Source organism: Ruegeria sp. CH2 (assembly GCF_056537065.1).
Window position 1 is genome coordinate 1 of sequence record NZ_JBQFQV010000013.1, and the last position, 55755, is coordinate 55755.

General features: G+C 58.6%; 58 protein-coding genes (1 of these 58 only partly in view). 23 read left to right on the forward strand and 35 right to left on the reverse strand.

What is annotated here, in order from left to right:
- The 4 genes from pta to ACR0M9_RS15920 form a co-directional block, all read left to right on the forward strand.
- Positions 1-981, forward strand: a 981-nt coding sequence (pta, locus tag ACR0M9_RS15905; RefSeq protein ID WP_480560061.1) for a phosphate acetyltransferase, incomplete at its 5' end; no start/stop codon positions are given.
- An 89-nt stretch (positions 982-1070) separates the two neighbouring features.
- Complete coding sequence (locus tag ACR0M9_RS15910) at positions 1071-3890, forward strand: molybdopterin oxidoreductase family protein (protein WP_480774072.1); 2820 nt, start codon at positions 1071-1073, stop codon at positions 3888-3890.
- Positions 3891-3999: 109 nt separating this feature from the next.
- Positions 4000-4749, forward strand: coding sequence for a 4Fe-4S dicluster domain-containing protein (locus ACR0M9_RS15915; protein ID WP_480774073.1), 750 nt, complete (start codon positions 4000-4002; stop codon positions 4747-4749).
- Positions 4749-5621 (forward strand): dimethyl sulfoxide reductase anchor subunit family protein, encoded by an 873-nt coding sequence (locus tag ACR0M9_RS15920; protein WP_480484080.1) that lies wholly within the window; start codon positions 4749-4751, stop codon positions 5619-5621. The genes ACR0M9_RS15915 and ACR0M9_RS15920 overlap by 1 nt, the downstream gene beginning before the upstream one ends.
- Positions 5622-5754: 133 nt before the next feature.
- On the opposite strand, the gene dapA is transcribed toward ACR0M9_RS15920, so the two are convergent.
- Positions 5755-6627 (reverse strand): 4-hydroxy-tetrahydrodipicolinate synthase, encoded by an 873-nt coding sequence (dapA, locus tag ACR0M9_RS15925; RefSeq protein WP_480774131.1) that lies wholly within the window; start codon positions 6625-6627, stop codon positions 5755-5757.
- Between the two features lie 133 nt (positions 6628-6760).
- Here dapA and ACR0M9_RS15930 point away from each other — a divergent pair, with 133 nt between their 5' ends.
- The gene (locus ACR0M9_RS15930; protein ID WP_480484081.1) at positions 6761-8734 is read left to right on the forward strand and encodes a lytic transglycosylase domain-containing protein; all 1974 of its coding nucleotides are present in this window, start codon (positions 6761-6763) and stop codon (positions 8732-8734) included.
- Here the strand turns inward: ACR0M9_RS15930 and ACR0M9_RS15935 are convergent.
- Together ACR0M9_RS15935 and mnmC2 are read right to left on the reverse strand one after the other, a co-directional pair.
- Positions 8708-9577 carry a DMT family transporter gene (locus ACR0M9_RS15935; protein WP_480484082.1) on the reverse strand — a complete coding sequence of 290 codons (870 nt, stop codon included), beginning with the start codon at positions 9575-9577 and terminating at the stop codon, positions 8708-8710. The two genes, ACR0M9_RS15930 and ACR0M9_RS15935, sit on opposite strands and share 27 nt — an antisense overlap.
- Entirely contained in the window at positions 9574-10239 is a 666-nt protein-coding gene (mnmC2, locus tag ACR0M9_RS15940; protein WP_480539591.1) for a tRNA (5-methylaminomethyl-2-thiouridine)(34)-methyltransferase MnmC2, read from the reverse strand. The genes ACR0M9_RS15935 and mnmC2 overlap by 4 nt, the downstream gene beginning before the upstream one ends.
- 55 nt (positions 10240-10294) lie before the next feature.
- Here mnmC2 and ACR0M9_RS15945 point away from each other — a divergent pair, with 55 nt between their 5' ends.
- Positions 10295-11329 (forward strand): NAD(P)/FAD-dependent oxidoreductase, encoded by a 1035-nt coding sequence (locus ACR0M9_RS15945; RefSeq protein ID WP_480774074.1) that lies wholly within the window; start codon positions 10295-10297, stop codon positions 11327-11329.
- Here ACR0M9_RS15945 and ACR0M9_RS15950 read toward each other — a convergent pair.
- The 4 genes from ACR0M9_RS15950 to ACR0M9_RS15965 all read right to left on the reverse strand — a co-directional run bounded on the left by ACR0M9_RS15950 (position 11321) and on the right by ACR0M9_RS15965 (position 14282).
- Positions 11321-12112 carry an HTD2 family dehydratase gene (locus ACR0M9_RS15950; protein WP_480774075.1) on the reverse strand — a complete coding sequence of 264 codons (792 nt, stop codon included), beginning with the start codon at positions 12110-12112 and terminating at the stop codon, positions 11321-11323. The two genes, ACR0M9_RS15945 and ACR0M9_RS15950, sit on opposite strands and share 9 nt — an antisense overlap.
- Positions 12113-12127: 15 nt before the next feature.
- Entirely contained in the window at positions 12128-12670 is a 543-nt protein-coding gene (locus ACR0M9_RS15955; RefSeq protein WP_480774076.1) for an NADPH-dependent FMN reductase, read from the reverse strand.
- Between the two features lie 122 nt (positions 12671-12792).
- Entirely contained in the window at positions 12793-13464 is a 672-nt protein-coding gene (locus ACR0M9_RS15960; protein ID WP_209505259.1) for a YiaD family glycine zipper/OmpA-like lipoprotein, read from the reverse strand.
- 125 nt (positions 13465-13589) lie between these two features.
- A complete protein-coding gene (locus ACR0M9_RS15965; protein ID WP_480774077.1) occupies positions 13590-14282 on the reverse strand; it encodes a helix-turn-helix transcriptional regulator in 693 nt (230 codons plus the stop codon).
- Between the two features lie 104 nt (positions 14283-14386).
- On the opposite strand from ACR0M9_RS15965, the gene ACR0M9_RS15970 reads away from it, so the two are divergent.
- Entirely contained in the window at positions 14387-14578 is a 192-nt protein-coding gene (locus tag ACR0M9_RS15970) for a hypothetical protein (protein WP_267363584.1), read from the forward strand.
- A gap of 2 nt (positions 14579-14580) precedes the next feature.
- Here ACR0M9_RS15970 and ACR0M9_RS15975 read toward each other — a convergent pair whose 3' ends face one another.
- Positions 14581-15228, reverse strand: a complete 648-nt coding sequence (locus ACR0M9_RS15975) for an RluA family pseudouridine synthase (RefSeq protein ID WP_480774078.1) — start codon at positions 15226-15228, stop codon at positions 14581-14583.
- 92 nt (positions 15229-15320) lie between these two features.
- Here ACR0M9_RS15975 and ACR0M9_RS15980 point away from each other — a divergent pair, with 92 nt between their 5' ends.
- The gene (locus tag ACR0M9_RS15980) at positions 15321-15731 is read left to right on the forward strand and encodes a nuclear transport factor 2 family protein (protein WP_209504951.1); all 411 of its coding nucleotides are present in this window, start codon (positions 15321-15323) and stop codon (positions 15729-15731) included.
- 7 nt (positions 15732-15738) lie between these two features.
- A complete protein-coding gene (locus ACR0M9_RS15985; protein WP_480774079.1) occupies positions 15739-16449 on the forward strand; it encodes an SGNH/GDSL hydrolase family protein in 711 nt (236 codons plus the stop codon).
- Here ACR0M9_RS15985 and rarD read toward each other — a convergent pair.
- From rarD to ACR0M9_RS16035, 10 genes are all read right to left on the reverse strand, one after another.
- The gene (gene rarD / locus ACR0M9_RS15990; protein WP_267363579.1) at positions 16440-17345 is read right to left on the reverse strand and encodes an EamA family transporter RarD; all 906 of its coding nucleotides are present in this window, start codon (positions 17343-17345) and stop codon (positions 16440-16442) included. The genes ACR0M9_RS15985 and rarD overlap by 10 nt on opposite strands.
- Positions 17346-17605: 260 nt before the next feature.
- Positions 17606-20059 (reverse strand): GcvT family protein, encoded by a 2454-nt coding sequence (locus ACR0M9_RS15995; protein WP_480774080.1) that lies wholly within the window; start codon positions 20057-20059, stop codon positions 17606-17608.
- Positions 20060-20148: 89 nt separating this feature from the next.
- The gene (locus ACR0M9_RS16000; RefSeq protein WP_480774081.1) at positions 20149-21123 is read right to left on the reverse strand and encodes a GlxA family transcriptional regulator; all 975 of its coding nucleotides are present in this window, start codon (positions 21121-21123) and stop codon (positions 20149-20151) included.
- A gap of 10 nt (positions 21124-21133) precedes the next feature.
- Positions 21134-22027: a homocysteine S-methyltransferase family protein gene (locus tag ACR0M9_RS16005; protein WP_480774082.1), complete on the reverse strand. Its 894-nt coding sequence runs from the start codon at positions 22025-22027 to the stop codon at positions 21134-21136.
- A gap of 11 nt (positions 22028-22038) precedes the next feature.
- The gene (locus tag ACR0M9_RS16010; RefSeq protein ID WP_480774083.1) at positions 22039-23073 is read right to left on the reverse strand and encodes an alcohol dehydrogenase family protein; all 1035 of its coding nucleotides are present in this window, start codon (positions 23071-23073) and stop codon (positions 22039-22041) included.
- 14 nt (positions 23074-23087) lie between these two features.
- Positions 23088-25541 (reverse strand): GcvT family protein, encoded by a 2454-nt coding sequence (locus ACR0M9_RS16015; protein WP_480774084.1) that lies wholly within the window; start codon positions 25539-25541, stop codon positions 23088-23090.
- Between the two features lie 16 nt (positions 25542-25557).
- Positions 25558-25938: a GFA family protein gene (locus ACR0M9_RS16020; RefSeq protein ID WP_267365883.1), complete on the reverse strand. Its 381-nt coding sequence runs from the start codon at positions 25936-25938 to the stop codon at positions 25558-25560.
- A 4-nt stretch (positions 25939-25942) separates the two neighbouring features.
- On the reverse strand, positions 25943-26566 hold the full coding sequence (locus tag ACR0M9_RS16025) for a LysE family translocator (protein WP_480774085.1): 624 nt from the start codon (positions 26564-26566) through the stop codon (positions 25943-25945).
- Complete coding sequence (locus ACR0M9_RS16030) at positions 26566-27135, reverse strand: helix-turn-helix domain-containing protein (protein ID WP_480774086.1); 570 nt, start codon at positions 27133-27135, stop codon at positions 26566-26568. Before ACR0M9_RS16030 ends, ACR0M9_RS16025 begins: the two co-directional genes overlap by 1 nt.
- Before the next feature lie 126 nt (positions 27136-27261).
- A complete protein-coding gene (locus tag ACR0M9_RS16035; protein WP_480492739.1) occupies positions 27262-27636 on the reverse strand; it encodes a GNAT family N-acetyltransferase in 375 nt (124 codons plus the stop codon).
- A 12-nt stretch (positions 27637-27648) separates the two neighbouring features.
- Between ACR0M9_RS16035 and ACR0M9_RS16040 the strand changes: the two genes are divergently transcribed.
- Positions 27649-27786 (forward strand): hypothetical protein, encoded by a 138-nt coding sequence (locus ACR0M9_RS16040; RefSeq protein WP_480492740.1) that lies wholly within the window; start codon positions 27649-27651, stop codon positions 27784-27786.
- A gap of 94 nt (positions 27787-27880) precedes the next feature.
- Here ACR0M9_RS16040 and ACR0M9_RS16045 read toward each other — a convergent pair whose 3' ends face one another.
- Positions 27881-28336: a GAF domain-containing protein gene (locus ACR0M9_RS16045; protein ID WP_267365668.1), complete on the reverse strand. Its 456-nt coding sequence runs from the start codon at positions 28334-28336 to the stop codon at positions 27881-27883.
- A 73-nt stretch (positions 28337-28409) separates the two neighbouring features.
- Positions 28410-29582 carry a thiolase family protein gene (locus ACR0M9_RS16050; RefSeq protein ID WP_480774087.1) on the reverse strand — a complete coding sequence of 391 codons (1173 nt, stop codon included), beginning with the start codon at positions 29580-29582 and terminating at the stop codon, positions 28410-28412.
- A gap of 101 nt (positions 29583-29683) precedes the next feature.
- On the opposite strand from ACR0M9_RS16050, the gene ACR0M9_RS16055 reads away from it, so the two are divergent.
- The 3 genes from ACR0M9_RS16055 to ACR0M9_RS16065 all read left to right on the forward strand — a co-directional run bounded on the left by ACR0M9_RS16055 (position 29684) and on the right by ACR0M9_RS16065 (position 32290).
- Positions 29684-30022, forward strand: a complete 339-nt coding sequence (locus ACR0M9_RS16055) for an STAS domain-containing protein (protein WP_267365666.1) — start codon at positions 29684-29686, stop codon at positions 30020-30022.
- A gap of 21 nt (positions 30023-30043) precedes the next feature.
- Positions 30044-30493, forward strand: a complete 450-nt coding sequence (locus ACR0M9_RS16060) for an ATP-binding protein (protein WP_267365664.1) — start codon at positions 30044-30046, stop codon at positions 30491-30493.
- Between the two features lie 219 nt (positions 30494-30712).
- Positions 30713-32290, forward strand: coding sequence for a gamma-glutamyltransferase family protein (locus tag ACR0M9_RS16065; protein WP_480774088.1), 1578 nt, complete (start codon positions 30713-30715; stop codon positions 32288-32290).
- 35 nt (positions 32291-32325) lie between these two features.
- On the opposite strand, the gene hspQ is transcribed toward ACR0M9_RS16065, so the two are convergent.
- Positions 32326-32652 (reverse strand): heat shock protein HspQ, encoded by a 327-nt coding sequence (hspQ, locus tag ACR0M9_RS16070; protein WP_209504966.1) that lies wholly within the window; start codon positions 32650-32652, stop codon positions 32326-32328.
- An 80-nt stretch (positions 32653-32732) separates the two neighbouring features.
- Between hspQ and ACR0M9_RS16075 the strand changes: the two genes are divergently transcribed.
- A complete protein-coding gene (locus ACR0M9_RS16075; RefSeq protein ID WP_480506411.1) occupies positions 32733-33614 on the forward strand; it encodes an AEC family transporter in 882 nt (293 codons plus the stop codon).
- A 61-nt stretch (positions 33615-33675) separates the two neighbouring features.
- The gene (locus ACR0M9_RS16080) at positions 33676-34257 is read left to right on the forward strand and encodes a transglycosylase SLT domain-containing protein (RefSeq protein ID WP_209504968.1); all 582 of its coding nucleotides are present in this window, start codon (positions 33676-33678) and stop codon (positions 34255-34257) included.
- A 15-nt stretch (positions 34258-34272) separates the two neighbouring features.
- Here the strand turns inward: ACR0M9_RS16080 and ACR0M9_RS16085 are convergent, their stop codons facing one another.
- From ACR0M9_RS16085 to ACR0M9_RS16100, 4 genes are all read right to left on the reverse strand, one after another.
- Entirely contained in the window at positions 34273-34869 is a 597-nt protein-coding gene (locus tag ACR0M9_RS16085) for a LolA family protein (RefSeq protein ID WP_209504969.1), read from the reverse strand.
- A gap of 39 nt (positions 34870-34908) precedes the next feature.
- Positions 34909-37833 carry a DNA translocase FtsK gene (locus tag ACR0M9_RS16090; protein WP_480774089.1) on the reverse strand — a complete coding sequence of 975 codons (2925 nt, stop codon included), beginning with the start codon at positions 37831-37833 and terminating at the stop codon, positions 34909-34911.
- A 14-nt stretch (positions 37834-37847) separates the two neighbouring features.
- Positions 37848-39029 (reverse strand): aminotransferase class I/II-fold pyridoxal phosphate-dependent enzyme, encoded by a 1182-nt coding sequence (locus tag ACR0M9_RS16095; protein WP_480774090.1) that lies wholly within the window; start codon positions 39027-39029, stop codon positions 37848-37850.
- Positions 39030-39137: 108 nt separating this feature from the next.
- Complete coding sequence (locus ACR0M9_RS16100; protein ID WP_480774091.1) at positions 39138-40466, reverse strand: amidase; 1329 nt, start codon at positions 40464-40466, stop codon at positions 39138-39140.
- 52 nt (positions 40467-40518) lie between these two features.
- On the opposite strand from ACR0M9_RS16100, the gene ACR0M9_RS16105 reads away from it, so the two are divergent.
- Entirely contained in the window at positions 40519-41781 is a 1263-nt protein-coding gene (locus ACR0M9_RS16105) for an FAD-dependent monooxygenase (protein WP_480774092.1), read from the forward strand.
- Here ACR0M9_RS16105 and ACR0M9_RS16110 read toward each other — a convergent pair.
- The 6 genes from ACR0M9_RS16110 to ACR0M9_RS16135 all read right to left on the reverse strand — a co-directional run bounded on the left by ACR0M9_RS16110 (position 41778) and on the right by ACR0M9_RS16135 (position 45798).
- Complete coding sequence (locus tag ACR0M9_RS16110; RefSeq protein ID WP_209504973.1) at positions 41778-41963, reverse strand: Trm112 family protein; 186 nt, start codon at positions 41961-41963, stop codon at positions 41778-41780. The two genes, ACR0M9_RS16105 and ACR0M9_RS16110, sit on opposite strands and share 4 nt — an antisense overlap.
- The gene (locus ACR0M9_RS16115) at positions 41960-42601 is read right to left on the reverse strand and encodes an LON peptidase substrate-binding domain-containing protein (RefSeq protein ID WP_480506416.1); all 642 of its coding nucleotides are present in this window, start codon (positions 42599-42601) and stop codon (positions 41960-41962) included. Before ACR0M9_RS16115 ends, ACR0M9_RS16110 begins: the two co-directional genes overlap by 4 nt.
- A gap of 26 nt (positions 42602-42627) precedes the next feature.
- Positions 42628-43542, reverse strand: coding sequence for a thioredoxin (trxA, locus tag ACR0M9_RS16120; protein WP_267364326.1), 915 nt, complete (start codon positions 43540-43542; stop codon positions 42628-42630).
- Between the two features lie 75 nt (positions 43543-43617).
- Complete coding sequence (locus ACR0M9_RS16125) at positions 43618-44406, reverse strand: exodeoxyribonuclease III (RefSeq protein WP_480774093.1); 789 nt, start codon at positions 44404-44406, stop codon at positions 43618-43620.
- Positions 44407-44480: 74 nt separating this feature from the next.
- Positions 44481-44888, reverse strand: coding sequence for a GFA family protein (locus ACR0M9_RS16130; RefSeq protein ID WP_480774094.1), 408 nt, complete (start codon positions 44886-44888; stop codon positions 44481-44483).
- A gap of 223 nt (positions 44889-45111) precedes the next feature.
- Positions 45112-45798: a response regulator transcription factor gene (locus ACR0M9_RS16135; RefSeq protein WP_171724917.1), complete on the reverse strand. Its 687-nt coding sequence runs from the start codon at positions 45796-45798 to the stop codon at positions 45112-45114.
- 162 nt (positions 45799-45960) lie between these two features.
- Here ACR0M9_RS16135 and ribA point away from each other — a divergent pair, with 162 nt between their 5' ends.
- A complete protein-coding gene (gene ribA / locus ACR0M9_RS16140; RefSeq protein WP_480774095.1) occupies positions 45961-47052 on the forward strand; it encodes a GTP cyclohydrolase II in 1092 nt (363 codons plus the stop codon).
- Entirely contained in the window at positions 47049-47549 is a 501-nt protein-coding gene (locus ACR0M9_RS16145) for a L,D-transpeptidase family protein (protein ID WP_480488605.1), read from the forward strand. Before ribA ends, ACR0M9_RS16145 begins: the two co-directional genes overlap by 4 nt.
- Here the strand turns inward: ACR0M9_RS16145 and ACR0M9_RS16150 are convergent.
- Positions 47533-48192: a YggS family pyridoxal phosphate-dependent enzyme gene (locus ACR0M9_RS16150; protein ID WP_480774096.1), complete on the reverse strand. Its 660-nt coding sequence runs from the start codon at positions 48190-48192 to the stop codon at positions 47533-47535. The genes ACR0M9_RS16145 and ACR0M9_RS16150 overlap by 17 nt on opposite strands.
- 99 nt (positions 48193-48291) lie before the next feature.
- Entirely contained in the window at positions 48292-49311 is a 1020-nt protein-coding gene (locus tag ACR0M9_RS16155) for a porin (protein ID WP_480539619.1), read from the reverse strand.
- A gap of 281 nt (positions 49312-49592) precedes the next feature.
- Between ACR0M9_RS16155 and ACR0M9_RS16160 the strand changes: the two genes are divergently transcribed.
- The 4 genes from ACR0M9_RS16160 to holA all read left to right on the forward strand — a co-directional run bounded on the left by ACR0M9_RS16160 (position 49593) and on the right by holA (position 54191).
- Positions 49593-50078, forward strand: a complete 486-nt coding sequence (locus tag ACR0M9_RS16160; RefSeq protein ID WP_480484184.1) for a DUF3576 domain-containing protein — start codon at positions 49593-49595, stop codon at positions 50076-50078.
- Between the two features lie 72 nt (positions 50079-50150).
- A complete protein-coding gene (leuS, locus tag ACR0M9_RS16165; RefSeq protein ID WP_480774097.1) occupies positions 50151-52688 on the forward strand; it encodes a leucine--tRNA ligase in 2538 nt (845 codons plus the stop codon).
- On the forward strand, positions 52675-53166 hold the full coding sequence (lptE, locus tag ACR0M9_RS16170; protein WP_267364334.1) for an LPS assembly lipoprotein LptE: 492 nt from the start codon (positions 52675-52677) through the stop codon (positions 53164-53166). Before leuS ends, lptE begins: the two co-directional genes overlap by 14 nt.
- Complete coding sequence (holA, locus tag ACR0M9_RS16175; RefSeq protein ID WP_480774098.1) at positions 53163-54191, forward strand: DNA polymerase III subunit delta; 1029 nt, start codon at positions 53163-53165, stop codon at positions 54189-54191. Before lptE ends, holA begins: the two co-directional genes overlap by 4 nt.
- A 1-nt stretch (position 54192) precedes the next feature.
- On the opposite strand, the gene ACR0M9_RS16180 is transcribed toward holA, so the two are convergent.
- Positions 54193-55377, reverse strand: coding sequence for a TIGR03862 family flavoprotein (locus ACR0M9_RS16180; RefSeq protein WP_480539623.1), 1185 nt, complete (start codon positions 55375-55377; stop codon positions 54193-54195).
- Positions 55378-55425: 48 nt separating this feature from the next.
- Between ACR0M9_RS16180 and ACR0M9_RS16185 the strand changes: the two genes are divergently transcribed.
- On the forward strand, positions 55426-55722 hold the full coding sequence (locus tag ACR0M9_RS16185; RefSeq protein ID WP_209599595.1) for an HNH endonuclease: 297 nt from the start codon (positions 55426-55428) through the stop codon (positions 55720-55722).
- On the opposite strand, the gene ACR0M9_RS16190 is transcribed toward ACR0M9_RS16185, so the two are convergent.
- Positions 55723-55755, reverse strand: the 3' portion of a protein-coding gene (locus ACR0M9_RS16190) for a VOC family protein (protein WP_480493885.1). It continues 705 nt past the right edge of the window; 33 of the gene's 738 nt are visible here — the last part of the coding sequence; its start codon lies off the right edge, out of view; it ends in the stop codon at positions 55723-55725.

Here is a 55755-nt window from a genome sequence, read left to right on the forward strand (position 1 = left end):
CGGCAAAACGCTCCGGCCACCCGTCCCATAATCGCCCTCAGCGAAGGCAACGACCCCCGCATCACAAAAGGGGCCATCAACGCGCAGAGGGCCAATCTGGCCGATATCATTCTGGTTGGCCCGTACGCCGAGGTCGAAGCAGCCCTGAAAGATCAGGGGGCTGCTGCCTCTCGGGGCGTTGATATCCATGACCCCAAGACTTCGGACCTGACCGAAGAGTTTGCCGAGGCCTTTTTCGAACTGCGCCGGCATAAAGGCGTCGATCGGGCCAAGGCCCGTGCCGCCGTTGAAACACCCCCCGTCTATGCCGCCATGCTGGTGCGCAGCGGACGTGCCACCGGCACCGTAGGAGGGGCCGTTCACACGACCGGCGAAATCGTCCGTGCGGCGATCCAGGTGATTGGCATGGCCCCCGATGCAGGAATGGTGTCGTCTTTCTTCCTGATGTACCCGCCGGAAAACGCTCAGCCCGGGGCGCGGGCGATGCTGTATTCCGATTGCGGGCTGGTCATCAATCCGACCGCGAGCGAGCTGAGCAAGATCGCCATCGCATCCGCCGCATCGGCCCGGACGCTGCTGCAGGTCGATCCAAAAATCGCGATGCTCAGCTTTTCCACCAAGGGCAGCGCCAAGCATCCCGACGTGGACAAAGTGATCGAGGCCACTGAGGCGCTGCGCCAGGCCGCGCCAGATCTGAACGTCGACGGTGAACTGCAATTCGACGCCGCCTTTGTACCTTCGGTTGGCGAGCGAAAATCGCCGGGTTCGTCTGTCGCCGGGCAGGCCAACGTGATGATCTTTCCCAACCTTGATGCTGGTAATATCGGCTACAAGATCACCCAAAGGTTGGGGGGCTACACCGCCATTGGTCCGGTTTTACAGGGACTGGCCAAACCCGCCAACGACCTGTCCCGCGGATGCAGCGCCGAGGATGTGACCCAGATGATCGCCGTGACCGCGCTACAAGCAAATGGACTGTAACACTTAATTTACGCACCGCCCCGGAACGATGTTCTAAAATACCGAGGAAACTGACAAAATCCTCCTGACATAACCAACTGGACCCGCAAATGACCCATCAGCAGCCGATCCTTGATACGTCACCGAAAGTCTCGGACGAAATCCGCAGGACCACCTGCTACATGTGCGCTTGTCGATGCGGCATCAACGTCCACATGAAAGACGGCAAGGTTGCTTATATCGAAGGCAATCGCGACCACCCGGTGAACAAGGGAGTCCTGTGTGCCAAGGGGTCTGCCGGGATCATGCAGGTCAATGCCCCCTCGCGCCTGCGCAAGCCACTGAAACGGGTCGGCCCGCGTGGCTCGGGCGAATTTGAGGAGATCAGCTGGGACGAAGCGCTGGAACTGGCTGTCAGCTGGCTGGAGCCGATCCGTAAAGACAACCCGGAAAAGCTGGCCTTTTTCACCGGCCGGGACCAAAGCCAGAGCTTCACCAGCTTCTGGGCGCAAAACTTCGGAACCTGCAACTATGCGGCGCATGGCGGCTTTTGTTCGGTCAATATGGCTGCGGGCGGCATTTATACGATGGGCGGCGCATTCTGGGAATTCGGCCAGCCTGATTGGGACCACACCAAACTGTTCATGTTGTTTGGCGTGGCCGAAGACCACGACTCCAACCCGATCAAAATGGGTATTGGCAAGATCAAGGCGCGCGGTGCACGTGTTATTGGCGTCAACCCTATCCGCAGCGGATACAACGCTGTCGCTGATGATTGGGTCGGCATCACACCGGGAACTGACGGACTGTTCATCCTGTCATTGATCCATGTGCTGATGAAAGCCGGAAAGATCGATCTCGACTATCTCAGCCGCTACACCAACGCCCCGGTTTTGGTGGACGCGTCCGAAGGCGCCGGAAACGGCCTGTTCCTGCGCGACGATGACGGAAAGCCCCTGGTCATCGACCGGAATACAGGCAAGCTGACGGCCTTCGACACGCTTGGCGTTCGCCCGGATTTGTCGGCGGTCTACGAAAACGACGGTGTCGTTCATCGCCCTGTGTTTCACTTGATGGCAGAAAAATACCTGTCCGAGGAACACGCGCCCGAAGCTGTTGCCGAAAAATGCGGTATCCCCGCCAATCGCATTCGCGCGATTGCAGCGGAACTGGCGCGTGTCGCCTTTGACGAGGCGTTTGAGCTCGATCACGAATGGACCGATTTCCGGGGCGAGAAACACACCAAGATGATTGGCCGCCCTGTCGCGATGCACTCGATGCGCGGCGTTTCGGCTCATGCCAATGGTTTCCAGACCTGCCGCGCGCTGCATGTGCTGCAGATCATCCTTGGCACGGTCGAGGTTCCCGGCGGCTTCCGCTTCAAGCCCCCCTACCCCAAACCGGTCGAGGCGCACCCGACACCGCATTGCAAGGTGACGCCCAATTCTCCGCTGGATGGCCCGCATCTGGGGTTTGTCTGCGGCCCGGAACACCTTGCACTGAAGGAAGATGGCAGCCCCGCGCGGATCGACAAGGCGTTCACCTGGGAAAACCCGATGTCCAGTCACGGGCTGATGCATATGGTGATCTCGAACGCACATGCGGGCGACCCGTATAAGATCGATACGCTGTTCATGTACATGGCCAACATGTCGTGGAACTCGACCATGAACACCAAGGGTGTCATCGAGATGCTGACGGACAAAGATGAAAACGGCGATTACGTGATCCCGCGCATCATCTATTCGGACGCCTATTCTTCCGAGATGGTGGCCTACGCGGACCTCATCCTTCCGGACACGACCTACCTCGAACGCCACGACTGTATTTCGCTGCTGGATCGCCCGATTTGCGAGGCGGATGCGGCCGCTGACGCAATCCGCTGGCCTGTGATCGAACCGGACCGCGACGTGCGCGGATTTCAGTCAGTATTGATCGATCTCGCTAACCGCATGAAACTTCCGGGTTTCACCCATGAAGACGGCAGCGCAAAATGGGTCGATTACGCCGACTACATCGTCAATCACGAACGCAAGCCGGGTATTGGCCCGCTGGCCGGATTCCGCGGTGAAAACGCCGACAAGGAAGGGCGCGGAGAGGTCAACCCGGATCAGTTGAACCGCTATATCGAAAACGGCGGCTTCTACGTGGCGCATATCCCGCAAGGCGCGGATTACTACAAACCGTGGAATGCAGCCTATCAGGAATGGGCCGTGGGCATGGGGCTCTATGACAGCCCGCAGCCATACCTATTCCAACTCTACTCCGAACCGATGCGCAAGTTTCAGCTGGCAGCCGAAGGCCATGGCGACCGACAGCCGCCTGATCATTTGCGCCAGCGGATCAAAGACACGATGGACCCGCTTCCGATCTGGTACGAAACCGATCAGCACGGCAACGACGGCTTCACAGTCAACGCGCTGACCCAGCGCCCGATGGCGATGTATCACAGCTGGGGCACGCAAAACGCCTGGCTGCGGCAGTTGCACGGGCGAAATCCGCTTTATGTTCCGACCAGGCTGATGCGCAAGCACGGCCTGAACGACGGAGATTGGGCCAAAATCACATCCCCTCATGGTGAGATTACGGTCCCTGTGATGGAAATGGCCGCGCTGAACGACAACACCGTCTGGACATGGAACGCCATCGGCAAACGCAAAGGTGCCTGGGCGCTGCAAGAGGACGCGCCGGAGGCCACAAAAGGTTTCCTGCTGAACCACCTGATCCACGAACTGCTGCCGCCAAAAGGCGACGGGCTACGCTGGGCCAATTCTGACCCCATAACTGGTCAGGCCGCATGGTTTGACCTGAAGGTGAAAATCGAAAAGGCCGACGCGCCCGCCGATGCCCAAAGCCAGCCTCATTTTGACCCGATCAAATCACCGGTCGGAACTGGCCCCGATAATCTGGCGTGGAAGGTGGGCAAATGACCCAGATCCGCACTTCATCTGGCCACAAATATCCCGGGGGTGAATTGAGCCGCAGGCTCAAGAGGGGGCTGGCCCCCTCACCCGTCCTCAACAGCACAGGTATCCTGACATGACCCAGCTACCAAACTCAACCGAGCGCAAGATTGGTCTGGTGATCGACCTGGACACCTGCGTTGGATGCCATGCCTGCGTGATTTCCTGCAAGGGCTGGAACACGGAAAATTATGGCGCGCCACTGTCCGATCAGGACGCCTATGGTGCCAACCCGTCGGGCACTTTCCTGAACCGCGTGCATTCCTACGAGGTGCAACCGGCGGAAGGGCACGCGCAACTGATCCATTTCCCGAAATCCTGCCTGCATTGCGAAGACGCGCCCTGCGTCACCGTCTGCCCGACCGGGGCCAGCTACAAGCGGGTCGAGGATGGCATCGTGCTGGTCAATGAAAGCGACTGCATCGGGTGCGGCCTGTGTGCCTGGTCCTGCCCCTATGGCGCGCGTGAACTGGATAAGGCCGAGGGGGTGATGAAGAAATGCACACTCTGCGTCGACCGGATCTATAATGAGAACCTGCCCGAGGTGGACCGGATTCCCTCCTGTGTCCGAACCTGTCCGGCGGGCGCGCGGCACTTTGGCGATCTGGGCGATCCGGACAGCGACGTCAGCAAGCTTGTTGCGGACCGCGGCGGAATGGACCTGATGCCCGAAATGGGCACCAAACCCGTCAATAAATATCTGCCGCCGCGCCCGAAAGACACGGTGGAAGATCAGATCGACATCCTGGCCCCCCTGTTGGCACCTGTCGCTGAAGAGCCCAAGGGCTTCCTCGGCTGGCTCGACAAGACGTTGGAGAAACTCTGATGCATCCTGCACCCTCCGTCATCCTCTTTACCACCCTGTCCGGTCTGGGCTTCGGCCTGCTCTTCTTTCTTGGTCTTGGCCTTCCGGCTGTCTCGGGTTGGGTGGCCTTTGTGTTCTTCGCCATTGCTTACGGTCTGGCCGTCGGAGGGCTGATGGCCTCGACCTTCCATCTCGGCCACCCGGAACGGGCCTGGAAGGCTTTTACTCAATGGAAAACGAGCTGGCTCAGCCGTGAGGGCTGGTGTGCCGTGCTCGCCCTGGTCGTCATGGGGCTTTACGCGATTGGCGTGGTGTTTCTGGATCGGCAATGGAGCCTGCTGGGTTGGATCGGAGCGTTGATGTCACTGGCGACCGTGTTCACGACTTCGATGATCTACACGCAACTCAAGACCATCCCGCGCTGGAATATGAACCTGACCCCCGCCATGTTCCTGAGCTTCAGCCTGGCAGGTGGTGCGTTGCTGGCTGGCCAGACACGGGTTGCCATTCCGCTTCTGCTGATCGCCGCGTTGGTTCAAATCCTGTATTGGAAGAAAGGCGACAAAGCGCTGGAAGCATCCGGAACGAATCTGGGCACAGCCACAGGTTTGGGTAACCGGGGTACCGTCAGAGCGTTCGAGCCACCGCATACCGGTACCAACTATCTGCTGCGTGAGTTTGTTCATGTGGTCGGGCGCAAACATGCCGATAAGCTAAGGGTGATCTCGTTTGTATTGGCCTTTGTCCTGCCGGTTCTGTTTCTGGTCCTGCCATTCAACCATTTCCTGGCCCTGCTGGCAGTGGCATCGCATCTGGCAGGCATCGCGACCTCGCGCTGGTTGTTCTTTGCGCAGGCTGAACATGTCGTAGGGCTTTATTACGGCAAACGCTGAGGGGGCTCTGCCCCCGCCGCGGCAAGCCGCAGCTCCCCCGGGATATTTTTGGCCAGATGAAGTTTGGATCCTGAAAACCAAAAAGGCGGAACTCGGTAGTCGAGGCCGCCTTTTCCGGTTTCTGAAGGCCGGGTTAGATGAGGCCCGCGTGTGCCATTGCCGCATCAATCGCGGCTTTTGTGTTGTCTTCCAGCTCAGTCAGAGGTGAGCGGATTTCGGTGCTGCAGAGACCCAGTTTGCTGAGCGCGTATTTGGCGCCGACCAACCCGGGTTCTATAAAGATCGCTTCGTGCAGCGGCATCAGCTTGTCCTGGTATTCCAGTGCCTTTGCATAATCGCCCGACAATGTGGCCTGCTGGAATTCGGCGCATAGCCTGGGAGCCACGTTTGCGGTGACTGAAATGCATCCGACACCGCCATGGGCGTTAAAACCCAGTGCAGTGGCGTCTTCACCGGATAGCTGGCAGAAGTCCTTGCCACAGATCGCGCGCTGCTGGCTGACGCGCGCCAGATCGCCCGTCGCATCCTTGACACCGACAATACGCGGCAACCGGGCCAGTTCGCCCATGGTGGCCGGGGTCATGTCGATGACCGATCGCCCGGGAATGTTGTAGATGATGATCGGAATATCCGCAGCCTCGTGCAGGGCTTGGAAATGCGCGATCAGGCCGCGTTGAGTCGGTTTGTTGTAGTAAGGCGTGACAACCAGCGCCGCATCGGCACCAACTTTTTCGGCGAACTGAACGAACCGGACGGCTTCGACCGTGTTGTTCGACCCGGCACCGGCAATAACCGGAACACGGCCAGCAGCCGTTTTGACCACTTCTTCGATGACCGTTTCGTGTTCGTCGTGGCTGAGCGTCGGGCTTTCGCCGGTGGTTCCAACAGGCACCAGCCCGGTCGAGCCTTCGGAGATCTGCCATTCAACCAGATGTTTAAGCGTCTTCAGGTCCAACTCGCCGTTGTTGAACGGAGTGACGAGGGCTGGCATCGAGCCTTTGAACATGACACGCTCCTTAAGGTGCATATTGCGGTTTTTGCGCCCTGGTCACTCACGTTTCCAGCTTTGTGAGTTGATCCCGCCGGCGCAGGGTTTATCCTCACAGGCTCTATCCTCGGTTGGTTGGGAAATGCAAGGGATGACACGCTTTCTGGCACTGTTGACCGGTTTGATTCTATACGCAGTGACGACACCGCAAGCCGCACGCGCGGATGCGGCCGATGATTTGCGCTCCGGGCTGTATGAAATGCGCAAGGGCGACTGGAATGCGGCGCTGCGCGTATCGGGCCAGCGCGGCTCGGTCTCGCGCGATGTCATCGTCTGGCACTGGTTACGTGAGGGATTTGGCAGCTCGGGCGATGTGCTGGTGTTTCTCGAACGCCGCCCGGACTGGCCCGGGCTGGACTGGCTGCGCCGCAAGAGCGAGCCGGTCTTTACCGGGGCCGATCCCGACAGAGTTCTGAAGTTTTACGCTGGCTTGCCCCCTCAGACTGCTGAAGGCGCGCTGAACTATGCGGTGGCCCTTAAGGCCAAAGGGCGCATTGGCGAGGCGGAAGCCGATATCGTGACAGCCTGGCGTACCATGCCGATGGGGTCGGGGTTGCAAAAGGACTATCTGGAGAATTTTGCCAAACTGCTGAAGCCGCACCATGCCGCGCGGCTGGACCGGATGCTGTGGGATGGCCATTTGGTCAGCGCAGAACAGATGCTGCCCTTAGTCAGCACCGACGAGCGCAAGTTGGCCGAAGCGCGGATCGCATTGCAGAAACGCCAGCCAGGCGTTGACGGCAAGGTGGCGGCGGTGCCGAAGTCGCTGGCAGATACGCCGGGGCTGGCATTCGACCGTTTTGTCTGGCGGGACAAGAAAGAACTGGATGACAGCGCCGTCGACCTGATGCTGGCACGGTCAAGCGGACCGGAAGCCCTGGGCGAGCCTGACAAATGGGCCGAGGGTCGTCGCCGTCTGGCCCGGCTCGAGATGCGATCGGGGCGGGCGGCGCGTGCTTATGACGTAGCGGCCAAGCACCATATGACCCCGGAAATGGGATATTCCTATGCGGATCTGGAGTGGCTGGCCGGGTTTTTGGCCCTGCGCAAACTGAATGACCCCGCCACAGCCGTGCGACACTTCCAGAATTTTTCGGATGCCGTGCAATCGCCAATCTCGAAAGGGCGCGGCGGCTATTGGCTGGGGCGGGCTTACGCCGAGCTTGGGGACGCAGACAAAGCCTATGAGGCCTACGCCATGGGCGCGGACCATCAGACCTCTTTTTATGGTCTTCTGGCGGCGGAACGGATCGGACGACCATTTGACAAGGAACTGGCCAATCCGCGTCGCGCCCCGCATTGGCGTCAGGCAGATTTCGCCGATTCCAGCGTTCTGGAAGCCGGGCTGCTGTTGCTCAAGGCCGGCGAAGACAACTTGTCCGAGAGGTTCCTGACCCATCTTGTCGAAGGTCTTGACCCTGTGCAGGCCAATCAGTTGGGCGACCTTGCGATTGAGCTGAAACAGCCACATCTGGCCGTGATGATCGCCAAGCGGGCAGCGACCACCGGCACCGTTTTGCCTGCGGCCTATTACCCGGTTCATCCGGTGGCCGACATGCGCCTGCCAATGGCCAAGGAAATGACGCTGGCCATCGCGCGGCGCGAAAGCGAATTTGATCCGGTTGTCGTCAGCGGCGCGGGGGCGCGCGGCCTGATGCAAGTGATGCCTGCAACAGCCAAGCTGGTGGCTGGAGAACTGGGGATACTCAGCGGCCATCAGACCGGTCGGTTGACGTCGGACTGGCAATACAATGCCAAGCTTGGCGCCAACTATCTTTCGGGCCTTGCAACCGAGTTCAACGGGAATGTCGTCATGATGGCGGCTGGATACAATGCCGGTCCAAAGCGCCCGATCTCGTGGATGGAACGCTATGGTGATCCGCGCACCGGTGAGGTGGATATCGTAGACTGGATTGAGACCATTCCGTTCAATGAAACGCGCAATTATGTGATGCGCGTGACCGAAAGCCTGCCGGTCTACCGCGCCCGTCTGGGGCAGCCCGCCCTGCCGGTTCCGTTTTCGCAGGAACTGATCGGATCATCGCTGGCGGCGTTCGCGCCATAAGGTAAACAGACCTGCGGCCACAACAATCGCTGCGCCCGTGACAACTTCGGGGCGCAGTTTTTCACCAAAGATCGAAATCCCCAGAATCGCGCTCCAGACAAGGTGGAAATAGGCGAAGGGTTGGACGGCGCTGGCTTCGGCCATCTCATAACATTTGATCAGCAGCCAGTGCCCCGTTGCCCCGCTGACGCACAGCAACGCCATCCACAGCCAGTCGCTGCGGGCCATTGGCTCCCAGAACCACATTCCAAAAAGGGTCATGGCGATGGCACCAACAACGCCGGTCCAGAAAAAGCTGGTGGCCGTGCTGTCCTGACGTGCGACGTAGCGCGTCAGCAGGCCGTAAATCGCAAACAAAAACGCCGAGATCAGCGGTATGACGGCCCAAGGATCAAAAACACCAACGCCCGGCTGCAGAATGATCAGAACACCAATGCAACCGACACCGATCGCAACCCAGCGCCGCCATCCAACCTTTTCACCCAGAACCGGACCGCTCAGCGCGGCGACAAGCAGGGGATAGCTTATGAAAACGGCCATACTGTCGATCAGACCGAGCACTGTGAAACCGAACACGGCGACGCAGATCTCGGTGGCCAGCAGCAGGCCCCGCAGTATCTGAAGCCCCATCTGGTTCGTCTGCATGGCCGCCCTTAACCCGCCGGAAGATCGCGCCGCCAATGCAATGACAAAGGCCGCAAAGAACCAATAGCGGATCATCACCACCATGTAGGTGTTATAGGTTCCGGCCAAATGGCGTGAGATACCGTCCTGCAAGGCAAAGACAATCGTCGCGCCCACCATCAGGGCGATACCCGCACCTGCATTGTTTTTCTGCGTCATGCCTTGAGCGCCCGCGTCATGTGCCGCTTGCGGCCATAGCCGGATGTACGGGTGACGGTGAAACCGGCATCCTGAAGCCCGCGGCGAACAAACCCGGCGGCCGTATATGTGGCTGCCGTGCCATCGGTGGCAGTATGCGCCGCCACTTGCTGCATCAGCTCTGCCCCCCACAATTCAGGGTTCTTAGCCGGAGAGAACCCGTCAAGGAACCAGGCGTTGGCCATGCCTGCCCATTGCGGCAGGCTGTTGCGCGCATCGCCGATGATCACTTCGCATTGAAGGGTTTCAAGATTGCAGGCGTGACCTGTCCAATGGGCTAGAAACCGGCTGCTCCACGGGTGTAACTCGGGGAAGGCCTCAAGCGCGTGACGCATATCATCCGTGGCCATGGGAAAGGCTTCGAAACTGGTGAACCGAAGCGGGCCTGTTTGGCCGGATTTCTCCCATTCAGACCAAACCGTCAGCAGGTTCAGACCGGTGCCAAAGCCCAACTCGGCAATATGAAACCCCGGCGCAAAGCGTTCTGGCAGATCATTGCCTGCCAGAAACACATGGCGCGTCTCTTCCAGCCCGTTCTGCAACGAGTAATAGGGATCGTCGAAACGGTCCGAGACCGGTATCTGATCCTCGGTCCACGTTAATTCGGCGTGCTGGTCTGCCATCGGGGAATCCTGTAGCTAAGCGGCGCGACACTGAACAAGGAAAAGGGAATTGGCAATGGTCGATGTGACGGTTCGCGGGGCAGGAATTTTCGGCCTGTCCATCGCCTGGACCTGCGCCCGGCGGGGCGCGAAGGTACAGGTTGTCGACCCTTTTGGGCCGGGCTCCGGGTCCAGTGGCGGTCTGGTGGGGGCCTTGGCCCCGCATGTGCCCGAAAACTGGAACGCCAAGAAAGCTTTTCAGTTCGACAGCCTGATCATGGCTGAACCCTTTTGGCAGCAGGTCGAGGGTACCGGCGGCGTTTCCCCCGGCTATGGCCGTCTGGGCCGTCTTCAACCCATTCCTGACACCCGCAGCCTTGATCTGGCCCGGCAACGCGAAGGTTCAGCCGATCAACTTTGGCAGGGGCTGGCAGAGTGGCGGGTGATCAAAACATCGCAGGCCGGATCGTGGTGCCCGCCCAGCCCCACCGGCTTTGTCATCCGCGATACACTGACAGCGCGCATGCATCCCCGGCGGGCCTGCGCTGCGTTGGTTGCAGCCCTTGAGGTGATGGGCGTTCACGTTGTCAGTAACGCCGATGATAAAGGACAGGTTGTCCACGCCACGGGCCTAGCAGGATTACTGGAACTGAACGACGCGTACGGAAAAACCGTCGGAAACGGTGTCAAAGGTCAGGCCGCCCTGTTGCGCTTTGATGCAGGAGAGATGCCACAGCTATTCGCAGATGCGGTCCATATCGTGCCACATGCGGACGGAACGCTGGCAATCGGATCAACGTCTGAACGGGATTATGACGACCCGACCAGCACAGACAGTGCTTTGGACGATGTCATAGACCGCGCCACGCGCGCGCTGCCGCTTTTGCACGGGGCCGAGGTGATCGAACGTTGGGCTGGGGTGCGTCCTCGCAGCAAAAGTCGCGCCCCGATGTTGGGCCTGCATCCGTTGCACCAGGGTCAATTCATCGCCAATGGCGGCTTCAAGATCGGATTTGGCATGGCTCCGAAAGTGGCAGAAGTCATGGCCGATCTGATGCTGGAGGATCGGGATTCGATCCCCGATGACTTCCGCCCCGAAGCCTCACTGTGATAGGGCCACAGCCTTCATGCATTCCCACCCGTCCGGGCCGCGCACCCACATGTCCTGACCGTTCCGGCACAGCTGGGCAGTCTCGAAATGCATCAACGGCGAGGTCGCACGGAAAGAAAACGATTTGAGCGGTCCGCCAAGATCAACTGCAAACAGCATCAGAAGCTGCGCCAGAAGTGGCCCGTGCACAACCAGCCCTTCATATCCTTCCACATCACGCGCATAGTCCAGATCATAGTGAATGCGATGGCCGTTGAAGGTCAGCGCCGAGTAGCGAAACAGCAGGGTGGTATCGAACGCAACCGCGCGGACATCCGTTTCATCCGTGCGCGACTGGGGCGGCGTTTGAGCCGTCACACCCGGCGTGGGGTCTTCACGATAAACAAGATCCTGCCATTCGGTCAGACAAAGTTGGCCACTTTGCCGTATCTCGTGGCGCAAAGTGACAAAACCCAACGGGCCGGACCGCCCCTCTTTTGTGCTTTGGTTATCAAGAACCGATGTCCTGTCAGCAGGGATACCCGCGATCAGTGGTGCATGAAATTCCAATTGCCCACCGGCCCACATTCTGCGGGGCAATCCCATATCCGGGATCAGGCCACCCACCTTGGGATGCCCATCCCGCCCCAGCGCAGCAGGCGGTTGCGGCGCCCAGAAATAGAGCTGATGGAAGAATGGCGGCAGAGCTGAGCCTTTGGCAATTGTTGGCTCAGAGCCCAACGCAACCTGAAGCGATGCGGCACGGGCCGGATCAAGGATATCGCTTTGACGCTGTTCCAACATATGGGCAGTCCAAGCTTAGAAACCGGCCTCGGCCCTGAGTTTCTGCATCAGCATGTGCAGCGAGTTTTCGTATCGCTCGGACAACAACCTACCCTGATCGTCGAACTCATTCGAGCTGTTAGCAAGGTGAATTTCCGGACCCTGCAAGATACGGGGCTGAAAGGGCACCATGCAGGCGCGCAGGATCATCTGTGCCCTTTCCCCGCCGGCGCGGCCACCCGCAGCCGACATTACAGCAACCGGCTTGCTCGCCCATGGATTGCCTTTCGTCCGGCTGACCCAGTCCAGAGCGTTTTTCAGAACACCCGAAGGCCCTTTGTTGTACTCGGGCGTCGAGATGATCACCGCATCTGCCTGCCCGATCTGGTCGGCCAGCATCTGAACAGGTGCCGGTATCCCTTCGGCATCCTCCAGATCGCCATCATAAAGCGGCAGGTTCAGGTCGGCTTCGGTATAGCTGACAGGGTCGAACAACCGGGCCGCTTCGCGCAGCAATTTGCGGTTCGTCGCGCCCTTGCGCAGGGAGCCGGACAGGCCAAGCAGGGTCGGTTGAGACATCAGGGACAACTCCGTTTCAGTGTTTCCCAATAGTTAGACCGAGATTGACCCTGACCAAACCCCCATTGACGCACAGTCATTGCGCAACAGGGGCCGGGCCAGACCGGTCCTGCGTTTCAGGATCACGCGTTTCCGCTGGGGACTACGACAATCTCAACCCGACGGTTTTGCGCTTTCCCTTGCGGCGTCAGGTTGGACGCGACCGGGTTGTTTTCACCCTGACCGTAGGTTCTGATACGGCTGTAGCTGACACCATTGGCCTGCAGGATATCCGCGACCGCGTTTGCGCGACGCTCGGACAATCCCTGATTATAAGACGCGTCACCATCGCTGTCGGTATGACCGATGATCTGCACGTTCGAGTTGGGATAGTTGACAAGGTTTTGGCCCACTTTCACCAGATCCGCCCGCAGCGCCGGGCGCACGGTCGAGCTGTCCGTGTCAAACGTAATGTCATTCGGAACAGTCACGATCAGCCGGTCACCCGCATTGACGATAGTAATCCCGTCATTTGCCAGTTGCTGACGCAATTCCGCAGCCTGCTTGTCCAACTGGTTGCCGATCAGACCGCCACCTGTGGCACCAATGGCGGCACCAGCCAGCGCCCCAAGACCCGGGTTCGAATTATTGGCGATCGCGCCGACACCCGCACCGATAAGCCCCCCCAGAACCGCACCCTGCTTGGTATTTTTATTGGGGTCGTTCTGCACGGTCAGGGTGCCCGGATCGGTACAGGCCGTCACGGCCATGATTGAACACAAGCCTGTCGCCAGGAAAAACTTTGAAATCGTCATGATATCACCTTCTGCTCCGGTACCCGTTCTTCGGGCTTGATCCATTTCACCCAGTATATCACTGCGCTTGCTCACAGGCTCAAGCAACAATGCGGTGAAATAGGCGAATACCCGCCAAAGGCCACTCATACCGGTTCCGCAAAGGTGCCCGCGTGCTGTTGCTCCTGCCAGAGATCGCGCAAAGATTTACCCTGCCCCAGAAATCCTTCGTCAGTGTATTCACTGGACCAGATGCGATCGGTTCTGAAATGGCGAAAGCCGTTTCGCATCTCGCACCACCCTGCCAGCAACGAACATTCGACGTGATAGATCAGCGCCAGTGGGCGCACCACGCGGATGGTTTGTTCGCCTTCACCATCTACGTAAGTGATGCGGATTTTCCGTTCTGCCCGAATAGCTTCGCGGTAATGCGAAACAGAAACACACCCCTTCTCGGGATCATCCGCCGGAGCCCCCCAGGGTGAAACCTGCAACCAATCAGTCGGGCTATGCAGCGCATCGATCTTCTGACAGATCCGACTGGCGGCGCGCTGCAGGTGGCTGTCGCCGGTGCGCGCCAGAAGAGACAGGCCAACCCACAGGGCTTCAACCTCTTCCGCGTCGAAATTCAGAGGCGGCAGATCGTAACCGCGCCGCATCATGTAACCGACACCGGCCTCACCTTCGATAGGTGTTCGCTGGGCCTGCAATTCGGCAATGTCACGATAGACAGTGCGGCTGGACACCTCTAGCCGGGTGGCCAGTGCTTCTGCCGTGACCGGCGCACTTGCGGCCCGCAAGATCTGGATGATTTCAAACAAACGGGTCGAACGGCGCATCGCATTCTCCTGACACTCTGCTGACACCCTAGCACACCCCACTGACAACATGCTGTCAGCGGTGACGCGCGATTATGGGGGGATATCACACAAGGAGCCAAGAAATGCCGCACCTCGACAACCACGTCATGATGACACTGAAACTTGGCCAATGGTCACAGGACCACACACTGCGTGCCTTCGAGATTGAACGTGAGATCGCGCAGGAGCGCCATCGCCGCCAATCGGTTTCGACGAAACGAACAAGACGCATTTCGCTGGGCAACCTGAAGATGCTGTGGGCCAGAATTGCCTGAGATCAGAAATCGGGCAGGGCGCGAAACTTCATCGAATGCCCGCCCTCGGGATGCTTCAGGCGCAATTCTTCGGAATGCAGCATCAATCTGGGAAACTCCCTCGCCGCACCTGTTGCATAGAACGGATCGCCCAGGATCGGGTGACCCAATGCCTGCATATGAACGCGCAGCTGATGAGACCGCCCGGTTTTGGGAAACAGGCGCACGCGAGAGGTCTCGCCCTCATGTTTCACAACGCGCCAATCGGTGACCGCAGGTTTGCCCGTATCATGACACACCATTTGTCTGGGTCGGTTGGGCCAGTCCACGATCAACGGCAGGTCAACCGTGCCGGTCTTTGGCTCCATCCGCCCCCAGACACGGGCAATATAGGTTTTCCGGGTCTGCCGCTTTTCGAACTGCATACTCAGATGCCGTTGCGCATGGGGTGTTTGGGCAAAAACCATGACACCTGATGTGTCCCGGTCCAGTCGATGCACAAGCAACGCCTGAGGGAAAGCCGCCTGCACGCGTGTCAGAAGGCAATCAGCCAGATGCTCGCCCCGCCCCGGTACGGAAAGCAGACCCGACGGTTTGTTCACCACAATCAGCTGCGCATCTTCGTGCAGCACGTCCAGCGCGGTTTGCGGGGGGGCATAGGGTTCGCTCATGCGGGCCTGCCTATCTCAGCGCGCACCTTCCCGCAACGTCGTCCTTGCGCGCCCGGCCATGTTCGGTGAACTTCTGCGCAGGAGGACAGGACATGCACCCGACAATTGAACGACTACAAGAGGTTGTCGCCAAGGGCGATGAGGCGCTGATTCACGATCTGCTGGCCGAAGATGTGCAGTTCCTGCCACCAACCTATTACAGTACGTGGACCGGGCGCGCACCTGTGGCTGCCGTACTTGGCCATGTCGGGCAGGTCTTTTCCGACTTCCGGTATCGCCGGGTCATGGGCGCCGGCAACGATTGGGCGCTGGAATTTCAATGCAAGATTGGAGATTTGGACGGCATTGGCGTTGACCTCATTACACTGAACGAGGCCGGTTTGATCCAAATCTTCGAAGTCGCCATGCGCCCCTACAAAACAGTCGGCGCTTTACGCGAGGCGATGATGGCGCGCGTGATGACTGACGCTCGTTTTCTGGAATTCAAAAACGCCCTGACGTGACTTGATGATGCGCGCCCTGATAGCACCCGACCAGGTACTACGTGTGCCCTTGCTGCCCGTTCTGGCCACGCAAGCGCTTTTGGTGCGCCGCAACGCCCGGCTTTTGCCAGAGCCAACTGGCCCGCGAGAGGGCCGAACAGGGCGTGGCCCCCGCCTTCGTTTGCTGATCACCGGCGATAGCTCGGCGGCCGGAGTGGGCGCGGGAACTCAGGCGCAGGCCTTGTCGGGACAGCTTGTGGACCGGCTGGCCAGAAATCACACGGTTGAGTGGCAACTTGAGGCCACCACAGGGTACACGACGCTGGATACGATTGACCGCCTGAGGGGCATAAAGGGCGAATTCGATGCGGTGGTCACGGCTTTGGGGGTGAATGACGTCACCCGCGCCGTCTCTTGCCGCACATTTGCGGATCGCCAGGCGCAGCTTATCAACATCCTGTCAAACGAACTGGGGGCGCGGCGAATAGTCATCACCGGCGTTCCGCAAATGAACAGGTTTCCGGCCCTGCCACACCCATTGGCCTGGGTGCTTGGCCGTCAGGCTGCGCGGCTGGATAATGCGTTGCAACAGGTTGTGTCCGTCCATCCCCATGTGCTGCACCTGAGGCTTGATCTGCCCGACGACCCGGCCCTGGCGGCACCGGACGGCTATCACCCAAGCCCCCGGGCCTATGCGCTGTGGGCAGATGCTGCATCACGCCTGTTGCTTCAGGCCTGAGCCCGCGCCTGCCGGATCAATGGGATCGAGTAAATGACCAAAGCCACCCAGATCAGGGGGAATGCGATCATGCGTCCGGTGTCGATCTTCTCACCGAACAGAGTGATGGCTGTAATGAAAATCATAGTCGGCGCAATGTATTGTAGGATGCCCATGGTCGACAGGCGCACCAGCTTGGCTCCGTTCGCATAGACCAGCAATGGCACCGCCGTGACGATACCGGCGCAGGACAACAATGCGGTATCGGACATCGCTGCGCCGAAATGGCCTGTGCCTTGCACACCCAGCCAGGTGACATAGGCCAGGGCCGGGATCAAAAGGATCAGGACCTCAAGCAGAAAACCCTGGTTGGGACCAATTGGAAGGGATCTCTTAAAGAATGCATAGAAACCCCAACTGACCATCAAACCCAGCGCCGCCCAGGGAAGTCGCCCAGCCTCAAGCACAAGCACAAGAACGCCCAGCGCGGCAAGCCCCACCGCGAACAGCTGGGTCCGCGTCAGGGGCTCACGCAGCAAAATCGCGCCTAACGCGATACTGAACAGCGGGTTGATGTAATACCCCAACGCCGCGTCCAGCGCGTGCCCCGTCGAGATCGCCCAAACATAGATCGCCCAGTTCACGGAAATCAGCGCCGCCGTCAAAGCCGCCATGGCCAGCATCCGGGGATTGCCCAGTGCAGCTTTCAAGTCCCGGGTGCGCCCCAGCGCGACCAGCAGCAAACCTGCAACCGGAACAGACCAGATAACCCGATGCGCCACCACCTCGACAGGTCCAATGTGATCCATCGCCTTCATATAAAGCGGCAGGAATCCCCACATGACGTACGCTGTGACAGCCAAAGCCAAACCTTTGGGAGTATCCACATTCTGAGGTGGTAATGGCGTGGGTGTCACGAAGGCTCTCCGGTTTATACCGGTTCCGTTTACGGCAGAACTGAACGGATTGAAAACTCTGAAAACAGTGAAGTGTCACATAACGATTTGTGATAAGTTTGCTGACCGCAGCTGTTGCCCCTAAAATTGCGAGGCTCTGCCTCGCGCTCCGGGATATTTAGAGCCAGGTGAAGCAAGGGATCCGCACTTCATCTGGCCCAAAATATCCCGGGGGAGTCGCCCGGCACGGGCGGCGGGGGCAGCGCCCCCTACCCTGTCTGTCAGACCTTCACCCGTTCGGATTTCGGGTCATACATCGGTTTAAGCGATGCTTCGGCTTTAACCTTCACGCCGCAAACATCGATCTCATAGGTTGAACCCAGAACGTCTGCGGCCTTTTCACCTTCGCACGGGACATAGCCCATTCCGACGGCACCACCGAGGCTATGACCGTAATTGCCGGAACTCAGGTAGCCGACATATTCGCCATCACGCACGATCGGCTCGTTGTGGAACAACAGCGGTTCAGGGTCGGTCAGACGGAACTGTACCAGACGGCTTTTCGGGCCGCTTTCTTTTCGTGCAATCACCGCCTCACGCCCGATGAAATCACAGCCTTTGTCCACCTTGACGGCAAAGCCAAGACCAGCATCAACCACGTGATCCTCACAGGTGATATCGTGGCCGAAGTGCCGGAAACCCTTTTCGATCCGGCAGCTGTCCATCATGTGCATACCACACAGCTTCAGCCCCATGTCCTGACCAACCTCATGCAGGGTCTCAAAGACGTGGCCCGCCATGTCTGAGGAAATATAGATTTCCCACCCAAGCTCACCCACATAGGTCACGCGATGTGCACGGGCCAGGCCCATTCCGATCTCGATCTGCTGGGCAGTACCAAAGGGGTTGGTCGCGTTTGTGAAATCGTTGGGCGAGACCTTTTCCAGCAGAGCCCGGGCGTTTGGCCCCATGACAGCGAGAACGCCTTCACCCGCTGTGACATCTGTAATGACCACACTGAAATCGCCGACATGGCGCATCATCCATGTCTGATCCGCCAAGCGTGTTGCTGCGGGGGTCACGACCAGATAGCCGGTTTCGGTCAGGCGGGTCACGGTGACGTCTGCTTCGATCCCGCCTGTGCGGTTCAAAAACTGCGTATAAACGATCTTGCCGATAGGGACTGAGTAGTCACCCCCGCCGATGTAGTTCATGAACTTTTCGGCATCAGGGCCTTCCACGCGAATCTTGCCGAAGGAAGACATGTCGTACATGCCCACATTCTCGCGCACGGCTCTGTGCTCGGCTGCGGAATTCTCGAACCAGTTCTGGCGCTTCCAGCTGTACTGGTATTCGCGCTCCTGCCCTTCATTCGCGTACCAATTGGCCCGTTCCCAACCAGCGATTTCACCAAAAACGGCGCCCTGTTCTTTCAGGTGATGGTGGAACGGGGTTCGGCGCACACCGCGTGCCGTAGCTTTTTGGCGATAGGGGTAGTGGTCGGCGTAGAGCAGCCCCAACGTTTCTTTTGAGCGTTCATAAAGGTATTTCTTATTGCCCTGAAACGGCTGCATCCGTCCGATATCAACATCGCCCAGATCAAAGGGCTTTTCACCGGTATCCATCCACTCGGCCAGGGACATGCCCGCGCCACCGGCGGACTGGATACCGATCGAGTTGAACCCGGCCGCGACCCAAAAATTGTCCATCTCGGGCGCCAGACCCAGGTGATAGGCGTCGTCGGGAGTAAAGGATTCGGGGCCGTTGAAGAAGGTGTGAATACCCGCCTCGGACAGCATTGGCATCCGGTTGCACGCCGCTTCGAGGATCGGTTCGAAGTGATCGAAATCCTCGGGCAGTTGGTCGAACTCGAAGTTGTCGGGAATACCGTTCATGGCCCAGGGTTTGGCATTGGGCTCGAATGCGCCCAACATCATTTTGCCCGCGTCTTCCTTGTAGTAGGCGCATTCATCTGGCACCCGCAGAACCGGCATCTGGCTCAACCCTTCAATGGGTTCAGAGACGATATAGAAATGTTCGCAGGCGTGCAGCGGCACATTCACGCCGGCCATCTTGCCTACCTCGCGCCCCCACATTCCCGCGCAATTGACAACCATATCACAGGCGATATGCCCTTGGGATTGCCCGTCATCACTGACCCAGTCGACACCGGTCGCGCGCCGTCCGTGCCGGGAAATCCCGGTCACCTTCACCCGTTCCTTGATCACCCCACCGCGTTGACGCGCACCCTTGGCCAACGCCAAGGCAATATTAGCAGGATCCGCCTGGCCATCGGTTGGCAACCAAACGCCACCTGCCACGCCGTCGAGGTTGATATGCTCATATCGCTCTTTGACTTCGGTCGGAGAAAGCTCTTCGACCGGCACGCCAAAGGCGCGGGCCATTGCCGCATTTCGGTGAAGCTCCTCCAACCGCTCACTGGTCAGGGCGACCGAAACGGACCCGACCTGACGCAGGCCGGTGGCGACACCGGTCTCTTCCTCAAGGCCCAGATAGAGCTCTGCGGAATAGCGCGCCAGTTTGGTCATGTTGGAAGACGCGCGCAGTTGCCCGATCAGGCCCGCCGCGTGCCAGGTGGTGCCGCTGGTCAGTTGCTTGCGTTCTAGCAGAACAACATCGGTCCAGCCCTTCTTGGTCAGATGATAGGCGACCGAACATCCGATGACGCCGCCACCGATGATGACCACTCGGGCCTTGCTGGGAAGATCAACCATCCTGAAATCTCCGCTGTGTCAGGTTTGGCGTAAACTGCCACGGAAGATCGACAACAAATGCACCAAAAACGTCACAAGATCAGCAGTTTTCACCGATGTGTCGAGGCCCGCTTTTCCCGCCGAACGACAAAAGGTGTGACCCCGAAGAAGCTTTTGTAAACAGAGGAAAACCCGTTCGGAAAACCACAGGCCAATCCGATTTCGCGAACGCTCATAGTGGTGTTCAGAAGCAGGTTATTGGCCTTGGCGAGCCGCATTTCGCGATAGAATCCGTTGGGCGTGGTGCCAAAGAAGGTTTTGAACTTACGCTCAAGCGAACGGTTCGACAGTTGTAGCGAATCGACGATCTGATTGATCGGCAGAGGGTCTTCGATATTGGCCTGCATGAGCTTGATGCACTGATCCAGCTTCACATCTCCGGTCGCCGTCAACTTTACCCCCGAGAATGGCTGCATCGAGGCGAAATCCCGGATGTTTTCATGCAACATGATGTCCGCCACGGTCATCTTTGCAGGCCCTGAGATATGGCGACCGATTACTGCCAGCGCGACATCTGTTGTCGCCTCCATTCCGGCACAGGTCACAACGGCGCCCTGTTCGGTTGCAATCGACAGTTTTGCTTCAAACCGGGCCCCGCGTTCCCGCAGGAACGAGGCATTCTCCCAATGGGTTGCCAAATCGTCTGAACCCTGTTCGTCGATATACCGGCTGGCCGCTTCCGCCAGCAAAAACACCTTGGCATCGCGGAAAGTATAGTCCGACACCACCCGCCCCAAAGACAAGTCCGGGTGATCCGGGTCAGAATTGCCGATCACGAAAAGATAATTCGCCTTGGGCTGGTTCTGCACGGGTTCCGTTTGCACCACCGCGTCGCTGCTGCTGGAGATCGGGCCACCTCTGAGCGACCGATAGGCAAAAGTGAACGGCGGCTTCGGACACACACGATTTGCCAGCCTGAGAACCTCGACCAATGAGGCCAGTTCAAGCAGCACAAATCCGGGTGCGACCAGAATATCGAAATGTTGCTGTATCGCCTGCGGTGATTCAGAAGCAACTTTCCTCATCGCTGTCACCTTAGACGATCTCGTGCCCGGCAGCACGCAACCGCTTGGCCAGCGCTTCGATGTGGTCCGGGCCAATTTCGCAGCACCCGCCGACAATCGTAGCCCCCTGATCGACCCAACGCATGACGTGATCCGCATAGGCATCGGGACCAAGATCATGGCGTTGATCCAACGCATCCACTGTCGGCGCGTCCTTTAGAAACTCATCCGAAATATGTGTAAAGCCGTTGGCGTAAGCGCCATAGGGCTTGTTCATGCCGGACAGGATACCCAGAGCAGCCAGGATCGCTTCGGGGCGCGAACAATTGATCAGCAGCGCGTCAGGCGAAAACTCTTCAACCAATGGCGCGACATCCCTGAGCTGTTCGCCAGACCTGAGGCGACTGCCATCGTCGTCATTGACCGTGAATGACAGCCAGACTGGTTTGCCACATCCGGTCGTTCCACGCAGCGCGCCCTCGGCCTCCTGCACCGAAGATACTGTCTCGATCAGAAACAGATCGACGCGTGCAGCCATCAAGGCCACAAGTTCAGCGAATTTTTCCGCCGCATCTGCCGGGTCGGGATTCAGGTCGGGTCGGTAAGAAGCCAGAAGCGGCCCCAGAGACCCGGCAATCCGCCCCCCGGTCGAAGTACAGGCACGTTCGGCCTGCGTCAGGGCAGTGTCGATAAGGGCGGGCATCTGGTCCTCCATCCCCACCCGCACCAGGCGTGAGCGGTGGACGGCGTAGGTATTGGTGGTGGCAACCGTGGCACCACTGCGGAAGTAGTCGCCATGCACCGCGCCGACCAGATCAGGGTGGTCGATCATCACACGTGTGGACCATAGCGGCGTCGCCCGGTCTCCGCTGCGTTTGACCAGTTCCTGTCCGATTGAACCGTCCAACAGAGTGATCTTTGTCATGTCCTTGCTCCTTAAGGCAGCAGCACGAGTTTACCCGGAAGGGTCTTTGCCTGAAAATCAGCCTGTGCGCGGGCGATATCCTTCAACGGGTAGGTTCGGGAAACCAGTGGTTTGATCCGTCCGGTATTCATCAACTCCACAAGGCGGCAAAAGACTTCGGGCGCCTGATGCGTGCAGCCGTGGATGGTGATATCGCGCAAATAGATGTCTCGCAGATCAGCCTCGACAATCGGGCCGGCAATTGCCCCCGAAACGGCGTAGTGCCCGCCGGGTTTCAGGGCAAGGATCAGCGATGCCCATGCGGGCCCGCCCACCACATCTATAACCGCGTCGAACATATCCTGCGGCGGCAGCTCATCCCGGCCAAATGTGCCCAACGCGCCTTGGGATTTGACGACCTCTGCCTTCGCTGCCGCCGTCACACCCCAAACCGACGCTCCGCGCAGCGCAGCAAGCTGCACCGCCGCCAGACCAACGCCGCCTGACGCGCCGGTGATCAGAACCTTTTGCCCTGCCGTCACGCCCGCGCGCGTCAGCAGGTTTTCGGCAGTACCAAAGGCACATGGAATGGCCGCAATTTCCACGTCTGACAGGGGCGATGCACTTACGTCATAAAGGTCATTTGCTTCAACCAGACAGTATTGGGCAAAAGCGCCATCAATCTCAGACCCGAGCGCAATAAAGCCCTGAGGGCTGCCGGGGCGCGGACGCGGCAGGTTGATCGGGCAAGTCACGCGCTGGCCCTTTTTGAACCCCGAGTTTGGCCCAACCTTTTCAACGATCCCGCACAGATCGCCCCCCTGAATGCGGGGAAAGTTCAGTGCGCCACCCCATCCGCCGGCTTCAATATCCTGATCGACGGCATCCGTCGCACCGGTGACATCCGATGAATACCAGCCGACCCGCGTGTTGATGTCCGTGTTATTCACGCCTGCTGCAGCGACCCGAACAAGCACCTGCCCCGGCCCAGGGGCCGGGACAGGGATATCGTCGCGCCATTCCAGCGCCTCTGGCCCGCCATGGCCGGTCAGATAGACGCCAGACATGGTCGCCGGAAGCGTCACGCGCGCAACCGCTCGTTCTCGGGGTCCCAGAGCGGCTGGTCCAGCTCTACCACGGCGCGGCATTTCTGGCCGTAGATTTCGACCTCAAGCTCAGTTCCCGGATTGGCAAGCTCGGCTCGGATCATGCCCAGCGCGATGGATTTACCAACACGGTAGCCCCATGCGCCGGATGTGGTTTCGCCCACGATCTCATCGCCATGCCAGATGCAGGACATATACGGCGCGTCGCAATCGCCCGCATCAACAGTCAGGGTGACGAAGGACTTTTTCACGCCTTGCTGCTTTTCGTTCAGGATTGCGGCCTTGCCCGGGAAGTCCTGCGGTTTGTCCAGCTTGACGAAACGCTCCAACCCGCCTTCAAGCAGGGAATAGTCGGTCGACAGATCGCCCTTCCAGGCGCGGTACCCCTTTTCGATCCGCAGCGAGTTCAGCGAATACATCCCGAACGGCTTGGCACCGGCATCGATGATCGCGTCGTAGATCGCAGGCATATCCGCATTTTCAGCGTGAACTTCCCAGCCCAGCTCACCAGCGAATGAGACACGCAGCAGAGCGACCCATCCGCCTTTGATTTCGCTTTCCTGAAAGCTGAGCCACGGCAAGGTCAGATCGGCCTCGGTAACTTTGCTGAGAATGTCCCGAGATCGAGGCCCGGTAACGATCAGCGTGCTCATCCGCGTTGTCCAGTCTTCCAGCGTGAACTCGGCATCGGCAGGTATGTGACGCTCAAGCCATTCACGGTCATGCCATTGCGCGGTCGCTGCAGTGACCAGAACGAACAGGTCTTCGGCCTCGCGCGTGACCGACATTTCGGTCAGGATGCGCCCGCGGTCATCTGCGAAGTAAACCAGCCCAACCCGACCAATCTTGGGCAATGCCCCTGCAACCAGACCGCGCAGCCATTCATCAGCACCCGGCCCCTGTATTTTGAACCGCGAGAAGCCCGGCAGGTCCAACACGCCACAATGATCGCGCACGGCCTCACATTCTTCCTTGATCCGCTGTTCCCACGGTCCGGACCGTCCCCAAGTGTGGGTCGCGTCGAGCGAGGTGTCATCACCGGGCTGTGCAAACCAGTTGGCGCGTTCCCAGCCGTTATAGGCCCCCATGACACCGCCGTGCGCGATCACCTTGTCATGCACGGGCGACAGCTTCTTGTCGCGTGCGGCAGGCCATTCATGGTGCGGGAAGTGCATGGCATATTCGTTGCCATAAACTTCCATGCCTTTCTGGTTGCAATAATCCTGATCGGTGTAATCGGTATAGCGGCGCGGATCGACGGCCCACATATCCCATTCGGTCGCGCCATCAACGACCCACTCGGCCAGAACCTTGCCTGCGCCACCGCCCTGCGCGATGCCGAAGGTGAAAGTATGCGCCTCGAACGCGTTTTTCACACCGGGCATCGGGCCGATCAGCGGCAGCCCGTCAGGCGCATAGGGGATCGGCCCGTTGATGACGCGTCCAACGCCCGAGGTTGCCATCAGCGGCACTCGCTCCATCGCATCGGTGACGATATCTTCGATGCGGTCCAGATCGTCATTCCACAGCTGAAAGCTGAAATCATCCGGCATCGGATCGTCTTCGGTCATCCAGTGGCCCTTGCAGTTGGGCTCGTAAGGACCAAGGTTGAAGCCGTTCTTTTCCTGCCGCAGGTAGTAAGAGACATCCACATCACGCAGCAACGGCAGCTTGGCACCGCTTTGCTTGGTCCATGCATCGATCTCGGGGATTTCATCGGTCAGCAGGTACTGGTGGCTCATGACCATTGCCGGAACGGTGCGGCCACCGAAGGGCTTGAACCATTCGCCCACACGCTGCGCATAGTATCCGGCTGCGTTCACAACATAGTCACAGGCTATATCGCCTTTGTCCGTGTGCACGGTCCAGGTGTCGTCATTATGCTGCGTCACGCCAGTCGCCGGGCAGAAACGGATGATCTTCTGCCCCATATCGCGCGCGCCCTTGGCCAGCGCCTGGGTCAGCTGCGCCGGATCGATATCACCATCCGTCGGGTCGTAGAGAACACCCTCAAGATCGTGCGTTTCCAGGAAGGGATAGCGCTCTTTCGCCTCTTCCGGGGTCCACATTTCCATCGGGATACCCTGATAGCGGCCCATCGCCATGGCGCGCTCGAACTCCTGCACACGTTCTTTCGAATGCGCCAGTCGGATCGAACCGGTCTGGTGGTAGTTCATCGGGTAATCGACTTCCTCACCCAGACGCGCATACAGCTCGGTCGAATAGCGCTGCATGTTCATGATCGCCCATGAGGTCGAAAAGGTCGGAACGTTCCCTGCCGCATGCCAGGTCGACCCGGCAGTCAGTTCGTTCTTTTCCAGCAGAACACAATCGGTCCAGCCTTTCTTGGCAAGGTGATACAGCGAGGAAGCCCCCACCACACCGCCACCGATTATGACCACGCGGGCTTTTGTTGGAAAATCACTCATGCGTTTTTGATCCTTGTTACTGTGCCTCTTGAGGCAGATCGTCCGTGATGTCGTAATAGTCGCCCTTGTCAGCCACAAAGATGTGCTTCGAGAGCGAAAGACCTGTGGGTGCGTCCAGCGCGCCCATGGAAATCGAAATCGTGTCTTCCTGGTTGTGTTGCCAGAAGAGGAACGAGCCACATTTGCTGCAAAATCCGCGCCGGGCGATGTCAGACGCGCAATACCAGCTGAGTGTGTCACTGGCCGAGAAACTCAGGTTGTCCTTATGGGTCGAAGTCGAAGCCCAGACATGGCCCGACTGTCTGCGGCACTGTCCGCAATGGCAGACCGAAGGTGGCGACAGGTCTCCGTCGATCGTGAACGCGACCGAGCCGCAAAGGCAGGATCCTTTGTGCATCTGACTACCCCCTTATTGCGGGTGTGGTGCTGGTCCCCAACAACACACCGTAGATGACAAAACAGGCCGCCATGATCCGGCGCACCCAGATATTGAACACCGCGCCCAGCGCTGCCCTGCCCATCAAGGCGCCCAGCGCCGTAAAGCCGGTGTAGCTGAGTGTGGTGATGACCAGCGCGGTCGGCATGATAACCCCCATCTGCTGCCAGATTGGGACCTCGGGCTGAACGAACTGCGAAAACGCGGCCAGATATCCGGCGACGCTTTTGGGATTGATCGTGGCCACTGCAAGCGCGTGCAGATACACATGTCGCGCCGGACGCTCGGAGGCTGGTGCGGGTCTTGTCGCATTCATCCAGCCGCGAATCCCCAACCAGATTAAAAATCCCGCGCCAATCAACTTGGCGACAAAGAACCCGGTCGGCGATGCAGCGATCAGGGCGGTCACACCCAGCGCAGACAGGATCAGAAAGGCGCTGGCCTGCGTGAGAATAGCCAATACGCCTAGCATTGCCCTTGGAAACGGAAGGCTCATCCCGTTCGAGATGCAATTGACCGCATTTGGGCCCGGCGTGGTTACGAAAACCACCCAGAAAAACGCGAATATGGTCCAGGCTTCGAACGACATCAGTAGACCGGCGGGGCGATGACCCAGATGGCCGCAGCGGGCTCGTCGTAAGGGTTGGCCCATTGATAAGGTTCGTGTCGGATCCGAAAACTGTCACCTGGCCCAACCGTGAACGCGCGCGCCCCGATTGTCAGGTCCAACTTGCCCGAGATCATGTATCCGACTTCCTGAGTCGGGCGATTGGCCGGTGTCTGCATCTGCGAGTTGGGTTTGAAGGTGGAATGCACCATTTCAAAATCATCGGTCAGATCCGGTGAGAGCAGCTCTTCGATCAACCCTTCTTCGCCCGACCCCATGGGGCGGCGCGAGCCGGCACGCACGACATATCCCTGCTCGTCCGCCGGTGCCGCCGAATGCGCAAACAACATCGACATGGGTACGCCAAGGCATTCCGCGATCTGCCTGAGGTCCGAAATCGACGGCTCGGACATGTCACGCTCAACTTGGCTGAGCCAGCCCACAGACCTGTCCAGCCGGATCGCAATGTCACTCAGCGTCAATCCTCGCGCCTTGCGCAGCGCGCGGATATCAGCACCGAGTGTCGCACTTTGCGGGGCCTGACTGTTCAAGGATAGCTCCAACGTTCGTGAAAATTTCACCTCTTTTTTCACGATGACTCGATTTCATGAAATTTCCAAGCATTTTTTCACGTGAATCTATATTTCGGATTGGCAATGCCCTGACGGCTCGGGCACTCAGCTAATATGGTAAACATAAATATCGGCGGTGTCCGAGGCGCGCTCCGGCCAAAGCGTAAAGCCTGTTTTTTCCAGAACGCGGGCTGAACCTGGATTGTCACGCCCGACCCCGGCAATGAGACGCACGGCAGGCCCAGGCGTCAATGCGTCCTGCAAGCCTTGCAGCAACTCGGGGGCGTAACCATTCCCCCAAGCGGTTTGAGCAATCAAATAGCCGATGTGAAGGCTTGGAATTGCCTCGGTGTCAGAACTCATGGCCAACACCATGAGGCCGATCAGGTGGTTACCGCGGCTTTGGCGCGCAAGCAGAATATCGCTTTCAGCACGTCTTTCATCAATCCAGTTCGAAATCTCCCGGCCCTGCAACTGCATCGGGGGCGGCAGGTGTTTCAGGACCTCAGGGGTCAGAAGCGTGACAAGATCATCTTCAAGCCGAACCCGCAATCGCGGATCGGCGAGTTCAACCTTCCAGTTGCGAACCGAGAGGCGCGGAGTTCGGAAATGGCCTGGGACCATGGTTAATCCAATACGGTTCGGGCTTTCCTGTTTTATCAAACCCCGAGCGAAATCGAAAAGAGGAAACCGGTAGGCGCACCTTGTACAGACCGAAAATCAATCAGGCCTGTGCGAAGGTCTTTGACAGGATCGCGGACAGGTTATCCGCATCTTCGGTTGAGAACGCGTCGGGTTGATTGCTGTCGATGTCGAAAACTGCAATCAGTTCGCCCGATGCGTTCCGGACCGGCAGAACCAATTCGGATCGGGTGGACGAGGCGCAGGCGATGTGACCCGGAAACGCATCCACATCCGGCACCAGTTGCACTTCGCCGGTGCGCGCTGCCGCCCCGCAGACGCCGCGTTCGAACGGGATGACGAGGCAGCCATGGCCACCCTGATACGGGCCAATTTTAAGCAAGCCCGGTTCTGTCACCCGGTAAAACCCGGTCCAGTCGAAACGGTCGTCGGAATAGTGGACCTCGCAAGCAACGGTAGCCATCAGGGCAACCTGATCGGTTTCGCCTTCGGTCAATGCTGCAATTGTACTTGCCAGCGCGCTGTAATCGACGGTCATAGGTCCCGAACCCCTTGGAAAACTCGGGGGCGCCGCCCCCGAACCCCCGGAGTATTTCGAAAAAGATGAAGGGTCAAATGCGTTCGATCGCGATAGCTGTTCCTTCACCGCCGCCGATACAGATTGCAGCAACCCCCCGCTTGAGATTTCGTTTCTCGAGCGCGTTCAACAAAGTGACCAGAATACGGGCGCCAGATGCGCCAATAGGATGGCCCAAGGCGCAGGCCCCGCCATTTACGTTTACCCTGTCGCGCGGCAATCCCATTTCGTGCATGAAAGCCATCGGCACAACTGCGAAGGCTTCGTTGACCTCCCACAGGTCGACATCATCCTTGTTCCAACCGATGCGGGACAGAAGCTTTTGCGCCGCCGGAACCGGTGCAGTCGTGAAAAGTCCGGGCGCTTGAGCATGGCTGGCATGTCCCAGAATCCGGGCCCGAACTGTCAGTCCTCGCGCTTCTGCCACCTCAGCCGATGCCAGAACAAGCGCCGCCGCGCCGTCGGAAATTGACGAGGAATTGGCGGCGGTCACTGTCCCGTCCTTGCGGAAAGCCGGTTTCAGTGTCGGAATTTTCTCGGGACGGGCGGATTTGGGTTGCTCGTCGACGGTCTGTACAACCTCACCCTTTCGCGTGCGCACTGTGACGGGGGCGATCTCGCCGTCGAAAGCACCGCTTTCTTGCGCGGACAGTGCGTTAGACAAGGATTTCAAGGCATATTCATCCTGCGCTTCGCGGGTGAACTGATACGCCTCGGCGCAATCTTCGGCAAAGGTTCCCATCAGGCGGCCCTTGTCATAGGCGTCTTCCAGCCCGTCAAGGAACATGTGGTCGATCACCTGACCATGACCGATGCGCGCGCCGCCCCGCATTTTCGGCAGCAGGTAGGGCGCGTTGGTCATGCTCTCCATACCTCCGGCGACCATTGTATCCGCATGACCCAATGCGATCTGGTCGAAGGCCATCATCGCCGCCTTCATCCCGGAACCACACATCTTGTTCAGCGTGGTGGCGGGAACCTCCTCGCCCAAGCCCGCCGCGAAACCCGCCTGGCGCGCTGGAGCCTGCCCCTGACCTGCGGGCAGGACACATCCCATCAACACCTCGTCAACCGTCTGCGCCCCTGCCTGCTTTAACGCGGCACGAATCGCTGCGCCACCAAGCTCGGATGCTGCGACACCGTCGAACATGCCCTGAAAACCACCCATTGGTGTTCTGGCAGCACCTGCAATAACAACATCTCTCATCCGGATAATCCTCCTGTCGTCCGGCCCTTGAATACCGAATGGTAAGAATTCGCGTCTAGCGTATTTCTACGACTCATTTTCAGATTGGAGGCAGCCGGACCATGGGGCTGACCAGCACATCAGACGGAACGACACAGATTATCACGGTTCACTCTGACCGGATCGACGCTGCGATGGCCATTCAGTTCAAAGAAGACATGCGCGCAGAGACCGAGGCCCGCGCCGATCGGGTTGTCCTGGACCTTTCAGGCGTCGAGTTCATCGATTCAAGCGGACTGGGCGCAATCGTAGCGTCCATGAAACAACTGGGACTGAACCGAAGGCTTGATCTGGCAGGCCCGCAGCCCGTGGTGGAAAAGGTCTTTCGCCTGACGCGCATGGATACCGTGTTCAGGTTGTTTGCAACACTGGATGACGCCCTGTCGGAACCAGACAGGTGACAACAGCAGGAGTGCGACAACGTGGAGCCCATTTGTAACGCGACCTGCCTGGAATTGAGCTTTCCCGCAACGGAAACAGAAGCCAGCGCGGGGATTGCGAAACTCAGCGCCGGACTGGCGAAACGAGGGTTGCCTCCGCACAAGGCGGACGACGTCAAGATCGCACTGGCAGAAGCAATCAACAACGTTGTGGAACATGCCTATATGGACGTGGCCCCGGCCGGGGTTCAGGTGACATGCCGATTGGACAGAAACCGGCTGGACATTCTGATTTCGGACACGGGCCATCCATTGCCCGGCTACGAACCACCAGACGGAACGCCGGCACCACTGGGAACCCGCATTCAGGATTTGCCCGAAGGCGGGTTCGGCTGGTTCCTGATTCATCAACTGACCAGCGACATCTGTTATGAGCGTCGCGACGGGTGCAATCGGCTATCCCTGCGATTTAACTTTGACAAGAACGGGTAATCAGCCGCAATTGGCCACAATAACGCCATTTTCGAAACATTGTCGCGCCGCAAATCGCCGCCATACAGTGACTCGTAGCTCAGATAGCTTCCCTCGGCGCCAATTATCACAGCCCCCACCCAGTGAACGGCGCCGAGGATCTCCCCCCAAACTTGAATTGACTGGACAACCGGCAATCAGAGAATAGCTTTCCCCTGTTTGAAGGAGAAAGAACCCACCATGCGTGATCTGCACAAACCTGGCCGGTCGGAAGTTTTTGCAACGCGGGGGATGTGCGCAACGTCGCACCCGCTAGCCGCCAAAGTGGCAATCGATATTCTTGAGCGCGGCGGCAACGCCATGGACGCCGCGATAGCAGGTGCGGTTCTGCTTGGCATCTGCGAACCGCAGATGACCGGGTTGGGGGGCGATTGTTTCGTTTTGTTCAGCCGTGCGGGCGAAAACCGGATACGCGCATTGAACGGATCGGGTCGCGCACCGGCCGCCGCGCGGGCGCAGCCCTTGCGGGACAAAGGCCTGTCGTCTGTACCGTTGAGCGGTCCGGATGCGGTGACTGTTCCCGGTGCCGTGGACGCCTTCTGTCACCTTGCAGAAACCGAAGGGCGATTGGGGCTGGGCGCGATTCTGGAACCCGCAATCCACTATGCCGAGGCTGGCGTTCCGGTGGCCCCTCGGGTTGCTTTTGACTGGAAAACCGGGGCGGCCACATTACAGGGTGCTGCGCGTGACCATTATCTGATCAATGGGCAGATACCGGTGATCGGTCAGATCTTTCGCGCCCCCGGTCAGGCTGAGGTCTTGCGCAGGATCGCCAGTCAGGGACGCGACGCATTTTATTCAGGAGACATTGCCGAGGATATGATCCGGGCCCTGTCTGCACGCGGAGGTGTCCACACCGCCAAAGACTTTCACTGCACCAAGTGCACTGAAACGCAGCCCATTCGTGGAGCCTACAAGGGTGTTGATCTGGTCGAACACCCGCCAAACGGCCAAGGAGCGACCGCGATCCTGTTGCTGAACATTCTAAAGCAATTCGATCTGGCCAGTATGGATCCATTTGGAGCGGAACGGGTTCATATCGAGGCTGAAGCCACCAAGCTGGCTTATGACGCGCGCAACCGGTTCATTGCTGATCCCGATCATGTCGCACGGGCCGAGCGGTTTCTTGATTTGGATGTTGCGGTCCGGCTGGCTGCATTGATTGACCCAAAAGGCGCAATGCCCGCAGCAGCACCTTTGACGGAAGCCATTCACAAGGACACGGTCTATATCACGGTGGTCGATCGCGACCTTATGGCTGTGTCGCTGATCTATTCGATCTTTCATGGCTTTGGATCAGGGATCGCATCCGAGAAATACGGTATCTTGCTTCAGAACAGGGGCGCGGGGTTCACGCTTCAGCCGGGTCACCCCAATGAACTGGCTGGCGGCAAGCGCCCGATGCACACGATCATACCGGGGATGTTGACCGAGAATGACCGTGTCACGATGCCATTCGGCGTCATGGGCGGTGCTTATCAACCGACCGGGCACGCGCGTTTCGTTTCGAACCTTAGGGACTTTGGGCTGGAGCTACAGGAAAGCATCAACGCGCCGCGTGCCTTTTTCGATGGGAATGTCCTGAAGCTGGAGCGGGGCTATTCCGACGAGGTAGCGAAACAATTGTCTGAAATTGGACACAATATTGAAATTCCAGAAACGCCACTTGGAGGAGCGCAAGCAATCCGAATCCGAAAAGACGGTGTTTTGGAAGGTGCCAGCGACCCGCGCAAAGATGGGTGCGCCCTTGGATACTGATCAGCGGCAGTACAATGCCGACCGGTTCGCCAAACCTAGTTCAGGTGGAAATGCAGAGGGTAAGCACCGTCTTCAAACGGGCCGAACATGTTGGAGATATCCGGGTGCTCGACCGGCTCTCCAGAATAGTCTGCAACCAGATTTTGTTCTGAAACATAAGCAACATAGAAGGATTGGTCGTTCTCTGCCAGCAGGTGGTAGAACGGCTGTTCTTTCCGCGGACGGCTGTCTTCCGGAATGGCCTGATACCATTCTTCTGTGTTCGAAAATTCCGGGTCCACGTCAAAAATCACCCCTCGAAAAGGGTGTTTCTTGTGACGGACCACCTGGCCCAATCCGTATTTCGCGCGTGTCTTTAACATTGTTTCGGCCCCCACCGCATTTACTAACGGTTTTTGGCCCGAAATGCCAATCATTGATGTGAAATTCAGGGAAACAGTCTGTGAACCTAATACTGACAGTGTTCGAAATCGTGGCCCCGGTTTTTCTCTTGGCGGCCATTGGCTTTACGTGGGTCAAACTGGGGTTCGAATACCGGCTGCAATTTGTGACACGCTTTGCAACGACGCTGGCAATGCCCAGTCTGATCTTTGTTGCACTCATGCAAACCGACATTCCGGGCGGAGATTTGTCGCGTTTCACGTCGGCAACTCTGGTCGCAAATCTTCTGCTGGCTGGGGTGTTCTGGTTGATTGTTCGCGGATTGAAACTGGATCAGCGCACGTACCTGTCACCGCTGATTTTCGGCAATACCGGCAATCTTGGCCTGCCGCTATGTATCTTTGCGTTCGGGCAGATTGGTTTGGGTTACGCGGTCATCTTTCTGTCTGTAACCGCGCTGTTTTCTTTCACCTATGGGATCTACCTAGTCGCCGGAAAAGGCGCATGGGGACAGGTCTTACGCCAGCCGATGGCTTGGGCGACCATTCTGGGTGCGGTGTTTTTGTGGCAGGGGTGGCAAACTCCGACATTTCTAACCAACACGTTAGAGCTTTTGGGGCAAATGGCTGTTCCGCTGATGTTGGTCACGGTCGGTGTGGCAATCGCCCGCCTGACCTCGCGTAGTCTGGGGCAAGCGCTCTGGCTGTCAGTCCTGAAACTTATCGTCTGCTTTGCGTTGGGCTGGGGGATTGGGGTGTTGTTTGATCTGGACACTGTCGCCTTTGGCGTTCTGGTATTGCAAATTTGTACACCGGTCGCTGTGACCTCATACTTGTTGGCAGAACGATTTGAAGCCGATTCCGATGCCGTTGCCGGCATGGTCATGGTGTCCACCGTACTTTCCGTGGCGGCGTTACCCATAATTCTTGCCATTATTTTATAGCGATTGTGATTTCCTCAGAGCTCAATCTGCGCTAGAATAAACAAAAAAAGGCATGAGGCACATGAGCAGAATTCTTATCGTACTCTTCGGGGTGCTGCTTTTGGCATCCTGTGGCGGCGGGTCAAAACAACCGCCCAGCAAACTGAACGACGCGTGCAGCATTGCGCACGAACGACCGGATTTTATCAAGGCTTTCAAAAGCACCGAGCAGAAATGGGGTGTTCCGGTTCACGTTCAGATGGCCACGATTTATCAGGAAAGCCGATATCGCCACGACGCGCGTACCCCGCACCGTTACGTGCTGGGCGTGATCCCGATGGGGCGGCAAAGCAGCGCCTATGGGTTCAGCCAGGCACTGGACGGCACCTGGGATCAATATCAGCGCGAAACCGGCAAGCGCCGGGCCAAGCGGGATCGCATCCGCGATGCCTCGGACTTCATCGGCTGGTATATGAACAAAAGCTATGAGCGCAACGGCATCCACCCCGGCGACACACGCAATCAATACCTAGCCTATCACGAAGGTCACACGGGGTACGCTCGCGGCACCCACAACAGCAAGTCGTGGTTGTTGAGCGTGGCCAATGACGTGGACGCGCGCGCGCAACTGTATCAGGCACAGTTGGCAAACTGCCGGTATTGACCAGCAAAAAGCGGGTCAGCGGTTGACTGACCCGCGTCTTTCCTTGTTCGAGAAAAGACCCTGATCAAGACCATTGCTTTCGGTCAACGCACCCAAAAGAACGGTGGTCTGGCTGCCGGCGTTGTCATGAATCACCCATTTGCGCAGCTCGACTGGATTATCGGTGAACATCAGTTCAATCCGACCTGCCTCAGGGTTCTTGGGGTCTTGCGCGGTGACCACTGTGGCCGTGCCGTCAAAGCTGTGGCCGACAACCATATTGGCCTGATCAAGATTCACGTTGCGTGCCAGCACAATGGATAGAGGCGTGCGCTTCAGCGGGTATTGCTCGGGCGGCTGGTTCGATTTCGGATCGAAGATCTGAACACTGCCCGAGCGTGCCAGTACCACAGCGCTGTTGGGCGGGTCATATTCGAAACGCATCTTGCCAGGGCGCTGCATCCACAGCTGTCCGGTGCTCAACGAGCCATCATCATTCACCTGCGTGAACGTTGTCTGAACCGTTTTCAATCCGTTCAGATAATTGGAAATCTGTGAAAGCGGCAGTTTTTCCGCCGCCCATGCGGCGGGTGCGGCCAGTGTCAAAGCAAGGGCAAAAGCAATCTGTTTCATGCTGTACAGATAGGCTGTCTGCCCTTGTTATTAAATATCCTATTGCTCGGGGACGAGGATTTCGCGTTTCCCGACATGATTTGCTGACGAAACAACACCTTCGTCTTCCATTTGTTCAACAAGACGCGCCGCCTTGTTATACCCGATGGCGAGTTTTCGCTGAATATAAGAGGTCGAGCATTTGCGATCCTTGATCACAATTGCCACCGCCTGATCGTACAGCGCGTCCTCTCCGTTCGTGTTGCCGCCAGTGTTCAGCCCCAGAACGGCGTCAATGTTGTCGACCTTGTCCTCGGCCGGGCCGTCCAGAACGCTGCCCACGTAATCGGGCGGACCGTATTGTTTGAGGTGGTTGACGATTTCCTCGACCTCTTCATCCGACACAAACGGTCCGTGGCAACGGGTAATTTTGGCGCCACCGGCCATGTAAAGCATGTCGCCCTGCCCCAGCAGTTGTTCGGCGCCCATCTCGCCCAGAATGGTGCGGCTGTCGACTTTCGACGTCACTTGGAACGAAATCCGCGTAGGGAAGTTGGCCTTGATCGTGCCGGTAATCACGTCAACCGAGGGGCGCTGCGTGGCCATGATCAGGTGAATGCCCGAGGCCCGTGCCATTTGCGCCAGACGCTGGATACAGGCTTCGATTTCCTTGCCCGCGACCATCATCAGATCGGCCATCTCATCGACGATGACGACGATATAGGGCATCGCTTCGGGCGCGAATTGTTCCGTCTCGAACGTAGGTTCACCGGTTTCATCGTCAAACCCGGTCTGCACCGTGCGGCTGAACAACTCGCCCTTGGCCAGCGCGTCCTTCACCCGGCCGTTGTAGCCCGCAATGTTGCGCACGCCCATCTTGGACATCTTGCGATAGCGGTCTTCCATTTCGCCCACGACCCATTTCAGGGCGACAACCGCCTTCTTTGGATCGGTCACAACGGGTGACAGCAGATGCGGGATGCCATCGTAAACCGACAGTTCCAACATCTTCGGGTCGATCATGATCAGGCGGCATTCATCCGGCGTCAGCTTGTAAAGCAGCGACAGGATCATCGTGTTGATCGCCACCGATTTACCCGAACCCGTGGTCCCGGCAATCAACAGGTGAGGCATCTTGGCCAAGTTCGCCACAACGGATTCACCGCCGATATCCTTGCCCAGCGCCAGCGGCAGCGCCTGATTGCCATCGCCAAAGTCTCGGCTGGCCAGGATTTCCCGCAGAACCACCATCTCGCGGTTTTCGTTCGGCAGTTCGATCCCGATCACCGAGCGGCCCGGCAGGGTCGAAACACGCGCCGACAGCGCCGACATCGAGCGCGCGATATCGTCCGCCAGACCGATCACACGACTGGCTTTCAGGCCCGGGGCGGGCTCCAGCTCGTACATGGTCACGACCGGGCCGGGGCGTACGCTGACGATCTCACCCTTGACGCCGTAATCGTCCAGAACGTTTTCCAGCATCCGTGCGTTTTCTTCCAAGGCCTCATCGCTCAGGTGATGGCGCTGGATACTGGCGGGGTTGGACAACAAGCCCAGAGGAGGCAGTTCGAAGTCAGAGTGCCGTTCCTCGAAGGACAATGCTGGTTGCGCTTCGGCCTGCGCACGACGAGACGGCAACGGTGTCCGGCGCACGGGCTGCGCCACCACAGGCTTGCGCGGTTCAGCCACCGGGATCTTCATCGCTTGACGCGGTTGCGGCGCGGCGTCGGTGACATCCTCGAAAACCGACTCATCATCGATATCCAACTCGGACGCGTAGTCGTATTGTTCTGTCCCGGCCTCATAACCGAACACAGCAGGCTCTTGCGCCTCTGGCGTGTCACCAGCGGACACCTGCGGCTCGGGGCGCAGCCCATACGCTGTCATCGGCGGTTCGGGGGGCAGTTCGGACGAGGGATGCTGGTTCAGGATCAGCGGATCGGGACGGCGTCCACGACCCTTGGTCAACGGTAGGTTGGGATCCGGCTCGGGTGTCATTTCGCCCACAGCAACCTTGCGATTTCGCACGGCGGCCGAGATTTTGGAGCGGATGCGATCTTCACCGGGCATGTCGTCAAAGCCCGCGATGGGTTCCGGGTCCACCAACTCAGGCTCGGGCATTGGATCAGGACGCCGGATAAGCGACGGCATTCGCGCCAACAGGCCTGATTTGACCGGAGGTTCAGGACGTCCCAATTCAGGTTCTTCAAAAACAGGATCGGCATACACCAGTTCGTCGTCAAACATCGCCTCAGCCGCTTCAGCGCGGGCGAGCTTGCGTTCTTCCCACTGCGCCCGGCGATCCCGCGCGGCTTGCGCGGCCGAGGCCGCACCACGCCCCATCAGCGTCATCAGCATGTCATAAGACATTACAAGGCCCAGGATGAAGGCGCGGAAGCCGCGTTTCACGTCGGCCTTGGTGAAGCCCAGCACAAAAACACCCAGCGTGGTCATGCCGACGGCCATGGCCAGCGACATCATTTTGACCAGAAAATGCGAAGAGATCGGCACTAGCGTCAGCAACGCGCCCATGACCGTGTCGCCGAACAAACCGCCCAAACCGTAGCTATGCGTTGCACGCCACTCGGCACCGGGAACTAGGGTTGCGGCATAGACCGAGGCTACAGCGATCCAGATCGGGGCAAAGATCAGGCGGGCAATGGCCCGGTCTTCACCGTAATGGCCCGCAAAACGCAGACCCCATCCAACCAGAACAAGCGCGATGCCCCAGCTTCCCCAGCCCACGATCATGAACAAGGGGGCTGCAATAGACGCACCAACCCGTCCCATCCAGTTTTGCACCGGCGCGTCGGTCGAAACCATCCAATTTGGATCATCGGGCGTATAGGACCAGATCATCGCAGCCGCGGCCAAGCCCAACAGGATCAGCGCGATACCGATCAGTTCCTTACTGCGTCGCTCCAGGGCTGCCTGTGTTGTGCTGTCCAGCAATGGGTCGCGGTTTCGCGCGTTATATGATGCCATTTTGCCCTCGTACCTCACGTATAGATGCAGTCGCGGAGTGTGATCAAACCGCGCTGCAACTCTGTTTTTGGGGCTACCAATGCAACCCGGATAAAGCCTTCGCCCGGGTTATTCCCCGGATCGCCTTGTGAAAGATATGCGCCCGGAAGAACCCGAACACCGGTATCCTTCCAAACCTTCAATGCTGCGTCCTCGCCGTTCTCGACCGGCAACCACAGAAAGAACCCGGCCTCTGGCGACATGTAGCCCTGCACGCCCGCAAACACTTCATCGGCAATGGCGTATTTCTCCTGATAGAGTGCGCGGTTTTGCTCGACATGTGTCTCATCCGCCCAGACGCGCGCGGCGGCGGCTTGCAAGGGCAAAGGCAGTGGGGATCCGGCATAGGTGCGCAGTTTTTTCACCTGGTTGATGGACTTTCGTCCACCTGCAATCAGGCCCGAGCGCAAACCGGCCAGATTCGAGCGTTTGGACAGTGAATTAAACAGCGTGATCCGTTCGGGATCAGCCCCCAGTTCCTGCGCGACGGTCAGAACCCCCGTCGGGGCTTGGTCACGGTAAATCTCGGAATAGCATTCGTCGGCAAAGATCCGGAAATCATAAGCCTCGGCCAGACGGATCAGGTCAGCCCAATAGTCGCGCGACGCAACCGCGCCCTGCGGGTTGGCCGGGGAACAGATATAAGCCACCGCTGTTCGGTTCAGCACATCTTCGGGCAGGCCGGAATAATCCGGCAGATGACCTGTCGCGGCGGTTGCAGGGACAAAATAGGGTTGCGCACCCACCGAAATCGACGCGACCATGTAGACCTGATAAAACGGGTTCGGGCACAGGATGATCGGTTGTTTGCCATTCTTCTGTTCCGGGCACAGCGCCATGGCCGCATTGTACAGCCCCTCACGTGTGCCGTTCAGCGCCATGACGTTGGCGTCAGGGTCCATTTCGACCCCATAGCGCCGCTTGATCCAGCCCGAGATTGCACCGCGCAGGTCTTCCGAGCCTTCGTTCGGCGGATAGCCCTGAAACCCGGCCGCGTTTTCCATGATGACATCCGTCACCCAAGCCGGAAAATCATGCGTGGGCGCGCCAATCGTCATATGAACGACGTCACCGCCCGGTTGATGGTGATCCAACAGGGCGCGCAAACGCGGGAATGCATATTCCGGTAGGTTCGAAAACCGCTCGGGAAAATCCATGTTACTGCCTCAATATCGGGGTCGTTTGCGCCCCGTTTTTTTGGCAGATTACAGTCCGCATACCTCTTCGTCCAGACAAAGAGGTTCCGAATCAGTGGATTGTGGCATTCAGGCCAATGCCGATTCTGCCGCTGACCCCAACCTCAACAGGGCCTCTTCCGAGTTCGGATACCCCATCATCATCAGCCCGCAACTGGGCGTTCCGGTGGGCAGGGTCAGCGCCGCAAGCCCCATCAGGTTGCCGATCCGCGTATTGCGAAGGGCCAGCAGGTTTTCTGTCACGTAATAGTCGTGATCGGTCATCAACCGGTCCAGATTGGGCGGCAAAATCGGTGCTGTAGGTGCCAGAACCGCATCGAACCCGGCAGTTGCCGCATCCCAGGCACTGCGGCACGCCTTGAGCCTGGCCCAGGCCGCGACATAATCGGGGCCGGAATAGCCCTTACCAATGCGAAACCGTTCCAGGATTTCGGGATACATTGCCCCTGGGTTGGCCTCGATCACATCGCGCCACAACCCATAGGCCTCGGTCGTGTAGACGATGCTGGACAGGGGCATCGCCTCGTTCAGCTCGGGCACGTCCAAGGGAACAATCTCAGCGCCTGCATCTGCAAGTTTCGCAATGGCCTCGTCATAAGCTTTTCGCGGTGCATCGCGCAGGTCGTCCTTGGCAATGTTCTGCAAATCGGCAAAGCGACGGTCTTTCAGCGAAGCACCCCTCAGGTCCGCAGGTGCCCCGCCTTCCAACAGGGCCAGCATATGTGCTGCATCTTCAACAGATCGCGCCAGTGGCCCGACAGTGTCAAACCGCAGGCAGAGCGGCACCACGCCTTCAAGGCTCAGCCGTCCGGCCGTGGTTTTCAACCCTACCAGATCATTCCATGCCGCTGGAATTCGCACCGAACCGCCGGTATCGGAACCAATCCCGCAGGCCGCCAGCCCCCAGGCAACCGACGCGCCCGCGCCAGATGAAGACCCGCCCGGCACCGCCGTTTCATCATGGATACAAGGGGGCGTTTCGGTGATCGGGTTCAATCCAAGGCCGGAAAAGGCCAGCTCGCTCATATGCGTCTTACCCAGACAGACCGTTCCCATCTGGGTTGCGTTGCGCACCACAAGCGCATCCGCATCCGGCACCCGGTCTTTCAGAAGCGCCGACCCGGCCTCGGTCGCGGTGCCGGCAGTGTCGAACAGGTCTTTCCAGCTGATCGGAACCCCATCCAGCAACGATCGCCGCAATCCCATTTTCGCGCGTTGCTGCGCGGCTTCAGCCTCGGCGCGGGCGCGGTCATGGGTGACGCGGGCATAGATGCGGTCGCGGTGCGGATGGGCGTCTATTGCGGACAGGTAGGTTTCCGTCAATTCAACCGGATCGATCTGGCCCATCCCAATGCCACGGCCCAAATCACACGCCGTCATGGTCAACCAATCCTGCATCCCGCCCCCTCCTGCTTTTTGGCTTGAAAGAACGGTAGCGACAGGACTGCACATGGACAATCCCGAAAGGGCGCGCATAGTGCAGGGCATGACACAGGCATCTGACATTCTGATCGTAGGCGGCGGGCTGAACGGCCCGGCTTTGGCATTGGCTCTGGCACAAACCGGACATTCGGTCACAGTGATTGATGCGCTGGAAGAGAAGGTCCGCAAGAATGCGGCATTCGACGGGCGAGCCTATGCGCTGGCCTTGGCGTCACAGCGCTTGCTGGTTGCCATCGGCGTGTGGGGCCGTGTTGCGGAACACGCCCAACCGATGCTGGAAATCAAGGTCACGGACGGCCACGCAGGTACAGGCCCGTCACCGTTTTTCATGCATTTCGACCATGCCGAAATAGAAGAAGGTCCGATGGGGTTTATGGTCGAAGACCGTCACCTGCGCCGCGCCTTTCTGGACGCTATGGCCGAAGAGCCCCGCATCACTCAGCTGAGTGGCAAGACTGTTGTGTCGCAACAAGCCGGCACCACTGGAGTGACCGTGACGCTGGACGATGGTTCGACGATGAACAGCAGACTGCTGATCGGGTGCGACGGTCGCCGCAGCGGCACTGCGGACCGCGCAGGTATCAAGCGCACCGGTTGGGATTATGGCCAGACCGCACTGGTCTGCGCCATTGAACACGAGTTGCCGCATCACGGCATTGCCCATCAGTTCTTTATGCCACCGGGCCCCTTGGCGATTCTGCCGCTGACCGGCAATCGCAGTTCCATTGTATGGAGCGAACGCACCGAGGCCGCGCAGCAGATCAACGCCTTGCCTGAGGATGAGTATCTGCAAGTGCTACGCCCGCGGTTTGGCGATTTCCTCGGTGACATCCACCTGGCTGGTGATCGTTTCACCTATCCTTTGAACCTGACCATCGCCAATTCCTTTATCGCTGATCGTCTGGCACTGGTCGGGGATGCTGCCCACGGGATGCACCCGATTGCCGGTCAGGGCCTGAACGCCGGTTTGCGTGACGTCGGCGCGTTGGCAGAGGTTCTGACCTTGGCAGGACGGCGCGGCGAAGACATCGGATCGCTTATGGTGCTGGAACGCTACCAGGAATGGCGCAGGTTCGACACCGCTGCTCTTGCGATGGCAACGGATGTCTTCAACAAACTGTTCTCAAACGACAACCCGTTGCTGCGCATTGGGCGCGACGTTGGTATGGGAATTGTCGGCGCACTGCCGGGGTTGCGGCGCGGTTTCGTCCGCGAAGCAGCGGGTTTGACCGGGGATTTGCCCAAGCTGTTGCAAGGGCAGCCAATTTAGTCCAGCTGCCGTGCCTCGTCGACCAGCATGACCGGAATGCCGTTGCGGATGGGAAAAGCCAGCCCAGCGGCCTGTGACACAAGCTCCTGCCTTTCGGCGTCATAGCGCAGGGTCGTTTGCGTCTGCGGGCAGACCAAAGCTTCGAGCATACGGCGATCAAAGGCGTGTTCAGGGTCAGTCATTGCAGTTTTTCCTCATTCGATCCGCCTCGCATTGCGAATTCTATCAATGTCATCAGCGTCTCGCGCCGTGTGCGCAGGCAAGGGGCCTCTAAGAGGGCCTGTTTATCTTCCGGGTCAAAGTCCAACAGCATGGACAGTGAGTTTACCAGCAATTCATCCTCGGCATCTTTCAGCGAATCCCAGTCAGTGGACAATTGCCGGGACGAAAAGAAACGTTCCAGCAAAGCCAGGAACTTGGTGCGATTGAACCTGTCGTCGTGTTCGGCCTTGCCAAGATCCCTGTCAAAGCCGTCCCACGAGACTTCGCATCGCCGATATGGCGTGAAAGCGTCCAGCTCTGACACCACCCGGAACCGGGACACACCGGTCAGCGTGATCAGATAACGGCCATCTTCCGTTTCGGAAAACTGGGTCACGCGCCCGACACATCCGATGCGGTGCAGTTTGTTCTCATCATGGGCCGAAGGATTTGGCTGGACCATCGCGATCAGCCGTTCCTTGGTCTTGAGGGCATCGTCCAGCATCTGCAAATAGCGCGGCTCGAAGATGTGAAGCGGCAAGCGCGAGCGGGGCAACAACAGCGCCCCGGGCAAGGGGAAAACGGATACGGTGTCCGGCAAGTCGGCGGGATGCATCATGTCCCAATTCTAGCTCTGATCAGAAATTAGGCAAATATCATCGAGCTGAGTTTGCGGCGACCATTCAGAACGATCGGGTCATTGGGCTTGAGCGCGTCAAAGATCGTGAAAAGCTGGGTCTTGGCGGCCCCGTCATCCCACTCACGATCCCGGCGGAACAATTCCAGCAATTGCGCCACGGCTTCTTCCACTTCGCCGTTCGCGTGCAAGGCCTGCGCCAGGTCAAACCGGGCCTGAAGATTATCGGGATCAGCATCAACGGCCGCTGTCAGATCCGCCACCGGACCTGCATCAGCCGCCTGCTTGGCCAGCTGCAATTGCGCATGCGCAGCCTCGACCTCGGCCGAGTTGGATATTTCGGCGGGTGCACCGTTCAGGATGGCCTCGGCATGTTCCAGATCGCCAGTGGCGATATGTGCCCGCACCAGCCCGCCATATGCTGCCGCGTGGTTCGGGTCTTCGCCAAGAATGGCGGCAAAAGTCTGCGCAGCATCTGCCGCGGCGCCGTCGCTCAGCATTTCTTCGGCGGCAACTACGGCGTCATCCAATTGGCCGCCCGGGCTTTCCCCACCTGACGCCTCGATCACGCGATCCACGAAAGCCTTGATCTCGGACCCCGGCAGCGCGCCCTGAAAACCGTCCACGGGTTGCCCTTTAAAAAACGCGTAGACCGTTGGAATCGACTGGATGCGCATCTGCGAGGCGATCATCTGTGCCTCGTCCACGTTGATCTTGACCATCTTCACCGCGCCTTTGGCGGCGGTAACCGCGTCTTCCAGCATCGGGCCCAGCGTCTTGCACGGGCCGCACCAGGGTGCCCAGAAGTCAACGATAACAGGCGTTTCCTGCGAGGCTTCGATCACATCGACCATGAAAGTGGCCTCGGTCCCGTCCTTGATCAGATCGGTGGCTGGGGCGGCTGCGCCGTTCAGGATGTCCATGGCAATCACTCTTTCGTTCGAACTTGCGCTCTATATGCAATCGCTTGTCGCAGAAACCAAGGGCAGAGTTTCAGTTCAAATGTCGAAAGTCGCAAAGACCGGCGCATGATCGCTGGGCTTTTCCCACCCACGCGCGTCGCGCAGAATGCGACTGGAATGGCCCGCGTTTGAAATATCGGGCGTGGCCCAGACATGATCCAGCCGCCGCCCCTTGTCTGCCGTATCCCAGTCGCGGGCCCGGTAGGACCACCAGCTGAAAAGCTGCCCTTCGGGAATATCCTGCCGGGTGATATCGACCCAACCACCTGCGTCCTGGGTCTCGGCCAGATGTTCCACTTCGATCGGAGTGTGCGAGACGACCTTGAGCAATTGTTTGTGCGACCAGACGTCATCCTCACGCGGGGCAATGTTCAGATCGCCGACGAGGATGGATTTTTCCGGCTTTTCCGCGTGGAACCAATCGCGCATGTCCGTCAGATAGTCGAGCTTTTGGCCAAATTTCTCATTCACTTCACGATCCGGCACATCACCGCCCGCGGGGACATAGAAGTTGTGGATCGTGACACCATTCTCCAGCCGCCCGGCTATGTGGCGCGCGTGGCCGAGATCAGCGAAATCCTTGTCGCCCACCTCTTCTATCGGCAGGCGGGACAGGATGGCGACGCCATTATATCCTTTCTGGCCACGGGCAATCATGTGGGTATAGCCCAGCGCCGCGAACCCTTCGGTCGGAATCTTTTCAACCGGAGACTTGCATTCCTGCAAACACAGAACATCCGGCGCCTCTTCTTCCAACAGTTTCAGCACGATTGGTTCGCGCAGTCGGACCGAGTTGATGTTCCAGGTGGCAAGGGTGAAGGGCATGGTCAGGGAATCCTCTGTCGCGGTTGGGCGGAGGTTAACGCGGTGGGGGATGGGGTACCATCAGAAAAGAAAATCTAGGACGGGTGGCTTTCATTTTGGGGGGCATCATCGCAAATCTCGTACCAGTCCGGTTTTTCCGAAACAAATTCGTGAAACTGAACTTTCTGCTCTAACCCGGTATCCAGTGCATTTGCTGCGATTGGAAAACTATCTGCTTCTGAAATGATTTCGCCCAAAGATGTCCCGCATTTCGTGCAGAAACACCTGCCGTATTTGTAGGGCGGATCGGGCTGGTGCAGCGTTACGTTTTCCCTGCCCCGAACCCACACCAAGTCTTCTTTGTTGACAAATACGACTGTGCTGGCCCCGGCTTTTCTGCATCTTGAGCAGTGGCAGGTTCCCATCACGGATGGTTGAGACTTCAGGTTAAACTTCACCGCCCCGCACAAACAGCTTCCTTCAATCATCACGCGCTCCTCCAACCTTTCGCGAGAAATAGAACATTACAGGAACATTCAGGGTTTCGCAACGCCTGTGACGGTACAGGCGGCACATGATTTCGTCCTTCGGAAAAGAAAAAAGCCGGGCCATTCGGCCCGGCAGTCCAACAGGGAGGTGCATGTCATAACCCGGACATGCGCGGGTTGGGAGTAACCTAATTATGAGTACAGGGTATCACTTTGATCCAAGTCAATCCACACCCAGTTAAGACACTAGCCTATATCCACCGGATTCTGTGACCAAAAGGCGCGCATTTGACGGATCGGGCTCAATCTTCTGACGCAGGCGGTAGATGTGGGTTTCCAGCGTATGCGTTGTAACACCAGCATTATATCCCCAAACTTCGTGAAGCAGCACATCCCGCGCCACCACGCCGTCGGTCGAGCGGTACAGGAATTTGAGGATGTTGGTTTCCTTCTCGGTCAGGCGGATTTTTCTGTCCTCTTCCGTGATCAGCATCTTCATCGCCGGTTTGAACGTATAGGGGCCAAGTACAAATACTGCGTCCTCGGATTGTTCATGCTGGCGAAGCTGCGCACGGATACGTGCCAGAAGCACCGGGAACTTGAATGGTTTCGAAACATAGTCATTCGCGCCGGCATCCAGGCCCAGGATCGTATCGGCATCGCTGTCATGACCGGTCAGCATCAGGATCGGGCTTTTGACACCCTGTTTGCGCATGAGGCGGCACAGTTCGCGCCCGTCGGTATCCGGCAGACCCACATCAAGAATGACCAGGTCATAGATCGCTTCGCGCGCGCGCTCCATGGCAGAGTGACCGTCTGACGCCTCAAACACGTCAAAGTCTTCGGTCATGACAAGTTGCTCGCTGAGCGCCTCGCGCAGGTCCTCGTCATCGTCCACCAGCAGGATTTTCTTGAGTTGAGCCATTTCCCGGTCCTCCAAACGCTTTTCCATCACTTGCGCGTGGAATATGCAATCAACAAGATTTGCTGCAACCGTTTCACGCCTTCGTGTCAGAGTTCGCGGAAATGTTTCACATTTCCTTTCGAAAGGGCTAGGAGAAAGATTGAGCGTTATAGGGTAACATTGATGAGTCTCATCCCCGATATCACGGAACTTCTCGCCCGGGCCCGGGCCGATCTGCGCATGGGCGTTCCCGTTGCGCTGACCGATGACAGTGGCTTCAGCGTGCTTGCGGTTTCTGCCGAAACGCTCAGCCCGCAGCGTCTGGCCGACCTGAAAAAACTAGGGAATCCGGTGGTGGCCATAACTGGGCGACGCGCTGAAACCCTGAAAGCGCGGGCGTACGACGGGGATCTGGCGCGGGTTTCGATCCCGGCGGATGCAGATATCGCGTGGGTACAGGCGGTTGCTGATCCTTCCGACGATCTGAACGCGCCCATGAAGGGCCCGTTGATGACCGAGCGGCACGGCAATGCCAATCTGCACCGTATCGCAATAGCATTGGCCAAATCCGCGCGCATCCTTCCCGCTGTGGTCGTGGTACCTGTCGAGGACGGCAGGGCATTTGCCGCTTTGCACGGTTTGACCTGCATTGATCACACGCGCGCCACGCCTCATCTGGCGGATCGCAGTACTTTGCACGAAGTCGTCGCGGCCCGCCTTCCGATGGAGGTGTCCGAAGCCGGTCGGTTACACGTCTTCCGACCTGAAGACGGTGGTGAAGAGCACTATGCCGTCGAGATCGGTCGCCCGGACCGCGACAAGCCTGTGCTGACCCGATTGCATTCTGCCTGTTTCACCGGCGATCTGATGGGAAGCCTGAAATGTGACTGCGGCCCGCAACTCCGCGGTGCCCTGGCACAGATGGGGGCAGAAGGTGCAGGCGTTCTTCTGTATCTGAATCAGGAAGGGCGCGGTATCGGTCTGGCGAACAAGATGCGCGCTTATTTCCTTCAGGATCAGGGTTTTGACACCGTTGAGGCGAACCACAGGCTGGGTTTTGAGGATGATGAGCGTGATTTTCGGCTTGGGTCGGACATATTGAAATCGCTGGGTTTCAACTCTGTCCGCTTGCTGACCAACAACCCGGCCAAAATCGCCATGATGGAACGGACAGGTATCGCAGTAACCGAGCGTGTCCCTCTGAAGGTTGGCGAAACCTCTCACAACCGGGGATACCTGGCGACCAAGGCCAAGAAGTCAGGGCATCTGCTTTGACCCCAAACGATCTTGTTCTAACTCCACGAGGCATCCGGTTTCTTGGCAGGGTGTTCCCCTGTTCCGTGGGCAAAGGCGGGTTGAGCAACGCAAAACGCGAAGGCGATGGCGCGACCCCAACTGGACATCATCGAATCGTCGGCATGCTATACCGGGCCGACCGAATGGCCGCCCCCAGCAAATGGGCCCGCGCCATTGGCCCGCGGGACTTGTGGTCTGACGACGTGTCTGAAAGCAGATACAACCACATGGTCAGCGCACCCTATGCATTCAGCCATGAAAAGTTGCGCCGCGCCGACCCCTTATACGACCTGATTCTGTTAACCGACTGGAACTGGCCAAACGCCGTTCCGGGCAGGGGATCGGCAATTTTTCTGCACCAATGGCGCAGACCCGGCTATCCAACCGAAGGCTGCGTTGCCTTTCGCCGGGACCATCTGCACTGGATATCACAGCGCATTGCCCCCGGATCATGGCTGATCATTCCTGAGGTTTAACCCGTTCGCCAAAGATGGCCGAGCCAACACGGACGTGGGTTGCGCCCAAAGCGATGGCCTGTTCGAAATCGTGACTCATCCCCATAGACAATCCATCAAGCCCGTTACGTGCAGCGATTTTGGCCAATAGCGCAAAGTGCAAAGTAGGCTCCTCATCGACCGGAGGAATGCACATCAATCCACGCACGGGCAGATCCAACGACCTGCACTCGGCAATGAAACTGTCCGCGTCCACAGGAAGGATACCGGCCTTTTGGTCTTCCTCGCCGGTGTTGACCTGAATGAACAGGTTCGGGCAGTTTCCCATTTCCTGTGCCAAACGCGCCAGTGTGTTGGCCAGTTTGGGTCGATCTACCGAATGGATCGCATTGCACAGTTCCATTGCGTGACGAGCCTTGTTGGTCTGCAACGGGCCAATGAGGTGCAGATCAATACCCTCGAACTGTTCTTTGAAAGCGGGCCACTTGCTTGCCGCCTCCTGCACGCGATTCTCGCCAAAACATCTGTGCCCTTGCTCTAGAACTGCCTGCACCCTGTCATTCGGCTGCACTTTGGACACAGCAATCAGTTTGACGGAACCTGCCGGTCGGTTCGACTTGGCTTCGGCTTTGGCGATACGTGCGGTGACGTCTTGCAACGACATGGGACCCTCATCCTGTTTTGCGCAGAAAAACACCAAGTCGACACAAAAGAAAAGGGCGAGTCCGAAGACCCGCCCTTAAACCTTGCGGTTCAGATCAGCTTAGAAGTTGAACTGAGCACCGAAGTCAGCAACGAAGGTCGAGTCTGTGCAGCTGTCACAGTCGTTGACACCGATACCACCGCGCAGCGATGCACCGCCGCCCAGGTCGTAGATCGCGCCAAGAGCAACCTGCTGAGTATCAGCAGATGCGTTACCGTCGCCGTAAGCGAAGATCAGGGTTGTTGCGGCGCCAACGTTGTAGGTTGCCGACAGACCCCATGCGGTGCCGTCAGTTGCTGCAACCTGAGTTGCGTCGTCTGCAACAAACAGAGTACCGCCGAAGTCACCCCATTCACCACCCAGGGTCAGAACGGTCAGGCTCGGATCGCTTACACCAGCAACACCAGCGTCGGTCTGGCCGTAGGCCAAAGCAGCTGTGATGTTGTTGAAGGTGTAGGTTGCGCTGATGTCCCAACGGTCTGCGTCCATAGGCACGCCGTTCAGAGCTACAGTCGCTTGGTCGTACGATGCACCAAACGAGAAGTCACCAACCGAGTACTGGAAGAACACGGCGTTCGAACCCGAACCGGTCGAAGTGTAGCCCAGGAAGTTGTAGTTAACACCCGAGTACTGACCTGCGAACAGCTCAAGACCAACTTCGTTGCCGTAGTAGTTTGCTAGGTTGTCGAAGGCACCTGCAACGTTACCGGCGTCAACACGCAGGCCACCGTAGATGACCGAGAAGCGTGCACCGTTCAGACCAGCGCGGTTTGCTTCGCCGTTGCCGCTGTTTTCGTCAGCTTGCAGACGAACGCGGCCTTCGAAACGAACGCCACCGTCGGTTTCTGCAGAACCGTCGATGTTCAGACGGAAGCGCGAAACCAGGATCGCGTCGTCAGTTTGAACAACGGCAGTACCAACGCCTGTCGCGGTACCGGTTGTCTGGACGTTTACAACGGTACCGCTACGATCTTCAACGTAACCAATACCAAAGCGGCCATAACCGCTGAAGTTAACTTCAGCTGCTGCAACGCCTGCGGTCGCAATCAGCGCCGTCGATGCGAAGAGAACTTTTTTCATCTTGTTTCCCTCGGTTTCAAAAGAGTTATCTACTCGACATATGCCTCGGCACATGTCTCAGCACGGACACCGTTTCGCTCTTTTTGCCCCCTTTGCGCAAGCTTGGCATAAAGACGTCGGCGTCATTGAGGTCAAATTGGTGCAAGGATGCCACAGTCAGTTTTCGCCCCGATGCAGCTGATACACTTACATTTCAGAAGAATGGGCTTGTTGCAGCGGGGGTCCTTGGCTAGGAGTATCCCCTGAATACTGTAGAACAAGTGAAACAGGACCTGTTTGCAATGCGCCTGCCGACGATTTTGGGAATGATCCTGCTGACCGCTGCTCTTTCGGCATGTGGGCAGAATCGAAACGCTTCGACAACATACTCCCCCAACATCGCTGGCGGCAATTCGGACGAACAAGAGCTGAATGACCCCGATCGGGCAACTATCTGGGATATCTTTGACCGCAGCACCGCCGAGCAGACCACAAACGTAAACCGGTATCTGTGGGCGGCTTCACTGGATGTACTGAGCTTCCTGCCCGTGCAGGAGGTTGATCCGTTTACTGGCGTAATCGTAACGGGTTACGGCACACCTCCGGGCGGCGGCCGATCCTACCGGGCTACCGTTCATATCAGCGATCCGGCGCTTGCCGCGCGCTCGTTGTCGGTAGCGCTTCAATCGAGCGGAGGGGCCCCGGTGAGTGCGGCAACATCCCGCGCAGTCGAGGATGCGATTCTGTCGCGCGCCCGACAGCTACGCATAGCGGACAACAAGTTCTAGCAACCCGCCGAAAATCACAATATTACCACGCCGGGTTCCTACCCGGCGTTTTCATTCACGAAGGACCGCAAAATGTCGCGCTACTCGGCCACCGAAATCGAAGCAAAATGGCAAGAGGCCTGGGACAAGGCCGGGATCTTCACCGCCAACCACAAGGCGGACAAGCCGAAATACTATGTGCTTGAGATGTTTCCCTACCCGTCTGGCCGAATCCATATGGGGCATGTGCGCAACTATACGATGGGTGACGTCATCGCGCGGCACAAGCTGGCGACGGGCCACAACGTGCTGCACCCGATGGGCTGGGACGCATTCGGGATGCCTGCGGAAAATGCCGCGATGGCCATCGGGGGTCATCCGAAGGACTGGACCTACAGCAACATCGCAGACATGCGCGATCAGATGAAACCACTTGGCCTGTCCATCGACTGGTCACGTGAGTTCGCGACCTGCGACCCTGAGTATTACGGCCAACAACAGGCGCTGTTCCTCGATATGCTTGATGCCGGGCTGGTCTATCGCAAAAACGCTGTGGTGAACTGGGACCCGGTCGATATGACCGTTCTGGCCAACGAGCAGGTTGAAAATGGTCGTGGCTGGCGTTCGGGCGCACTGGTTGAGCGGCGCGAACTGACCCAGTGGTTCTTCAAGATCTCGGACTATTCCGAAGAATTGCTGGACGCGCTGGAGAATTTGGACAACTGGCCCGCCAAGGTGCGCCTGATGCAGGAGAATTGGATCGGCAAGTCGCGCGGCCTGCAATTCGGCTTTGAACGCACTGATGGCAGAGAGCCGATCACCGTCTATACAACCCGCCCAGACACGCTGCTGGGCGCATCTTTCGTTGGCATCTCGCCGGATCACCCGATCGCAAAACAGCTTGAGGCCGAAGACCCCGAAGTGGCTGAATTTGTGGCCGAATGTCGCAAAGGTGGCACCACGGAAGAAGCCATCGAAACTGGCGAAAAGCTGGGCTTTGATACAGGCATCAAGGTCAAGCACCCGCTGGACCCGAGCTGGGAACTGCCGGTCTGGATCGCCAATTTCATCCTGATGGATTACGGCACTGGCGCAATCTTTGCCTGCCCTGCGCATGACCAGCGCGACCTCGACTTCTGCCGCAAGTACGGCCTGCCTGTGGTCGATACCTTCTTTGCGCTGCATGACGACACGCCGGTCGACAAAATTGCATTCGTCCCGCCGAAAACCGAGAAAGTTCGCTGGGTGAACCATTTTGCAGGTTTGACCGAGGCGACAGGTGACGAGGCGATCAACGCCACCGTCGATTTTGCTGAAAAAGCCGGTTGGGGCGAGGGTGTCACCAAATACCGTCTGCGCGACTGGGGCCTCAGCCGTCAGCGCTATTGGGGGTGTCCGATTCCCGTCGTGCATTGCGAAAGCTGCGGTGTGGTGCCCGAGAAGAAGGAAAACCTGCCGGTCCGCCTGCCCGACGATGTGACATTCGACAAACCCGGCAACCCGCTGGATCGACACCCGACCTGGCGCGATTGCGCCTGCCCGTCTTGTGGCGCACCGGCCAAGCGCGAGACCGACACGATGGATACCTTCGTCGATTCGTCGTGGTATTTCGCCCGTTTCACCGCTCCGCGTGCGGAAACACCCACCGATCTGGCCGAGGCCGAATACTGGATGAATGTCGACCAATATATCGGCGGCATTGAACACGCGATTCTGCACCTGCTGTATTCACGCTTCTTCGCGCGGGCGATGAACCTCACCGGTCACTTGCCCCAAAAGGCCATCGAGCCGTTCGACGCGCTGTTCACACAAGGCATGGTGACGCATGAGATCTACCAGACGCGCGACGCCAACGGACGGCCGGTCTATCACCTGCCCGAGGATGTGACCGACGGCAAACTGGCCGATGGTACTGAGGTCGAAATCATCCCTTCGGCCAAGATGTCGAAATCCAAGAAAAACGTGGTCGATCCAGTCAGCATCATTTCAGCCTTTGGGGCCGACACGGCCCGCTGGTTCGTGCTGTCCGATTCGCCACCCGAGCGAGACGTGGAATGGACGGCGGCAGGGGCCGAAGCCGCCTATAAGCATCTGAATCGCGTTTGGAACCTTTGCGACAGGATCGGCGCTATGGACGCCGATGTAGCGGGCGAAGGCGATGAGGACCTGTTGCGCGAGATGCATAAAACCATCCGTGACGTGACATTGGGTGTTGAAAGCTTTGGCTTCAACGCCGCCATCGCCAAGCTTTATGCTTTCACCAATACACTGGCAAAATCCAAGGCCGGAGCGGCGGCTCAGAAACAAGCGATCAAAACTCTGGCCCAGTTGATGTCACCGATGACACCACATCTGGCAGAAGATATCTGGGCGCATCAGGGCGGTGAGGGCCTAGTGGCTGTCGCCCCGTGGCCCGTCGCGGATGAGGCGATGCTGGTTGATAACACCGTCACCCTGCCGATCCAGATCAACGGCAAGCGTCGCGCGGAAATCAGCGTTCCGAAAGATATGGACAAAGCCGAGGTTGAAAATATCGCGCTCAGCACCGAAGCTGTCCAAAAGGCGCTGGATGGCAACGCGCCGAAAAAAGTGATCGTTGTTCCGGGCCGGATTGTGAATGTCGTTGTTTGATCGCAGAACATTGCTTGTGATGCCGCTGGTACTGGCTGCCTGCGGCTTCCAACCGGTTTATGCTCCGGGCGGGTCGGGCTCAGCCTTGTTCGGTCGGGTGGCGGTATCTGCGCCAAATACCGTCGAAAGCTATCTTCTGGTTCAGAACCTTGAACACCAACTGGGCCGCAGCGCGGGATCTGTCAGCGATTACACTCTGGATGTTCAGGTCTCGACCGAAACCCGCGGCGCGGCCATAACCACGACGAACGAGACAACGCGGTACACGATTGATGGACGGGCGCAATACGCGTTGAAATCCAACGAAACCGGGCAAGTCGCGGCGTCCGGCACCGTAACCGATTTTGTGGGCTATTCTGCTTCGGGCTCTACCGTGTCGACGCTGGCTGACGAACGCGATGCGAAAGAACGCCTGATGGTGATCCTGTCCGGGCATATCGTGAACCGCCTGTATTCTACGCCGGGCTTGTCCAAATGAAGTTGAGCCCGCGCGAGGCTGACGGGTATTTCGCCAAGCCGGATGCGGACAAGACCGGGCTGCTGATCTATGGTGCGGATGCCATGCGGGTGGCGCTTAAGCGGCAACAGGTTCTGGCCGCACTGCTTGGTCCCGGTGCGGAAGAGGAAATGCGCCTGGCCCGCCTGCCGGGCGGTGATTTGCGCGGCGATCCGGCGTCGCTGCTGGACGCGGTCAAGGCGGTTGGGTTTTTCCCCGGCCCGCGTGCGGTGTTTGTGGAAGACGCCACCGAAACCGCCGCGCCTGTGATTCTGGCCGCGCTTGAAGATTGGGTCCCCGGCGACGCTCAGATCATCGTGACGGCTGGTCAGCTGAAACCAAACTCGAAAATCCGTAAAGCGTTCGAAGGGCATTCTGCGGCCTATGCGATAGGCATTTATGACGACCCGCCATCGCGCGCAGAGGTCGAGCGGGTTCTGACCGAAGCGCAGCTGAAAAACATCCCCCACGATGTCATGTCTGCCATCAGCGAACTGGCCAACAGTCTCAGCCCCGGTGACTTCACCCAAACCGTTGAGAAACTGTCGCTTTACAAGCGTGGTGACAACTCTGAGCTGACCATGGAAGACATCGAAGTCTGCGCCCCGCGTTCGACCGAGGCGGCGCTTGACGACGTGCTGAACGTGGTTGCCGAAGGCCGCGCCGGTGAGATCGGGCCGCTGATCCGGCGGTTGCAGGCACAAGGCACCAACGGGGTAACCCTGTGTATTGGGGCAACCCGGCATTTCCGCACACTTTATGCCTGCGCCTCGGATCCGGGTGGTGCTGCGCAGGGTATCGGTAAGTTGCGTCCGCCGGTTTACGGCAAACGCCGTGACCGTATTCTGCGTCAGGCACAGGGCTGGGGGGCGCCCAAGCTGCAAACTGCGCTGACCGTTCTAACGGATACCGACCTCTCCCTGCGATCCGCCGGACAGACAGCCCCCTCAATGGCTCTGGTTGAGCGTGCTATGATTCGTCTGGCGATGCTTGCGCGGTCGCGCTGAGTTATCTGACCTGATCCAGCCTATCGGCAGCGGCCCGACCGGCCCAGCGACCCGTGGCAAGACAGGCCGTCAAAAGATAGCCCCCGGTTGGCGCTTCCCAATCCAGCATCTCACCTGCGCAGAATACACCCGGAATGGTTTTCAGCATCAACCCGTCATCCAACGCGGATCGTTTCACGCCGCCTGCCGTCGAAATGGCCTCATCCATCGGTCGCAGCCCCGCGTGCAGGATTGGCAGTTTCTTGAGAACCTCCACTTCGCCGGGCAGCGGCAACTGACTGCGTTTTGCCATCTCGTGAAACACGGCAATCTTCTGCGGTGACAGGTTCAACGATTTTCTCATCCATTGCGAAAACGTGGTTTTCGACTTTCTGGACGACCATCTCGCCCGCAAGGATTGCAGGTCCAGATCAGGTGCCAGATCGACATAAAGTGGCTGCCCATTGCGCAAAGCAGGGGTGAGGGTGTAAAGCCCGCCTCCCTCCAGCCCGGTTGCCGAGATTGCGGCCTCGCCGCGGCTATCCTGGTCACCGGCCATCCACCGAACCGATTTCAGCGCCGCCCCGAAATGTGGCTGCATATGAGGGCTCCAGTCCACCGACAGGGCTGAATTCGCAGGTTCGAACCGTGCCAGTTCCACGCCCCTGCTGGACAAGATTTGCGCCCACTGACCATCCGACCCAAGGCGGGCCCAGCTTGCCCCGCCCAGTGCCAGAACGGTTACAGAAGCAATCAGGTTTTGCGGCCCGTCCGGGGTCTCAAATACCAGCGCATCAGCTTCCCAACCTTTCCATCGCCAACGGGTTTTGATCTCAACCCCGGCTGCGTCCAGTCGCGCAAGCCATGCGCGCAACAAGGGCGACGCCTTCATGGTCTCGGGAAAAACCCGCCCGGTGGAGCCCGTGAATAATGTCTGGCCCAATCCACGCGCCCAGTGCTGCACGGCTTGCGCATCAAAGGCGGTGATCATCGGGCGCAACCAGTCCGCCGCATTGGCATACGACCGCATCAGTGTCTCAGGCGGTTCGTCCTTTGTCAGGTTCAGCCCCGATTTACCTGCCATCAGAAATTTGCGCGCAACCGAAGGCTTGGCTTCGGCAACCAGCACGGAATGCCCGGCCTCGGCCAGTTGCTCGGCCGCCATCAACCCTGCGGGGCCTGCTCCGATCACGACTGCCTGCGCCATTCGCACCCTCTTGCCTTCGCCGTCCATCGACGCAAGTTTCAAACCATCATGGCGAACAACGATCCGATCTGCCCGCTCTGCGACCGCCCAATCCCCAGCGGGGGTGGCAGCCTGCATCATCTGATCCCAAAACTCAAAGGAGGCAAGGGCGGACCCACCGTTCTTCTGCACCAGATTTGCCACAAAGAGGTCCATGCCACCCTGACCGAGGCCGAACTGGCGCGCAGTTACAACACGGTCGCAGCCTTGCGCGCGCATCCCAGGCTTGAGAAATTCCTGATCTGGGTGCGTAAACGCCCACCCGGATTTCGGTCGAAAGTTCCGGGCAAGCGACGCAACAGGTGATCAGCCAGGCAGGACCGGATCGCCAAAGGCGTC

What these genes read in the sequence shown, in the direction of transcription:
- ACR0M9_RS16125 (WP_480774093.1), bottom strand. Translation starts at nt 44,406, where the DNA reads ATGCCCTTCACCCTTGCCACCTGGAACATCAACTCGGTCCGACTGCGC.
- ACR0M9_RS16185 (WP_209599595.1), top strand. Translation starts at nt 55,426, where the DNA reads ATGGCGAACAACGATCCGATCTGCCCGCTCTGCGACCGCCCAATCCCC.
- ACR0M9_RS16135 (WP_171724917.1), bottom strand. Translation starts at nt 45,798, where the DNA reads ATGGCTCAACTCAAGAAAATCCTGCTGGTGGACGATGACGAGGACCTG.
- ACR0M9_RS16065 (WP_480774088.1), top strand. Translation starts at nt 30,713, where the DNA reads ATGCGTGATCTGCACAAACCTGGCCGGTCGGAAGTTTTTGCAACGCGG.
- ACR0M9_RS16110 (WP_209504973.1), bottom strand. Translation starts at nt 41,963, where the DNA reads ATGACTGACCCTGAACACGCCTTTGATCGCCGTATGCTCGAAGCTTTG.
- ACR0M9_RS15975 (WP_480774078.1), bottom strand. Translation starts at nt 15,228, where the DNA reads ATGAGCGAACCCTATGCCCCCCCGCAAACCGCGCTGGACGTGCTGCAC.
- ACR0M9_RS15965 (WP_480774077.1), bottom strand. Translation starts at nt 14,282, where the DNA reads ATGCGCCGTTCGACCCGTTTGTTTGAAATCATCCAGATCTTGCGGGCC.
- ACR0M9_RS15995 (WP_480774080.1), bottom strand. Translation starts at nt 20,059, where the DNA reads ATGGTTGATCTTCCCAGCAAGGCCCGAGTGGTCATCATCGGTGGCGGC.
- ACR0M9_RS15985 (WP_480774079.1), top strand. Translation starts at nt 15,739, where the DNA reads ATGCGCGCCCTGATAGCACCCGACCAGGTACTACGTGTGCCCTTGCTG.
- ACR0M9_RS16000 (WP_480774081.1), bottom strand. Translation starts at nt 21,123, where the DNA reads ATGAGGAAAGTTGCTTCTGAATCACCGCAGGCGATACAGCAACATTTC.
- mnmC2 (WP_480539591.1), bottom strand. Translation starts at nt 10,239, where the DNA reads ATGGCAGACCAGCACGCCGAATTAACGTGGACCGAGGATCAGATACCG.
- ACR0M9_RS16095 (WP_480774090.1), bottom strand. Translation starts at nt 39,029, where the DNA reads ATGGATTTTCCCGAGCGGTTTTCGAACCTACCGGAATATGCATTCCCG.
- ACR0M9_RS16080 (WP_209504968.1), top strand. Translation starts at nt 33,676, where the DNA reads ATGAGCAGAATTCTTATCGTACTCTTCGGGGTGCTGCTTTTGGCATCC.
- ACR0M9_RS16150 (WP_480774096.1), bottom strand. Translation starts at nt 48,192, where the DNA reads ATGTCGTTGCAAGACGTCACCGCACGTATCGCCAAAGCCGAAGCCAAG.
- ACR0M9_RS15930 (WP_480484081.1), top strand. Translation starts at nt 6,761, where the DNA reads ATGACACGCTTTCTGGCACTGTTGACCGGTTTGATTCTATACGCAGTG.
- ACR0M9_RS16100 (WP_480774091.1), bottom strand. Translation starts at nt 40,466, where the DNA reads ATGCAGGATTGGTTGACCATGACGGCGTGTGATTTGGGCCGTGGCATT.
- ACR0M9_RS16090 (WP_480774089.1), bottom strand. Translation starts at nt 37,833, where the DNA reads ATGGCATCATATAACGCGCGAAACCGCGACCCATTGCTGGACAGCACA.
- ACR0M9_RS15935 (WP_480484082.1), bottom strand. Translation starts at nt 9,577, where the DNA reads ATGACGCAGAAAAACAATGCAGGTGCGGGTATCGCCCTGATGGTGGGC.
- ACR0M9_RS16035 (WP_480492739.1), bottom strand. Translation starts at nt 27,636, where the DNA reads ATGCAGTTGCAGGGCCGGGAGATTTCGAACTGGATTGATGAAAGACGT.
- ACR0M9_RS16045 (WP_267365668.1), bottom strand. Translation starts at nt 28,336, where the DNA reads ATGACCGTCGATTACAGCGCGCTGGCAAGTACAATTGCAGCATTGACC.
- ACR0M9_RS16020 (WP_267365883.1), bottom strand. Translation starts at nt 25,938, where the DNA reads ATGCACAAAGGATCCTGCCTTTGCGGCTCGGTCGCGTTCACGATCGAC.
- ribA (WP_480774095.1), top strand. Translation starts at nt 45,961, where the DNA reads ATGAGTCTCATCCCCGATATCACGGAACTTCTCGCCCGGGCCCGGGCC.
- ACR0M9_RS16115 (WP_480506416.1), bottom strand. Translation starts at nt 42,601, where the DNA reads ATGATGCATCCCGCCGACTTGCCGGACACCGTATCCGTTTTCCCCTTG.
- ACR0M9_RS16015 (WP_480774084.1), bottom strand. Translation starts at nt 25,541, where the DNA reads ATGAGTGATTTTCCAACAAAAGCCCGCGTGGTCATAATCGGTGGCGGT.
- ACR0M9_RS16010 (WP_480774083.1), bottom strand. Translation starts at nt 23,073, where the DNA reads ATGTCTGGCGTCTATCTGACCGGCCATGGCGGGCCAGAGGCGCTGGAA.
- ACR0M9_RS15980 (WP_209504951.1), top strand. Translation starts at nt 15,321, where the DNA reads ATGCACCCGACAATTGAACGACTACAAGAGGTTGTCGCCAAGGGCGAT.
- ACR0M9_RS15955 (WP_480774076.1), bottom strand. Translation starts at nt 12,670, where the DNA reads ATGTCTCAACCGACCCTGCTTGGCCTGTCCGGCTCCCTGCGCAAGGGC.
- hspQ (WP_209504966.1), bottom strand. Translation starts at nt 32,652, where the DNA reads ATGTTAAAGACACGCGCGAAATACGGATTGGGCCAGGTGGTCCGTCAC.
- holA (WP_480774098.1), top strand. Translation starts at nt 53,163, where the DNA reads ATGAAGTTGAGCCCGCGCGAGGCTGACGGGTATTTCGCCAAGCCGGAT.
- ACR0M9_RS16025 (WP_480774085.1), bottom strand. Translation starts at nt 26,566, where the DNA reads ATGTCGTTCGAAGCCTGGACCATATTCGCGTTTTTCTGGGTGGTTTTC.
- ACR0M9_RS15920 (WP_480484080.1), top strand. Translation starts at nt 4,749, where the DNA reads ATGCATCCTGCACCCTCCGTCATCCTCTTTACCACCCTGTCCGGTCTG.
- dapA (WP_480774131.1), bottom strand. Translation starts at nt 6,627, where the DNA reads ATGTTCAAAGGCTCGATGCCAGCCCTCGTCACTCCGTTCAACAACGGC.
- ACR0M9_RS16155 (WP_480539619.1), bottom strand. Translation starts at nt 49,311, where the DNA reads ATGAAAAAAGTTCTCTTCGCATCGACGGCGCTGATTGCGACCGCAGGC.
- leuS (WP_480774097.1), top strand. Translation starts at nt 50,151, where the DNA reads ATGTCGCGCTACTCGGCCACCGAAATCGAAGCAAAATGGCAAGAGGCC.
- ACR0M9_RS16180 (WP_480539623.1), bottom strand. Translation starts at nt 55,377, where the DNA reads ATGGCGCAGGCAGTCGTGATCGGAGCAGGCCCCGCAGGGTTGATGGCG.
- ACR0M9_RS16085 (WP_209504969.1), bottom strand. Translation starts at nt 34,869, where the DNA reads ATGAAACAGATTGCTTTTGCCCTTGCTTTGACACTGGCCGCACCCGCC.
- ACR0M9_RS16160 (WP_480484184.1), top strand. Translation starts at nt 49,593, where the DNA reads ATGCGCCTGCCGACGATTTTGGGAATGATCCTGCTGACCGCTGCTCTT.
- ACR0M9_RS15950 (WP_480774075.1), bottom strand. Translation starts at nt 12,112, where the DNA reads ATGTTGGAACAGCGTCAAAGCGATATCCTTGATCCGGCCCGTGCCGCA.
- ACR0M9_RS15910 (WP_480774072.1), top strand. Translation starts at nt 1,071, where the DNA reads ATGACCCATCAGCAGCCGATCCTTGATACGTCACCGAAAGTCTCGGAC.
- ACR0M9_RS15945 (WP_480774074.1), top strand. Translation starts at nt 10,295, where the DNA reads ATGGTCGATGTGACGGTTCGCGGGGCAGGAATTTTCGGCCTGTCCATC.
- ACR0M9_RS15915 (WP_480774073.1), top strand. Translation starts at nt 4,000, where the DNA reads ATGACCCAGCTACCAAACTCAACCGAGCGCAAGATTGGTCTGGTGATC.
- ACR0M9_RS16005 (WP_480774082.1), bottom strand. Translation starts at nt 22,027, where the DNA reads ATGACAAAGATCACTCTGTTGGACGGTTCAATCGGACAGGAACTGGTC.
- ACR0M9_RS15970 (WP_267363584.1), top strand. Translation starts at nt 14,387, where the DNA reads ATGCCGCACCTCGACAACCACGTCATGATGACACTGAAACTTGGCCAA.
- ACR0M9_RS15960 (WP_209505259.1), bottom strand. Translation starts at nt 13,464, where the DNA reads ATGACGATTTCAAAGTTTTTCCTGGCGACAGGCTTGTGTTCAATCATG.
- trxA (WP_267364326.1), bottom strand. Translation starts at nt 43,542, where the DNA reads ATGGACATCCTGAACGGCGCAGCCGCCCCAGCCACCGATCTGATCAAG.
- ACR0M9_RS16055 (WP_267365666.1), top strand. Translation starts at nt 29,684, where the DNA reads ATGGGGCTGACCAGCACATCAGACGGAACGACACAGATTATCACGGTT.
- ACR0M9_RS16105 (WP_480774092.1), top strand. Translation starts at nt 40,519, where the DNA reads ATGGACAATCCCGAAAGGGCGCGCATAGTGCAGGGCATGACACAGGCA.
- ACR0M9_RS16050 (WP_480774087.1), bottom strand. Translation starts at nt 29,582, where the DNA reads ATGAGAGATGTTGTTATTGCAGGTGCTGCCAGAACACCAATGGGTGGT.
- lptE (WP_267364334.1), top strand. Translation starts at nt 52,675, where the DNA reads ATGTCGTTGTTTGATCGCAGAACATTGCTTGTGATGCCGCTGGTACTG.